This is a genomic window from Streptomyces sp. NPDC050759 (assembly GCF_044456945.1).
In the GTDB taxonomy this organism is placed as follows: Bacteria; Actinomycetota; Actinomycetes; order Streptomycetales; family Streptomycetaceae; genus Streptomyces.
In genome coordinates, this window is the sequence record NZ_JBITGI010000002.1 from 1 (window position 1) to 54,700 (window position 54,700).

At 68.0% G+C, this 54,700-nt stretch carries 60 protein-coding genes and 5 pseudogenes (1 of these 65 cut by a window edge); 25 read left to right on the forward strand and 40 right to left on the reverse strand.

Going from position 1 to position 54,700, the window contains the following annotated elements; translation table 11 throughout:
• Positions 1-211 precede the first annotated feature (211 nt).
• On the reverse strand, positions 212-469 hold the full coding sequence (locus tag ACIBJB_RS05675) for a hypothetical protein (RefSeq protein WP_398928451.1): 258 nt from the start codon (positions 467-469) through the stop codon (positions 212-214).
• Here ACIBJB_RS05675 and ACIBJB_RS05680 point away from each other — a divergent pair.
• From ACIBJB_RS05680 to ACIBJB_RS05705, 6 genes are all read left to right on the forward strand, one after another.
• Positions 374-1,210, forward strand: a complete 837-nt coding sequence (locus tag ACIBJB_RS05680; protein ID WP_398928373.1) for a helicase associated domain-containing protein — start codon at positions 374-376, stop codon at positions 1,208-1,210. The genes ACIBJB_RS05675 and ACIBJB_RS05680 overlap by 96 nt on opposite strands.
• On the forward strand, positions 1,207-1,533 hold the full coding sequence (locus tag ACIBJB_RS05685) for a helicase associated domain-containing protein (protein ID WP_398928375.1): 327 nt from the start codon (positions 1,207-1,209) through the stop codon (positions 1,531-1,533). Before ACIBJB_RS05680 ends, ACIBJB_RS05685 begins: the two co-directional genes overlap by 4 nt.
• Before the next feature lie 45 nt (positions 1,534-1,578).
• A complete protein-coding gene (locus ACIBJB_RS05690; protein WP_398926872.1) occupies positions 1,579-1,809 on the forward strand; it encodes a hypothetical protein in 231 nt (76 codons plus the stop codon).
• Positions 1,806-2,984, forward strand: a complete 1,179-nt coding sequence (locus ACIBJB_RS05695) for a hypothetical protein (protein ID WP_398926874.1) — start codon at positions 1,806-1,808, stop codon at positions 2,982-2,984. The genes ACIBJB_RS05690 and ACIBJB_RS05695 overlap by 4 nt, the downstream gene beginning before the upstream one ends.
• A 566-nt stretch (positions 2,985-3,550) precedes the next feature.
• Entirely contained in the window at positions 3,551-3,697 is a 147-nt protein-coding gene (locus ACIBJB_RS05700) for a hypothetical protein (RefSeq protein ID WP_398926876.1), read from the forward strand.
• Positions 3,698-3,748: 51 nt separating this feature from the next.
• A protein-coding gene (locus tag ACIBJB_RS05705) for an IS5 family transposase (protein WP_398926878.1) occupies positions 3,749-4,566 on the forward strand; the annotation gives its coding sequence in 2 pieces (ribosomal slippage) (positions 3,749-4,112 and positions 4,112-4,566; 819 coding nt in all).
• A gap of 28 nt (positions 4,567-4,594) precedes the next feature.
• Here ACIBJB_RS05705 and ACIBJB_RS05710 read toward each other — a convergent pair.
• A complete protein-coding gene (locus tag ACIBJB_RS05710; protein WP_398926880.1) occupies positions 4,595-5,446 on the reverse strand; it encodes an IS5 family transposase in 852 nt (283 codons plus the stop codon).
• 59 nt (positions 5,447-5,505) lie between these two features.
• The gene (locus tag ACIBJB_RS05715) at positions 5,506-6,363 is read right to left on the reverse strand and encodes a MerR family transcriptional regulator (RefSeq protein WP_398926881.1); all 858 of its coding nucleotides are present in this window, start codon (positions 6,361-6,363) and stop codon (positions 5,506-5,508) included.
• A 78-nt stretch (positions 6,364-6,441) separates the two neighbouring features.
• Between ACIBJB_RS05715 and ACIBJB_RS05720 the strand changes: the two genes are divergently transcribed.
• The 3 genes from ACIBJB_RS05720 (at position 6,442) to ACIBJB_RS05730 (ending at position 8,818) form a co-directional block, all read left to right on the forward strand.
• The gene (locus ACIBJB_RS05720; protein WP_398926883.1) at positions 6,442-6,804 is read left to right on the forward strand and encodes a nuclear transport factor 2 family protein; all 363 of its coding nucleotides are present in this window, start codon (positions 6,442-6,444) and stop codon (positions 6,802-6,804) included.
• A gap of 38 nt (positions 6,805-6,842) precedes the next feature.
• Positions 6,843-7,628: an SDR family oxidoreductase gene (locus ACIBJB_RS05725; protein ID WP_398926885.1), complete on the forward strand. Its 786-nt coding sequence runs from the start codon at positions 6,843-6,845 to the stop codon at positions 7,626-7,628.
• A gap of 680 nt (positions 7,629-8,308) precedes the next feature.
• Positions 8,309-8,818: a hypothetical protein gene (locus ACIBJB_RS05730; RefSeq protein WP_398926887.1), complete on the forward strand. Its 510-nt coding sequence runs from the start codon at positions 8,309-8,311 to the stop codon at positions 8,816-8,818.
• Positions 8,819-8,913: 95 nt separating this feature from the next.
• Here the strand turns inward: ACIBJB_RS05730 and ACIBJB_RS05735 are convergent, their stop codons facing one another.
• A complete protein-coding gene (locus tag ACIBJB_RS05735) occupies positions 8,914-9,288 on the reverse strand; it encodes a DUF6431 domain-containing protein (protein ID WP_398926888.1) in 375 nt (124 codons plus the stop codon).
• On the opposite strand from ACIBJB_RS05735, the pseudogene ACIBJB_RS05740 reads away from it, so the two are divergent.
• Together ACIBJB_RS05740 and ACIBJB_RS05745 are read left to right on the forward strand one after the other, a co-directional pair.
• Positions 9,245-9,585 (forward strand): annotated as a pseudogene (locus ACIBJB_RS05740) (transposase); the annotation flags it as partial. The gene ACIBJB_RS05735 and the pseudogene ACIBJB_RS05740 overlap by 44 nt on opposite strands.
• 171 nt (positions 9,586-9,756) lie before the next feature.
• Positions 9,757-10,326 carry a hypothetical protein gene (locus ACIBJB_RS05745; protein WP_398926890.1) on the forward strand — a complete coding sequence of 190 codons (570 nt, stop codon included), beginning with the start codon at positions 9,757-9,759 and terminating at the stop codon, positions 10,324-10,326.
• An 11-nt stretch (positions 10,327-10,337) separates the two neighbouring features.
• Here ACIBJB_RS05745 and ACIBJB_RS05750 read toward each other — a convergent pair whose 3' ends face one another.
• Positions 10,338-10,532 carry a hypothetical protein gene (locus ACIBJB_RS05750; RefSeq protein WP_398926892.1) on the reverse strand — a complete coding sequence of 65 codons (195 nt, stop codon included), beginning with the start codon at positions 10,530-10,532 and terminating at the stop codon, positions 10,338-10,340.
• 86 nt (positions 10,533-10,618) lie between these two features.
• Positions 10,619-10,909, reverse strand: coding sequence for a DUF6262 family protein (locus tag ACIBJB_RS05755; RefSeq protein WP_398926894.1), 291 nt, complete (start codon positions 10,907-10,909; stop codon positions 10,619-10,621).
• Positions 10,910-11,405: 496 nt separating this feature from the next.
• Between ACIBJB_RS05755 and ACIBJB_RS05760 the strand changes: the two genes are divergently transcribed.
• The gene (locus tag ACIBJB_RS05760) at positions 11,406-12,086 is read left to right on the forward strand and encodes a GNAT family N-acetyltransferase (RefSeq protein ID WP_398926896.1); all 681 of its coding nucleotides are present in this window, start codon (positions 11,406-11,408) and stop codon (positions 12,084-12,086) included.
• 186 nt (positions 12,087-12,272) lie between these two features.
• Positions 12,273-12,512: a hypothetical protein gene (locus tag ACIBJB_RS05765; RefSeq protein WP_398926897.1), complete on the forward strand. Its 240-nt coding sequence runs from the start codon at positions 12,273-12,275 to the stop codon at positions 12,510-12,512.
• 42 nt (positions 12,513-12,554) lie between these two features.
• Here the strand turns inward: ACIBJB_RS05765 and ACIBJB_RS05770 are convergent, their stop codons facing one another.
• On the reverse strand, positions 12,555-12,995 hold the full coding sequence (locus tag ACIBJB_RS05770) for a hypothetical protein (protein ID WP_398926899.1): 441 nt from the start codon (positions 12,993-12,995) through the stop codon (positions 12,555-12,557).
• 163 nt (positions 12,996-13,158) lie between these two features.
• On the opposite strand from ACIBJB_RS05770, the gene ACIBJB_RS05775 reads away from it, so the two are divergent.
• Entirely contained in the window at positions 13,159-13,281 is a 123-nt protein-coding gene (locus ACIBJB_RS05775) for a hypothetical protein (protein WP_398926901.1), read from the forward strand.
• 257 nt (positions 13,282-13,538) lie between these two features.
• Here the strand turns inward: ACIBJB_RS05775 and ACIBJB_RS05780 are convergent, their stop codons facing one another.
• From ACIBJB_RS05780 to ACIBJB_RS05790, 3 genes are all read right to left on the reverse strand, one after another.
• Positions 13,539-13,943 carry a hypothetical protein gene (locus tag ACIBJB_RS05780; RefSeq protein ID WP_398926902.1) on the reverse strand — a complete coding sequence of 135 codons (405 nt, stop codon included), beginning with the start codon at positions 13,941-13,943 and terminating at the stop codon, positions 13,539-13,541.
• Between the two features lie 484 nt (positions 13,944-14,427).
• On the reverse strand, positions 14,428-15,024 hold the full coding sequence (locus tag ACIBJB_RS05785) for a dihydrofolate reductase family protein (protein WP_398926904.1): 597 nt from the start codon (positions 15,022-15,024) through the stop codon (positions 14,428-14,430).
• A gap of 60 nt (positions 15,025-15,084) precedes the next feature.
• A complete protein-coding gene (locus ACIBJB_RS05790) occupies positions 15,085-15,498 on the reverse strand; it encodes a hypothetical protein (RefSeq protein ID WP_398926906.1) in 414 nt (137 codons plus the stop codon).
• A gap of 268 nt (positions 15,499-15,766) precedes the next feature.
• Between ACIBJB_RS05790 and tap the strand changes: the two are divergent.
• From tap to ACIBJB_RS05805, 3 genes and pseudogenes are all read left to right on the forward strand, one after another.
• Positions 15,767-17,878: pseudogene (gene tap / locus ACIBJB_RS05795) on the forward strand (telomere-associated protein Tap); the annotation flags it as partial.
• Between the two features lie 6 nt (positions 17,879-17,884).
• Positions 17,885-18,361 carry a telomere-protecting terminal protein Tpg gene (gene tpg, locus ACIBJB_RS05800; RefSeq protein WP_398928377.1) on the forward strand — a complete coding sequence of 159 codons (477 nt, stop codon included), beginning with the start codon at positions 17,885-17,887 and terminating at the stop codon, positions 18,359-18,361.
• Positions 18,346-18,594 (forward strand): hypothetical protein, encoded by a 249-nt coding sequence (locus ACIBJB_RS05805; protein WP_398926908.1) that lies wholly within the window; start codon positions 18,346-18,348, stop codon positions 18,592-18,594. The genes tpg and ACIBJB_RS05805 overlap by 16 nt, the downstream gene beginning before the upstream one ends.
• 265 nt (positions 18,595-18,859) lie before the next feature.
• On the opposite strand, the gene ACIBJB_RS05810 is transcribed toward ACIBJB_RS05805, so the two are convergent.
• A complete protein-coding gene (locus ACIBJB_RS05810; protein ID WP_069757814.1) occupies positions 18,860-19,075 on the reverse strand; it encodes a hypothetical protein in 216 nt (71 codons plus the stop codon).
• Between the two features lie 318 nt (positions 19,076-19,393).
• Here ACIBJB_RS05810 and ACIBJB_RS05815 point away from each other — a divergent pair, with 318 nt between their 5' ends.
• Positions 19,394-19,882, forward strand: a complete 489-nt coding sequence (locus ACIBJB_RS05815) for a hypothetical protein (protein ID WP_398926910.1) — start codon at positions 19,394-19,396, stop codon at positions 19,880-19,882.
• 91 nt (positions 19,883-19,973) lie between these two features.
• Here the strand turns inward: ACIBJB_RS05815 and ACIBJB_RS05820 are convergent, their stop codons facing one another.
• Positions 19,974-20,444 carry a hypothetical protein gene (locus ACIBJB_RS05820; RefSeq protein WP_398926912.1) on the reverse strand — a complete coding sequence of 157 codons (471 nt, stop codon included), beginning with the start codon at positions 20,442-20,444 and terminating at the stop codon, positions 19,974-19,976.
• Positions 20,445-20,537: 93 nt separating this feature from the next.
• On the opposite strand from ACIBJB_RS05820, the pseudogene ACIBJB_RS05825 reads away from it, so the two are divergent.
• A pseudogene (locus ACIBJB_RS05825) lies at positions 20,538-21,825 on the forward strand (Mu transposase domain-containing protein).
• Positions 21,822-22,616 (forward strand): IS21-like element helper ATPase IstB, encoded by a 795-nt coding sequence (gene istB, locus ACIBJB_RS05830; RefSeq protein WP_398926914.1) that lies wholly within the window; start codon positions 21,822-21,824, stop codon positions 22,614-22,616. The pseudogene ACIBJB_RS05825 and the gene istB overlap by 4 nt, the downstream one beginning before the upstream one ends.
• Positions 22,617-22,668: 52 nt before the next feature.
• Here istB and ACIBJB_RS05835 read toward each other — a convergent pair whose 3' ends face one another.
• From ACIBJB_RS05835 to ACIBJB_RS05845, 3 genes are all read right to left on the reverse strand, one after another.
• Complete coding sequence (locus tag ACIBJB_RS05835; protein WP_398926916.1) at positions 22,669-23,064, reverse strand: GNAT family N-acetyltransferase; 396 nt, start codon at positions 23,062-23,064, stop codon at positions 22,669-22,671.
• Positions 23,065-23,423: 359 nt separating this feature from the next.
• Positions 23,424-24,119: a hypothetical protein gene (locus tag ACIBJB_RS05840; RefSeq protein ID WP_398928379.1), complete on the reverse strand. Its 696-nt coding sequence runs from the start codon at positions 24,117-24,119 to the stop codon at positions 23,424-23,426.
• A 455-nt stretch (positions 24,120-24,574) separates the two neighbouring features.
• Positions 24,575-25,024, reverse strand: a complete 450-nt coding sequence (locus tag ACIBJB_RS05845) for a cold-shock protein (RefSeq protein ID WP_398926918.1) — start codon at positions 25,022-25,024, stop codon at positions 24,575-24,577.
• A 781-nt stretch (positions 25,025-25,805) separates the two neighbouring features.
• Between ACIBJB_RS05845 and ACIBJB_RS05850 the strand changes: the two genes are divergently transcribed.
• Entirely contained in the window at positions 25,806-26,393 is a 588-nt protein-coding gene (locus ACIBJB_RS05850) for an SMI1/KNR4 family protein (protein ID WP_398926920.1), read from the forward strand.
• A 207-nt stretch (positions 26,394-26,600) separates the two neighbouring features.
• On the opposite strand, the gene ACIBJB_RS05855 is transcribed toward ACIBJB_RS05850, so the two are convergent.
• The 4 genes and pseudogenes from ACIBJB_RS05855 to ACIBJB_RS05870 all read right to left on the reverse strand — a co-directional run bounded on the left by ACIBJB_RS05855 (position 26,601) and on the right by ACIBJB_RS05870 (position 30,441).
• Positions 26,601-27,434: a transposase family protein gene (locus ACIBJB_RS05855; protein ID WP_398926923.1), complete on the reverse strand. Its 834-nt coding sequence runs from the start codon at positions 27,432-27,434 to the stop codon at positions 26,601-26,603.
• A gap of 689 nt (positions 27,435-28,123) precedes the next feature.
• Entirely contained in the window at positions 28,124-28,528 is a 405-nt protein-coding gene (locus ACIBJB_RS05860) for a hypothetical protein (RefSeq protein ID WP_398926925.1), read from the reverse strand.
• Positions 28,525-29,379: pseudogene (locus ACIBJB_RS05865) on the reverse strand (IS5 family transposase). The gene ACIBJB_RS05860 and the pseudogene ACIBJB_RS05865 overlap by 4 nt, the downstream one beginning before the upstream one ends.
• Positions 29,380-29,481: 102 nt before the next feature.
• Positions 29,482-30,441: a hypothetical protein gene (locus ACIBJB_RS05870; RefSeq protein WP_398926927.1), complete on the reverse strand. Its 960-nt coding sequence runs from the start codon at positions 30,439-30,441 to the stop codon at positions 29,482-29,484.
• A gap of 178 nt (positions 30,442-30,619) precedes the next feature.
• Here ACIBJB_RS05870 and ACIBJB_RS05875 point away from each other — a divergent pair, with 178 nt between their 5' ends.
• Positions 30,620-31,141, forward strand: coding sequence for a TetR/AcrR family transcriptional regulator (locus tag ACIBJB_RS05875; protein WP_398926929.1), 522 nt, complete (start codon positions 30,620-30,622; stop codon positions 31,139-31,141).
• On the opposite strand, the gene ACIBJB_RS05880 is transcribed toward ACIBJB_RS05875, so the two are convergent.
• From ACIBJB_RS05880 to ACIBJB_RS05910, 7 genes are all read right to left on the reverse strand, one after another.
• Positions 31,083-32,213, reverse strand: a complete 1,131-nt coding sequence (locus ACIBJB_RS05880; protein WP_398928381.1) for a serine hydrolase domain-containing protein — start codon at positions 32,211-32,213, stop codon at positions 31,083-31,085. The two genes, ACIBJB_RS05875 and ACIBJB_RS05880, sit on opposite strands and share 59 nt — an antisense overlap.
• 616 nt (positions 32,214-32,829) lie before the next feature.
• Positions 32,830-34,227 carry an acyltransferase family protein gene (locus ACIBJB_RS05885; RefSeq protein WP_398926931.1) on the reverse strand — a complete coding sequence of 466 codons (1,398 nt, stop codon included), beginning with the start codon at positions 34,225-34,227 and terminating at the stop codon, positions 32,830-32,832.
• Between the two features lie 352 nt (positions 34,228-34,579).
• Entirely contained in the window at positions 34,580-35,155 is a 576-nt protein-coding gene (locus tag ACIBJB_RS05890) for a hypothetical protein (protein ID WP_398926933.1), read from the reverse strand.
• Positions 35,152-36,546, reverse strand: a complete 1,395-nt coding sequence (locus tag ACIBJB_RS05895) for a hypothetical protein (protein WP_398928383.1) — start codon at positions 36,544-36,546, stop codon at positions 35,152-35,154. The genes ACIBJB_RS05890 and ACIBJB_RS05895 overlap by 4 nt, the downstream gene beginning before the upstream one ends.
• Positions 36,543-37,352, reverse strand: a complete 810-nt coding sequence (locus tag ACIBJB_RS05900; protein ID WP_398926935.1) for an ABC transporter ATP-binding protein — start codon at positions 37,350-37,352, stop codon at positions 36,543-36,545. Before ACIBJB_RS05900 ends, ACIBJB_RS05895 begins: the two co-directional genes overlap by 4 nt.
• A 32-nt stretch (positions 37,353-37,384) precedes the next feature.
• A complete protein-coding gene (locus ACIBJB_RS05905; RefSeq protein WP_398926937.1) occupies positions 37,385-38,203 on the reverse strand; it encodes a zf-HC2 domain-containing protein in 819 nt (272 codons plus the stop codon).
• The gene (locus tag ACIBJB_RS05910; RefSeq protein WP_398928385.1) at positions 38,200-38,730 is read right to left on the reverse strand and encodes an RNA polymerase sigma factor; all 531 of its coding nucleotides are present in this window, start codon (positions 38,728-38,730) and stop codon (positions 38,200-38,202) included. The genes ACIBJB_RS05905 and ACIBJB_RS05910 overlap by 4 nt, the downstream gene beginning before the upstream one ends.
• 246 nt (positions 38,731-38,976) lie before the next feature.
• Here ACIBJB_RS05910 and ACIBJB_RS05915 point away from each other — a divergent pair, with 246 nt between their 5' ends.
• Complete coding sequence (locus ACIBJB_RS05915; RefSeq protein ID WP_398928454.1) at positions 38,977-39,102, forward strand: hypothetical protein; 126 nt, start codon at positions 38,977-38,979, stop codon at positions 39,100-39,102.
• A gap of 42 nt (positions 39,103-39,144) precedes the next feature.
• On the opposite strand, the gene ACIBJB_RS05920 is transcribed toward ACIBJB_RS05915, so the two are convergent.
• The 13 genes and pseudogenes from ACIBJB_RS05920 to ACIBJB_RS05980 form a co-directional block, all read right to left on the reverse strand.
• The gene (locus tag ACIBJB_RS05920) at positions 39,145-40,086 is read right to left on the reverse strand and encodes an endonuclease/exonuclease/phosphatase family protein (protein ID WP_398928387.1); all 942 of its coding nucleotides are present in this window, start codon (positions 40,084-40,086) and stop codon (positions 39,145-39,147) included.
• 55 nt (positions 40,087-40,141) lie between these two features.
• Positions 40,142-41,167 (reverse strand): D-alanyl-D-alanine carboxypeptidase family protein, encoded by a 1,026-nt coding sequence (locus tag ACIBJB_RS05925; protein WP_398926939.1) that lies wholly within the window; start codon positions 41,165-41,167, stop codon positions 40,142-40,144.
• A 152-nt stretch (positions 41,168-41,319) separates the two neighbouring features.
• Entirely contained in the window at positions 41,320-42,576 is a 1,257-nt protein-coding gene (locus tag ACIBJB_RS05930) for an ATP-binding protein (protein WP_398926941.1), read from the reverse strand.
• A gap of 1 nt (position 42,577) precedes the next feature.
• Positions 42,578-43,369 (reverse strand): two-component system response regulator CseB, encoded by a 792-nt coding sequence (cseB, locus tag ACIBJB_RS05935; protein ID WP_398926943.1) that lies wholly within the window; start codon positions 43,367-43,369, stop codon positions 42,578-42,580.
• Between the two features lie 492 nt (positions 43,370-43,861).
• Positions 43,862-45,553 (reverse strand): trypsin-like serine protease, encoded by a 1,692-nt coding sequence (locus ACIBJB_RS05940; RefSeq protein WP_398926945.1) that lies wholly within the window; start codon positions 45,551-45,553, stop codon positions 43,862-43,864.
• Positions 45,554-45,807: 254 nt separating this feature from the next.
• Positions 45,808-47,049 carry an amidohydrolase family protein gene (locus ACIBJB_RS05945; protein WP_398926947.1) on the reverse strand — a complete coding sequence of 414 codons (1,242 nt, stop codon included), beginning with the start codon at positions 47,047-47,049 and terminating at the stop codon, positions 45,808-45,810.
• Between the two features lie 182 nt (positions 47,050-47,231).
• Positions 47,232-47,675, reverse strand: a complete 444-nt coding sequence (locus tag ACIBJB_RS05950) for an Rrf2 family transcriptional regulator (RefSeq protein ID WP_398926949.1) — start codon at positions 47,673-47,675, stop codon at positions 47,232-47,234.
• Positions 47,676-47,758: 83 nt separating this feature from the next.
• A pseudogene (locus ACIBJB_RS05955) lies at positions 47,759-48,516 on the reverse strand (transposase family protein).
• Positions 48,517-48,667: 151 nt separating this feature from the next.
• Positions 48,668-48,811 (reverse strand): hypothetical protein, encoded by a 144-nt coding sequence (locus ACIBJB_RS05960; RefSeq protein ID WP_398926951.1) that lies wholly within the window; start codon positions 48,809-48,811, stop codon positions 48,668-48,670.
• 416 nt (positions 48,812-49,227) lie between these two features.
• Positions 49,228-49,554 carry a hypothetical protein gene (locus tag ACIBJB_RS05965; protein ID WP_398926952.1) on the reverse strand — a complete coding sequence of 109 codons (327 nt, stop codon included), beginning with the start codon at positions 49,552-49,554 and terminating at the stop codon, positions 49,228-49,230.
• A gap of 30 nt (positions 49,555-49,584) precedes the next feature.
• A complete protein-coding gene (locus tag ACIBJB_RS05970) occupies positions 49,585-50,526 on the reverse strand; it encodes an NmrA/HSCARG family protein (protein WP_398926954.1) in 942 nt (313 codons plus the stop codon).
• A 25-nt stretch (positions 50,527-50,551) separates the two neighbouring features.
• On the reverse strand, positions 50,552-51,616 hold the full coding sequence (locus ACIBJB_RS05975; RefSeq protein WP_398926956.1) for an alkene reductase: 1,065 nt from the start codon (positions 51,614-51,616) through the stop codon (positions 50,552-50,554).
• Between the two features lie 41 nt (positions 51,617-51,657).
• A complete protein-coding gene (locus ACIBJB_RS05980; protein ID WP_398926958.1) occupies positions 51,658-52,599 on the reverse strand; it encodes an alpha/beta hydrolase in 942 nt (313 codons plus the stop codon).
• A gap of 44 nt (positions 52,600-52,643) precedes the next feature.
• Between ACIBJB_RS05980 and ACIBJB_RS05985 the strand changes: the two genes are divergently transcribed.
• Both ACIBJB_RS05985 and ACIBJB_RS05990 read left to right on the forward strand, forming a co-directional pair.
• Complete coding sequence (locus tag ACIBJB_RS05985) at positions 52,644-52,769, forward strand: hypothetical protein (RefSeq protein WP_398926960.1); 126 nt, start codon at positions 52,644-52,646, stop codon at positions 52,767-52,769.
• Positions 52,770-52,947: 178 nt separating this feature from the next.
• Positions 52,948-54,072, forward strand: coding sequence for an IS630 family transposase (locus ACIBJB_RS05990; protein ID WP_398926962.1), 1,125 nt, complete (start codon positions 52,948-52,950; stop codon positions 54,070-54,072).
• Between the two features lie 131 nt (positions 54,073-54,203).
• On the opposite strand, the gene ACIBJB_RS05995 is transcribed toward ACIBJB_RS05990, so the two are convergent.
• Positions 54,204-54,700: the 3' portion of an XdhC family protein gene (locus ACIBJB_RS05995; RefSeq protein ID WP_398926964.1), read on the reverse strand. It continues 664 nt past the right edge of the window; only the last 497 of its 1,161 coding nucleotides appear in the window; its start codon lies off the right edge, out of view; its stop codon occupies positions 54,204-54,206.

A 54,700-nucleotide genomic window follows, 5' to 3' on the forward strand; every position in this document is an offset into this window, starting at 1 on the left:
ACAAGCCCCCGTACCTATAGGCGCGCCAACCACACTGCGCAAAAACCACCGCCCCACCCAGCCAATTGCGCAACGCCAAACAACCAGCCCAACCCACGCATCCTCCGGCGCCGGACACCCGGTTTCGCGTAGACCACACCCACCGAACAGACCCACCGCTCAGCACAACTGAGCAACACCAGGCCACAACCAAGATCATTAAGCAGCCACGTCAGCTACGCCACACCAGTACGACACGCTCCTGCCCGACCAGCACGACCTGCTCGCCCGCATCGGAATCACCGCGGACCAAGCTCGCAGTGCCGCCGCCCGGCCCGCCGAAAACGAGGCCGACTTCGCCACCGCCCTGGGCTACGCACGCTCCTACCACGCCATCCACGGCACCCTCACCGCCGCAGTCGACACCGTCCACGACGGCTTCCAGCTCGGGCGGTGGCTGCGCCGGCAACGACAGCACGCCCGCGACCACGCCGACCGCGGCACACCTCCATCCGCCCGGACGAAAGCCCTGTCGGCAACCGATCCCTGGTGGTGCCCGCCCTGGAACCTGGTGTGGCAGCGCACCTGGCAGCACATCCACGACCAGATCAAGGCCGGCCACCAACTCGACGCCGACCACCACTTCCGCAGCTTCGCCCCCGCCCAGCGCACCTGGCTACGCGTGCAGCGCACCCGCTACGACGACCTGCACCGCGGCCAGCAGCGCCTCCTGGCCGACATCGGCCTCACCCGCGAAACCGCTCGCACCCGGCCCCTCACCCCCTACGCCGAGACCGCCCTCGCCCACGCCCGCGCCGCCACCCACCACACCCTGGCCGTGGCCTACTCCACCGTCCACGACGGCTTCCCCCTCGGCCGCTGGCTCAACGACCAACGCCAACAGGCCCGACGCGAGGCCACTCCCAGCGCCCGCCACCAGGCACTGACCGCGATCGACCCGTGGTGGAACCCGCCCTGGGACCTGGCCTGGCAGCGCGCCTGCACCCGCGCCCGCACCACACAAACCCGCCCCCACGGGGTACCGGCCGACGTACGAACCTGGATCAGAGCACAACACGCCGCCTGGCCACCTACGCCCCCAACAGCAACCACTCCTCACCGAACTCGGCGTCACCCCCCAGCTCAGAAACCGCCGGCCACCGCCGCAAAACCAGCCGCGTCTACCCCACAAGCCCAGGCCTCGCCCACGCCCGCACCTACGCCGCCCTGAACGGTCACCTCTCCTGCAGCAAAGACACCCGCCACGACGGCTTCGCCCTGGGCGACTGGCTCGTACAAACACGCCGCAGAGCCCGGCAAGAAGGCCTCTCCCCCACCACCAGCCAAGTCCTTGAGACCCTCGACCCCTGGTGGAACCCACCCTGGCCCAGCATCTGGCAACGCACCTACCAACAAGCCAAGTTGCACCACCACACCGGCCAAGGCCACTCCCCCGCCCTCCAACGGTGGGCCGAGCGGCAACGCACCCGCTGGACCACCCTCCACCCCACCCAGCGAGAGCTCCTCACCACCATCGGCATCCGCTCCCGATAGGACCGAACACCACCACTTGTCAGACCTATGCGGGACAATTCCGCCATGGGCGAATCCCTCGCGACACAGTTCCTCAGCGCGGACCTCGAAACGGCCTGCCCTGCCTGCGGATACCTGATGTGGGTCCGCTATTCGGAGGTCGTCGCCCAGACCGCCGTGACCTGCCCCTGCTGCTACGCCCAGATCTGGCTGGTCGACAAGACCGGAAGCGCACAGAACGCGGGCGACGCCGTCCAGCAGCAGATCACACAAGCCCTGAAAGGCCTCTTCCGGTGAAGTACCAGCAACGCCTCCAGGTCGCCGTACGCGAACGCCTGCGCAAACTCATGACCGCGCCCTTCTCCAGCGCCGGCCACGAAGTCCACCTCGCCGTCACCTGGATCAACAGCCAACCAGCCCTCAAAGGCCTCCTCGAGGAAGCCGCCCGCACCGAGCCGAACATGGACCGGGAACGTTTCCGCACTGGACTGACACGCAGGGGGCAGTTCGTCTGGCCCAGCCGGACCGAAGACGGACGAGCCGTACTCATCTGGGGCCTGATGCAGCACATTGCTGAGCAGGAAGCGGACAATCCCGAGATCGGGTGGCAGACCGCTATCGGCTACAGCATCAGCGGGCGCCCCCAAGACAGTTGGCGGGAGTTCACCGAAGACATCCTCCAGCCTCTCTTCGGCTACCTCAGCGAACGCGTCGGGGCCGAGAGCAGCATCCTGCACGCTCTCGAGCGCTACCGAACCCGCATCGAATGGTTCGACCGCGAAGAGCTCTACACCCGCTTCGAAGCCGACCGCGCCAACGGCGAAGAGGTCTACAACCTCGACCTGCAGCGCTTCCTCTTCCTCGAAGGGGACCACGTCACCCACGCCAAGCCCCGCTCAGCCTCCGGCGAAGCCGACCTCATCGGAGAACTCGACAGCCGCGACCCCCTCGTCTGCGACGGCAAGATCTTCGACGGGAGCAGCCGCGGCAAGGGCTACCTCGTCAAAGGCGTGCACCAGATCATCAAGTACGCCCACGACTACGGACAGCACACCGCCTACCTCATCATCTACAACATCACCGACAAGCTCCTCGAACTGCCCACCGACGGCACCCCCGGAGCCTGGCCCCCTACACCGAAATCTCCGGCGTCCGCGTCTACTTCATCCACGTCCGAGTCCTGCCACCCACCACGACCGCCAGCAAAGCCGGCAAAGCCACCCGCGTCACCCTCACCCACGACGACCGCACCAACCCGGACGCCGCCTGACGTCCAATCCAGCAGGTACGTTCAGCAGAATCCATGCCTCAGCCACTTCAACAGGGAGCACCGTGAACAGCCGGGACCGCATCCCGTACTTCCGCTGGCAGCGCCACTTACCGCGCCTCATACAGGACCGGAGCGCAGGCCTGATGATGGCCGCGGCGGCGGTCATCGCCCTCTCGTTCAGCGTCATCGGCGGTCTCGCTGAGCTGTCCAGCCCATCTCCAGATCCGTGCCAGCGGGCCCGCGACATCGCCGACGAAGCCCGCCCCGCCGACGGAAAAGTCGACTCCGGCCCCGAGCGCGAGCAAGCCATCCAACCAGCAGGCGACTGGCTTGACGCCGCGACCGAATGCCAACACCGCGGCGGCGACCCCGGACCCGGATTCTAGCCGCCACACCGCAATACCAGAGGCAAGGCCTCAGGCCCCCTGACGCCACCGACACCTCAAGTAGCGACCCAGGAAAACTGCACTGCACCCGATCAACCTGCGCACACCACATACACGCAGGCAGAAACCACCACCGCGCTCAGCCCCACCCTCCGAGCGTCCCGGCCACCACGAAGACGACTCACAAAACTGAGAAATCCCTGCTCGTAGCCACAGCAACAGTCAGAAAGACTGGGCGACGACAGCACAAGGCGCGCACATCTCAATCAGCAGCCAGGGCGCCCCGGAGACCCGGACGGCCACTCCTTCGGAGCCACAACTGGCAAGACCCGATCAGCCACATCCGGCCCTCCCGGGCCGCCTAACAACTTACGGAGATCCGATGACGCAGAGCCGACGTGACCACTTCACCGATCCGCCCCCGCGCCGTCTCGGGGCGCTGGCCATCGTGCGCAATTCAGCCGGCGCGGTGCTGATGACCCAGAAGGCGAAGGCCGATCTCAAGAGCGAGGAGCGTAACGGGCTCTAACGAAAGTTGTTGATCATGTGACTGTCGGCGGGTCTGTTCGTTGTTCTCTGCGTGGGGAAGAGACAGTCGCGGCCGTGGATCGTCTCGGATGAACTGTGGTCGCTGATCGAGCCGTTGTTGCCCGAGCCGGGGCCGAAGCAGGTTGAGGGCCGGCCAAGAGTGCCGGACCGGCAGGCTCTGTGCGGGATCTTGTTCGTGCTGCATACCGGCATCCAGTGGGAGTATCTGCCCCAGGAGTTGGGCTTCGGCTCGGGCATGACGTGCTGGCGGCGCCTGGCCGCCTGGAACGAGGCCGGCGTCTGGGACAAGTTGCACGCGGTGCTGCTGAAGAAGCTGCGGTCGAAGAACCAGCTGGACTGGTCGAGGGCGGTGATCGACTCCTCCCACGTCCGGGCCGCCCGCCGGTGCCCAAAAGCGGTCCCAGCCCGGTCGACCGCGCACGGCCGGGCAGCAAGCACCATGTCCTCACCGACGGACAGGGCATCCCGCTCGCGGTGTCCCTGACCGGCGGGAACCGCAACGACGTCACTCAACTCCTGCCCTTGCTCGACAAGGTGCCGGCTGTCGCCGGGGCTGTCGGCAGGCCGCGCCGACGGCCCGACATGCTCTTCGCCGACCGCGGCTACGACCACGACAAATACCGGCGCCTCCTGCGCGAGCGCGGCATCCGGCCGGCGATCGCCGAACGGGGACAACCGCACGGCACCGGCCTGGGCACCTTCCGCTGGGTCGTCGAACGCACCAACGCCTGGCTCCACGGCTTCCGCCGACTCCGCATCCGATGGGAGCGACGCGACGACATCCACGAAGCCTTCCTCGGCCTCGCCGTCTGCCTGATCACCCACCGCCACGTCCAACGCCTTTGTTAGGAGTTCTAAGAGAGCATCTGATCAGTGTTCACGCGGATGCGAGTGGGATGTCCGTTTCGATTCGCCAGGTTGGTGTGGATTCTCCGGTCAGTTCGCGGGACATTTTGTTAGCCGTGGCCCAGTGGATCATCGTCCGGGATCTCTGCGGGAGGGCTTCGTAGTCCCGGGCCAGGCGGCGGTGCTGCATCAGCCAGCCGAAGGTTCGCTCGATCACCCACCGTTTCGGCAGCGGCTCGAACCCCTTCGCCCGCGGCCGCTGAACCACCTCGACATCAATGCCCAGACCGGCGCCGTGGTTGAAGATGCTGTTCTGGTAACCGCCGTCGGCCCAGACCTTGGACACGCTGGGATGTGCCGCGGCCAGGTCGTCGAGCAGGAGCTTGCCGCCGGTGGTGTCGTGCACGTTCGCGGCGGTGACCAGGACGGCCAGCACCAGACCGAGCGTGTCCGTGATCAGGTGCCGCTTGCGACCTTTGATCTTCTTGCCGGCGTCGATGCCCTGGCTGGTCTCGGCGACATTTGCCGAGGTCTTCACGCTCTGCGCGTCCACCACGGCCGCGGTGGGCTCCGCTCGGCGGCCGTGGAATCGGCGGGTCTTGTCGCGTAACAGGTCGTGGATCTGCTGGGTGGTGCCGTCGGCTTCCCACTTCGCGAAGTAGTCGTAGACGGTCTTGTACGGCGGGAAGTCGTGCGGCAGGTACTCCCACGGGATGCCGGTGCGGTTGACATAAAGGATCGCGTTCACGATCTCCCGCAGATCGTGCACCCGAGCTGCCGTTCCAGGTCCGGTCCGTCTCGCCCGCCAGGCGGTGAAGACCGGTTCGATCAAGGCCCAGCGGGCGTCGGACACGTCACTGCGGTACGGACGACGAGCACTCACGCCTCGTCCAACGACCGCCAACAGCACCAGTCACAAAACTATCCCAGAACACCAACTACCTAGATCAGATGCCCTCTAAGGCGTGCGCCCGTCGTTCCAAGACTCTGCACCGCACTGACCGCTTCAGGTGACACGAAAGACCGGCCAGCCGATCTCGGTGCGCCACGCAGCGGGATCGCTTGTGTCACGGGGGCCGACAACGTAGACCTCCCGCACCGGGCCGGCCACCGACATCGCGTTCTCCACCACCCAGGTCCCGAGTTCGCCGTACGTGACTCGATGCCGTCGTGCTCGCCGACGTGGGTGGTGACGGCCAGTTCGGCGGCCGGCAGAATCGTGGGGTGTACGCGTCCGGTGCGAGGTGGCGCAGCGGTCGGCAGGTAGACGACCGCGTGACCTCGCTCGTGCTCGAAAAGGGCGTTGTCGTAGCTGCCGCCCGGCGGTCCGGTCACGGCGGCGCCGACGGCCGCCTCCAATTCGGCCATCGCGCCTGCGTACCAGGTCGCGATATCGCGATGCTCGACTACGGCCTCCACCGCCGCGACCGTCCGGGCGGGCTCCGCGCGCAGCTCGACGTCGATCGGCGCGGGGTCGGGCCGGAGCAGGCGGCGCAGCGACACGACCGCGGCCCGGTTGCGGTCGAGCGCGTCCTCGAGGCGTTGCAGGTGGTCCGCGACCAGGGCCGCCCGGACGCCGGGGTCGGGGGTCCGCAGGATCCGCTGCACATCGCTCAGGGGGACGTCGAGCTCGCGGAGCCGGTGGATGACCTGCGCGGTCGGGATTTGGTCGACGCCGTAGTAGCGGTAACCGGTGGTCTCGTCCACCACGGCAGGTTCCAGCAAGGCCGCCTCGTGATACCGGCGCAGGGTCCGCACGCTCAAGTGGGTCAGCCGCGAGAACTCCCCGATGGTCAGCATCCCCTCATTCTGAACGCTCCCCCTGGGGGAGAGTCCACGGCTTGAACCTCCCGCGCCGTGAAGTCACACGGTGGGCTCATGACACAGCACACCGATCTCCCGTCTGATCTGCTCCCGACCACCGTGCGCGAGTTCTTCGCCGCCCACGTCGTCCGCGACGCCGACACCGCCTCGTCGTTCCTTGCCGAGGATGCGGTCGTCGTCGACCAGGGCGAGACCTTCCGCGGCCGAGAGGAGGCTCACGCGTTCCTGCGGGACGCCGGGTCCGAGTTCGAGTACACGAGCGAGCAGATCGGCGCTCGCCGAGTCGATGACACCCACTGGGTGGTAACCGTGCGGCTCGAGGGCACCTTCCCGGGGGGCGTCGCCGAGCTCGACTACCGGTTCGCGCTGCGGGACGACCTCGTCGCCGAACTCGTCATCGCCAACCACCCAGCCTGACCGAACCCGCGCTACCTTGATCTTCAGTGGAGAGAAAAATGTCTAGTTCAGATCGCGATCGTCTCGACGGTCGCCGGGCGCTGGTCACGGGCGGTTCGAAGGGCTCGGGCAAGGCCGTCGTAGAGAGACTGCGAGAGATGGGTGCCGACGTGTACGTGACGGCACGAACGATGCCCGACGGGTACGAGCACACTGACCGATTCATCGAAGCGGACCTGTTGACGATAGAAGGCACCAACGCCGTGGCCGCTCGAATCGCAGAGGCCGGCGCACTCGACATCCTGGTGCACGTCGTCGGAGGGGCGTCGACGCCGTCTGGTGGATTCGCGGTCATCACCGATGACCAGTGGCTCACCGAGCTGAACCTCAACCTCCTGGGAGCCGTGCGGCTGGATCGAGCTCTTCTCCCGGCAATGATCGGGTCTGGGTCGGGCGTGGTGCTGCACTTCACCTCAATCCAGCGTGAGCTGCCCCAGTACGACGCGTCCTTGGCTTACGCAGCAGCGAAGGCCGCGCTGCGCACATACAGCAAGGGACTTGCCAATGAGCTCGCGCCGCGCGGCGTACGGGTCAACGCAATCAGCCCCGGCGGAATCGAGACCGAAGCCTACGAAAGATTCGTGGACCGGATCGCCGAGGGCAACGGACTCACACGTGAAGCAGCCAAGCAGACCATCTACGACTCCCTCGGAGGAGTACCCCTGGGACGATTCGCGAACACCGAGGAAATCGCGGACGTGGTCGGGTTCCTGGTCTCAGACCGCGCCTCGGCAATCGTAGGAGCTGAGTACGTGATCGACGGCGGCACCGTCCCGACCGTCTGAGCCAGGCACCGGCTCCGAGTAGCCACTCGCGAACGGCTCGATCCGACGGCGGAACCCTCCCCTTCACAAGGAGAACTCTCAGACGCTGGTCGGCAACACAGAGAAGCGCGTCGACGACGCCGTCGTCGCGCTTCCGGCGCTCGCCTGGTCGTCGAGATCGCGCCACGCGGCTCCAGACCGGCTGAGCGTCACCAGTTTGCGTGTGCGCGCTCGGGTTGACCCACCAGATGGCGGGCCGCATCGGGCCGCGTGACATGTATCGATGACCCGTGAGCTGGGGCAGGCAGACACCCAGTTGACTACCGCAGGGAGAACACATGACCACGCACATCACGGACCGGTCATCCGCCCAACCGGTCGTACCGCCCCCGCCCTTCGACCTGGAGCTCGCTCCCGTCATCCAGGTCCTGACCAGCCTGCGTTCCCCCGACGCGTACCGTTTGGACAACATCGTTGAGAGGGTTGGACCGCGACGCTGCCCGCGACGCGTTCTGGCGACTGCGCCTCACCCAGCCGCAGATCACCCGGGCCTGTGCCGACCGCGGTTAAGCCGGCGATCATCGAGGCCGGCGGTCGCACCTCAGTACATGAGAATCAATCACCAAAGCGTGCAACCGTATGAACCTCACATATGTCTCATACTGTGACAACCTGTCCCCGACGTCTCATAAGGGGGCGTCATGTACACCCGCCATCGCCTCATGGCCATCACCGCGAGCGCACTCCTGCTGGCCGGCACCGCGGCGTCGGCCTCTGCCGCCGCCACGTCCCCGGCACCGTCCACGAGTCTGGTCGTCAACGCCAGGATCGCCGGTCACTGCTCCTTCGACCGGGTCGTCATCGATGTGAAGGGCAAGCTCCCGCCGACCACCGTCACGCGTGTCAAGGAACTCCGCTACGACAGCTCGGGGAAGAAGGTCCCGCTGGCCGGGAAGCACTTCCTGGAGATCAAGCTCTCCCCAGCCGCAGCCCACAACAACGCGGGCAGGAACGTCTACAAAGGCCCGCGTCTGATCAAGCTGAGTCTGCCGAAACTCAAGGGCTTCGCACTGACCGGCGACTTCGAGGGCGTCGTCACCTTCGGGGCCGCGTTCGGCAGCAAGCCCTCCTACACGACGAAGCAACTGCACCGCCCCGAGCGGTTCGTCCTCGACATCGCCCACCACAACACCTGCCGTTCCTCACACTGAGGTGCCTTGACGGATCCCGGTGTCGCACACCGCCTCGCACGAGGGCGGCACCGGCAAAGACCATCCGCGACTTGGAGCGCAACTACGTCAGGGATTCACCGGGAGGGGCGTCGTGGCGGGAGCGTGCGCGGTCGCGCCCGGCCTCGGCTCGGGAGTCGCGTCGACAGGCGAGGTCGTCTCGTCTCTGCTGCATCCGCCCGGCGCGGCCAGATCGCCTCCGGCAGCAGCACGTGCGTGACCTGGCAGCTTGAACACCTAGAGCGGCGAGGACGCACGAACAAACGGGCCCCGAGATCACCGCATACCTCCCGCGGCCGGCCGTGCCCCCAGGGCGCGAGGGCCCCCTTGCACGATGGGCACTTCAACTTGCCTTCCCGCAACTGCTGTTCGACCAGCAGCACCTCGGTGTCCACGATCAGTACCGTCGGCCAGATCCGTGACCATCTCGCCAGCCGGATCCGCCGAGACATGGGCAAAGGCCCCCGAGCGGTGGCCACCGTGATCTTCTCTCAGAGCGTGAAGGCAGCCGAGACCGTCTCCAGGGCCACCCGCGGCTACGACGCAGGCAAGAAAATCAACGGACGCAAGCGCCACCTGGTCGTCGACACCCGCGGCCTGCCCCTCATGGTCATGGTCACCCCCGCCGACTTGCACGATGCCGCCGCTGCGAAAGAGATCCTCTTCCGCCTCCGCCTGATGCCCCCGAGATCACCATCGTCTGGGCCGACTCCGCTTACGCCGGCAAGCTCGTCGACTGGGCAAAGCAGACGACTACCAACTACTACAGGGCCAGCCGGGCTGGTCCCCGGACGAACGAGCGGCCCACACCGCGGCCAGCGCCTTCCCAGGCGGCAGAGTTCGCAGCGCTTCGCGGCCCACGCGGGCAGACCATGGCACGCTTCCACTCGGAGCGATGACGCACCAGCCGGGAGAGACCCATGACCACGACCCGCAACGTGTACGTGCCCGAAGGCACCTTCGGCGTCCTCGACGCCGGGGAAATCCCTGTCCAGACGGCGGACTGGAGCAACGGACTCGCCGTCCCCATGTCCCAGGGTGCCCTCATCGTCACGGGGATCCACACCGGTGTGATCCGGTCAGCTGCGATCGCTCTGGCCGGTCCACCGGCCGCGTCGGTGGATGCCTCCTGGGAGGAGATCGTGGAAGTCAGTGTGCACGCCCCCACGGGCCTCCTCCGGGTCGAGTCCCTCGAGCAGGGCCCGGTCGAGGAACTCGAACCCCTCAGTCCGGCGGGACCGGGCTGGTACCGGCTGCGCGTTCACGCGCGAGGCCGCAACGTCCTTCCGGACAAGGTCAGTGCCGAGCCGGTGGAGGACTACCTCCTGGTGACATGGCCGGCGCCGCAGTCCGATGCAGACATCATCCGCAGCAGCGACCGCATCGACCACGCCGTCGCTCACGCGCCCAGCATGCCTGCGCCGCAGCAGCCCGCCCCTACACGTAGCGCAGAGCAGGAAGCCCTGCGCCGACGGTTGCTACGGGGGTAGGCCGTTTCCTCTCAACAGAGCGGGTCGGCAAGCCGGGCTTCGAGGTCGGCGATGCGTCGGTCCTGGAAGCGGAGGTTGGAGCGGGTGGCCTTGAGCCGTTCGTCGAAGGTGCGGTTGTCGGCGGTCAATTGGCGGACTCGTTGCTTGAGGGTGGTGTTCTCGGTGGTGATCCGCTGGATGGCCTCCTCGGTCCATTCGGCTTCCAAGTCCCGGATCTGACCGAGGAGTTCGCCGATGTGGTTGCGCTGGGTGAGGATCTCGGCGTTGGCGGCCTTGAGGGCGTCCTCGGCGTTCAGCGCCCGTTCGCCTCGCGTTCGTCGTCCTGCTCGACGAGGATCCCCGACCGCCGTTCGCCGACATACGTCGTCGCTGCGGCGACCGCAGCTCTGGCCTCGACGTTGTCGTAGAGGAAGGTGCGTGAGACGTCCGCTCGGCGTGCGACGGCGGCGACACTGATCTGGGCTTTCTCGCGTCGGAGCCGGGCGATGGCCTGGTGAACGCGATCAACGGCGGCTTCGGTCTTGCGGCGGCGGGCGACCAGGGCCGACGCGGTGCGGGGTTCGGGAATGGTGGCGGTGTTCATGCGGCTCTACCTTCTTCCTGGGTCTGCCCCAGCCATTCGTAGGGTTGTGGCACCCAGGGGAGCTGGGTGTGGCTTTCATGCGGTTGCCGAACGTGGCTTACGAAGCTTGGCCGCCTGGCTCCCCACGGCGACTCGGCCGCCGATTGGGAACTGCGAACAGGTCGCTGTGTAGAGCAATGCCGGCGAGGTCGTCTGTGGTACGCACTGCACGCACGACGAGCTGGAGCACGATGAGCCGGATATGGGGGGGGACCGACTGCGGCAAGACCCACCATCACTTCCTGGTCCTGGATGACCAGGGCTACACGCTGCTGTCGCGGTGGGTAGCCAATGACGTGAGTTCGGAGACCACCCACGCACTCGGGAATGTCCATCGGAAGTGACACCACTTGGGTGTGCGTCGCCCGCCGCGCCGGTGACTCACAGGTCGAACCTCGTGTCTGCCCGAGCGTGGAAATCAGATGACCGGGACTGCTTTCGTCTTCGACAATGACGCATGCTGATTGACCACTGGCCCCTGGTGGGACTGCGTCTGAGTACCCAGCGCCTGGAGTTGCGACTGCCCAGCGAGGATGAGCTTGCCGAGTTGGGTGAGCTTGCGGCAGAAGGCATCCACGAACCGGACCGCATGCCCTTCATCGTGCCGTGGACCGACCTGCCTCCAGCGGACCGGGCGCGCTCGGTGGTGCAGCACCACTGGTTGCGCAGGGGGAACTGGTCACCTGAGAACTGGGCCCTGAACCTCGTTGTCTTTGAAAATGACCAGGTCGTCGGCCTGCAGACCATCGCGGCCCGGGATTTTGCCATGCTGCGGGAGGTGAGCACTGCCTCCTGGCTCGGGGCACGGTTCCAGCGGCAAGGGATCGGTACGGAGATGCGTGCCGCAGTGCTGCACCTCGCCTTCGACGGCCTGAACGCGCTCGATGCGATGTCGGGTGCCTTCGAGGACAACGCCTCCTCGTTCACCGTATCCATGAAACACGGTTACGAACTCGACGGGGTCGAGCGGCATGTGGTGCGTGGCCAACCTGCGATTATGCGGCGGCTGAGACTGACGCGAGCCCGCTGGGAGATGCACCAGCATGTCCCGGTGTCGATCGTCGGGCTGCCTCCCTGTCTGCCGATGTTCGGCCTTTCGGACGACAGTCGCGCAGGCCTCCAGGAGGCGACCTCGTAACCCAGCTGCACGACCCCGACAGGCACCAGCTTCTTTCCACTCGCCATGGACGGCGAGGTCGCAGCTCAACTGCCGGCGTTGTGTGGCCGGCGCCTCAGTCTCCGCCAGTACCGGAGGTGTCGTCCCTGAGCCACCGGCAGCGTCGAAACCCACGTACAAGCCAGCGCCGCGAAGGACCACGAGGACGTGTTCGCGCACATCGACCGGTACGGCGAGGTGTCGGCGAGGCGCCTGTTCACCGGCCGGTTCGTTGACCAGGTGACGCGGCTGTCCGGCCTCGGGCACCTGAACCTCGGCTACACCGTCAATTTCAAGTACGGCGCGACGGGCATCATGGGTTTCCTGATGGTCGTCGGCATGAGAGCAAAGAACACCGCGATGATGAGTGTCGGAGTCTTGGTCATCGTGTTGCTCGTAGTTTGGTAGCCGCCGTGACCGAAGCGGAGCGCTGGCGTGAGCGGCGGAGGGTCAGACGCTGGTCTCCGCCCGCACGGCGTCCTCGCCGACGGGCACGGCCTGGTCGTCGGCAGCACCCCAGAGCGCGCGAGCGAGGAAGTACAGGGCGACCATGCCGGCGTAGATGAACGCGCCCCAGCCGAAGATCAGCACGAAGACGTTTGCGTCGCCGCGCGTGAAGCTGTAGGCGACGCCCTGCATGGTCGTGAACAGCCACGGGAACCACGCGGAGCGGACGAAGCCAGGGTCGGCGTACCAGCCGCCGTCCCGGCGCCATGCCATCAGCGGGACCGACGCGAAGCCGACGCTGGCCAGGCAGTACATGAAGGCATAGAAGTCGTTGGCGATGAACTGGTGGCCGTTGATGATCCCGAGGTAGGCAACCCCGGGCAGAAAGAGCGCTGCCGTCACCCCGTAGCCCAGCACCTCATCGCGGTCTCGAATTTTCGCCACGCTCTCCCCCGCTACCGACGTCTCACCCGGCACCGTACCGGCCGCGCCCAGCCGAATCCGCCGATCAGCCTTGTCTCTTACGCTCTCTGACGGCCTTTCCGGCGAAGGCCGTGGTGCGTCCGCTGATCTGCCGGACCCCGTGTGCGAGCGCGAGGACCAGGCCGTGGCCGCCCTCCCCGTCGACGGGCTGCGCCTAGAGATCGTCTTCAAAGGTGATCAGGTGATGAGAGATCATGCTGGTCAGGTCATGCTGGTGGATGTGACGGAGGAGCATCTCGGCCTGTGAGCTGAGGAGTTGGTGTCGCTGACGGAGCGGTTGGGGGACCAAGTGGCAGCACCCTCTGTTGGCCGTTCGTCGTCTCCTGTCGCAGCTGTCCGGCCTTCTCCGCCCGCTGGCCTCAACTGCGGGTTCACGATCACCCGCCCCCTGGCTCCCGCTCTGTCTCGGGCGCGGCCTCCGGACGATACAACGGCGTGGCACAGCACGGAGACGGGGCTCCGGCCCTCCTCCGAGGAAGCCGGAACCCCGCCGTCGGACGGGCGTCAGCACAAGGGCAGGCCCGGGATGGGCTCGTAGTTGTTGCCGCCCGAGACCTTGTTGGCCGGGAACCAGCCCCAGCCTCCGTCGGCGTAGGCCTCATCGCCTTGAGTGAAGAGCCACCAGTTGTTGCGGGCGCTGCCGACCGGCTCGTTCTCGCCCGCCTTCAACTGGCAGACGAACCAGTTGTCACCGGCGTACAGGTAGCCGGTGACCCGGGTGCCCTGGCCGACGGTATTCCCCTGGTAGTTGTGGCAGTAGCGGGCGCTGTACGTCTGGCCGCCGGGTCCGGTCTTCTGGCCCGCGTTCCCCCAGCAGCCGCTCGCCGCCGACGCGCTCGCCGGCGTCAGGGCGACCGCGCCGGCCGCCAGCACCGCCGCGGCGCCGAGTGAGGCAAGGATGCGCTTCATTGTGTGTCCTTCCGGTCCTGCCACCCCCGTTGGTGGACACGACCAGCGTCGCAGTAGCCACTGGGACCAACCATGCTTTCGAGGCTGGTCGAAACAAAAGACAACGAAGCACTCGATGTGCTAGAGATCGCCTTTGAAGGTGGCCAGGTGATGAGGGATCATGCTTCGGCGAGGGCGTGATCACCCGCTTCGTGCCAGGCAGGCCGCGGCCGCAAAGGCCGTGCCGAAGCCGCGGCCGCGCGTCCGGACCATCGAGGGGCCGGACGCGCCTTCGGCCCCGGTCGTGCTGGCCGCTCCCCGTCCGGCGCCCGCCGCACCTGAGCCGGAGACCGCTGATGGCGCTTCCTGAATTCGGCCACCCCGTGACTGCTGCCGCCTCAGCCTGGCTCGGCTTGGTTCCCCACCCATGGCGGGATGCGGGCCTGTGTCATGGCGGTGCCCGGGATCTTCCCCTGGTCCGCTGGTTGGTCTGTCACGCAGCCGCCTACTTGTTGACCTCGTAGTAGAGGTGAGTGACACCGGAGCTCTCGACGACGCGGGGGGGGGTGCCGAGTGTGACGGGCGTTTTGGTGAGGCCTTCAATGAAGCGGGAGCCACCGCCCAGGAGTACGGGGACCAGGTCGACGTGGATTTCGTCGAGCAGCCCGGCGTCCAGGGCCTGGCGGGCAAGGTCGCCCGCGGCGACGCCGACGACGCGCTCCCCGGCGCAGTCCTTGGCCTGCCGCACGGCGCTGTCCAGTCCGTCGGTGACGAACGTGAACGGGGCCTCCGGATGAGCCCAGTCGGTGGGGGGCCGATGGGTGACGACGAAGACCGGTACGCCGAAGGGGTGGCTGCCGCCCCAGCCGTGAGTGAGGTCGAACAGGCGTCGGCCGACCACCAATGCTCCGAAGACCCGCATCTGTTGACGCAGATGATCCGCGCTCGCCTCGGACAGCCGGAAGCTCCAGCGTGGGTCGGCGGATGGGACCTCGATGTCGCCATTGTGGTGCCAGGCGAAGAGGTGCTCGAACCCCGTCTCGGCCGGGCCGGCGATGAACCCGTCGAGGGACACCGACGCTGAGGTGACGACCTTGCCCATGGGAATCTCTCCGTCTCTCGCATCTGCCAGTGATGAACAGACCCCTGGACGGAGAAGAACTCATCGGCCGGCGACAAGCCGGGCGGACTCCCCGCAAGCGCGCAGCGGGGTCGCGGCCATGGTGTTCGCATCCTCAAGGCAGACACAACCAGCGTACTGATCGACGGGCCGCCCCGACTCATCGACCGATCCACGCTCGCCGCATTTTCCCAGTCCCTCCAGGAACGGACCATCTGAGGCGAGGAGTACCGGTGGCCGATTCCACGAATCGCCATCACCGCCGACGTCGACGGCGACCAGGAGCTGGTCCTCGAGGACCTGACCCGCGAGCAGGTCCTGGACTGGCGCACCCGCACTGCGAAAGACCACGAGATCGTGTTCGCGCACATCGACCGGTACGGCGAGGTGTCGGCGAGGCGCCTGTTCACCGGCCGGTTCGTCGACCAAGTGACGCGCCTGTCCGGCCTCGGGCACCTGAACCTCGGTACATCCCCTGGGGGCAGGCGTGAGGGGCCAGCTACTCGCGCCGGCGAGGTCCTCGGGTGTGGGCTGGTACCCGCCGCTCCCGTGAGCCTCACACAGCGTTTCACCTGGTAGAGGCGTTGCGAGGCGCCCCTTTCAGCTGTGAGACACAGGACCGGCGCAGCTGCCTGCCGCCGTCCACAACCCTCTCCAAATGAAATTCGATCGGGTTAAATGCGGGGATAAACGCTGGAAGTGTTCGGGGTGGAGGTAGACAGATATGGCATCCGAGGAAGAGCTGTTCGCGAACATTGACGCGTTGCTGGAGGAGAAGCCTCAGCTCCCGCCCCCCGACGGAGCGTGCCCGGCTGCGTGAAGCCGCCGGCATCACCCAGCCCGCCTCGCGACCGCGCTCAAGACGACGACGCAGACGGTGAAGAATTACGAGAACGGCCGCTCGGAGCCGAAGTCGCCGTGCCTGGAGGCGTACAGCGGCTCCTGAAGGGCTGGGCGGCGAAGTACCCGGCCCACGGACTTGCGCCCGCTTCTGCTCCCGCGCTCCGGCCGGAGCCGGTTCCGGAGACGTTCACCAGGCCGGCCGTGTCCGAGGCGTCCGAGTCGGTCCGGGTCCAGGCGCCTGCCGTCGCAGCCGCGCCGGAGCGTCCGACCGCGCGCCCGGCGACGTCGTCGCGGCGTCCGGCGGCGAAGAAGGCCGTCAAGCCCGCCGTCGACTCGCGGTTCCCGCATGGTCCGCTCGCGGTGCTGGACGGTGACGGCTCCGCGTACGGCGTCGACGGCATCGTGCTCGACTGCCCGGCGACCACCATCCCGGAGCTGGTGGAGTGGACGCTGCGCGAAGCCGGCCTCGGTGCCGCGAAGCTCAACCGGTACGACAAGGACTCCGACCCGCTGACCGTGCTCACCGCCGCGGCCGCCGTAAAGCTCGGACTGCCCGAGCGCCTGGAGGGCCACGAGCAGCGCCGCTCCCTGCGGCTCGCGGAGGATCACCCGGTGGTCAAGCAGGTGGCGAAGGCGAAATGGCGGCTCACGCAGCGCGGGTTCGGCCCATGGCCGCGGATCTACCGCAAGGCCCAGGGCCGCGAGCGGCAGTACGTGCAGCTCGCGATCCTGTCCTGGGACGCCCTCGACGAGCGGTCCTGGCCCGGCGTGAGCGAGATGGAGCCGGCCGACATTGCCCGCGTCCTCGGTGTCTACGCCCAGCGGGTCATCACCCCGCGAGGCTCCACCGCCGTGTCCGGGCTGGAGCTGATGACGGCGCTGCGCCCGCCCACGAAGCCGGAACGCGACGAAAAGACCGGCAACTGGGTCTCCGCCCACAACCCGGGCTCGCTGGGTACGGAACCGATGGACCCGGCCCCGCCGGAGGCCACCCCCGAACACCCCGTCGTCGTGAACTCCGACTGGACCGGCGGCTTCCTCAACGAAGAGGCGTACCAGTGGGTGCGGTCGGTGGACCTGCTCACCGATGAGGAGTGCGTGCTGCCCTTCGCCGTCTGGCCTGGACCTCAACACCGCGTTCCTCGCCGCCGCGGCCCGCCTGGTCGTCGGCCTCTCCGCACCCGATCACTTCCACGCCCCGACGTTCAACCCGAAGATCCCCGGCTCCTGGCTGGTCGACCTCTCCCACATCGAGCTGGACCCGCGCCTGCCCTCCCCGTTCACGCCGGACGGCGCCCGCCCGACCGGGCGGGCCTGGTATCAGACGCACACCGTCGCCTACGCCCAAGAGCTCGGCTACAACGTCCACCCGATCGAGGCGTACCTGCGCCGCGAGACCGGCGCCTACCTGGACCCGTGGCACGACCGCCTCAAGACCGCCTACGTCGACACCCTCGCCGACCTCGGCGTCACCAAGGACCACTCCGACACCGAATTCCTGGCGGCGATGGAGCACCACAAGCAGGTCGACCCGGCCCTGTCCGCCGTTCTGTCCGCCATCAAGGCCACGGTCAAGGGCGGCGTGGGCAAGCTGCGTGAGCGTCCGCAGGGCAAGTGCTACAAGGAGGGCGAGCGGTGGCCGGCCCTGGAGCGCCCGACCTGGCGCCCCGACATCCGCGCCGCCGTCATCAGTAAGGCGCGGGTGAACATGCATCGCAAGCTGAACAACATGGTCAAGATGACGGGCCTGTACCCGCTCGCCGTGCTCTCTGACTGCGTCGTCTACCCGAGCCCCGGTGACAGCCCGCTCTACTTCCTACGGTACGCAGCGTCCGGCAAGCCGCAGCCGGGCGGGTTCCGTCTCGGGCCCACCCCGGGCCTGGCGAAGCTGGAGGGCGTCCAGTCGATGCTGTGGGCGGTCGACCTGATGGAGAAGGGCCTCGACCCGGCCCACCACATCAAGGGCGGCGACGCCGTCCTCGACGAAGGAGAGGAGGCCGTGGCCGGAGAGACCGACGACGCGATCGAGCGGGCCGACCGGGAGTCCTTCACCCGCCAGCCGCCGAAGACGCTGAAGGGGCAGATCGGCTACCTGATCCGGCAGTTGGGCAGCGCCAAGGCCGTCGCGCAGGAGATCGTGGTCACCGCCGACTCCGTCAACCGCTACCGGCGCGGCGCCCGCAAACACGCCCGCCCCGACATCGCCGCGAAGATCGACGACGCGGTACGGCAGCGATGGCAGCCGCAAGTCCGCAAGCGCCGGCAACAGCAGGCCGCCACCACCGGCGGGATCACAGTGGAGACCAGGGCCCGGTTCGGCTACACCGCGCCCATCGGCACGACCGACGACGGACGGTTCCGGCGCCTCACCGTGCACCTCCCTCCGGCCTACGCACAGCACCTGTTCGACGCCCGCAACACGAGATCACGGCGAAGCAGGCCGGGCAGGAACTCCCACAGGTGCTCGGCACAGTGACGGCGCAGGACGACCGTGACAACGGGAGCACGGACCGCTGGGACCTGGTGCTGACCGGCTGCCCGGTCGAACCGGTCCCCGACCACGACAGCCTGTGGAGGATCGCGCCGTGGCATCTGACCGAGGGATCGGGGCTGCGCACCCTGGACTACAGCCTGCTGCCGCCGCGGCAGCGCATCCACTGGGTCTCCCGCGCCAGGGGGATCCAGCTCCCCGCTCCAAACGGCGCGTAGCGTCGTAACACCCGCTGACCAGCCATGGTCGCAGTCCTGGACGGGGTCGGCGGCAGCGTGGTCGGCACCGTGCCGGTCTACTCGATGGTGTGGTCGGGGTCGGGAAGCGCCGGCGGGAAGTGCCGCTCCCGGATCTCCACCCATTGGTGCAGGCCGACGAAGCCGGTGGTGCCGGCCTACGCCTGGAGCAGTACTGACGGTTCTTCCGTAGCCGGTACCACACCGCCGCAGCCTCGAGACAGCGGGCCCGACAAGGGCACAGAGCTCAGGGACTGCCCGACTGGGTGACGCCCTGTGCGAGTTGGCCGACGACATCGAAGACGGTCTGGCCGAACGCGGTAGGGGCGATCAGTACGCCGAAAACCAACACGATCACGACGGTCAGCTTCTCGTCGTTCCGGCTCCGGGCCTCCGTACGCCTCCGCAGCCGCACGACGATGATGACCGCCAGCAGAACCGCAACATTGATCGACAGAACCACCGGCCCGCCCTCCCCGTCACACGCACGTCCCAGCCCACAAGTAGCTCGAACCGCTCCATGCGGTGGGCTGATTACTGATCGTTGGCGGCAAAACGCTTCTGCCCGGCCGGATTTCCGGCCTTGACCGGCCCGCACAGCCGCGTTCCACCCCACAGGCGGCGCGGTGCGGGCCGCGTGACCTTGAGCGGGAGGAGAGGCGCCTTGGCCGCCGCGAGGGTAGAGGCGGGCGGGGTACGGCAGCCGATTCTGGCAGGAAAAGCGCCCCCAGCAGGGTCCTGGGGGCGCTAGCTTCTCGTTCTCATCACCTCGGGAGGGCGAATGTCGGACGCAGCGTTAGTCACGTTGCTCGGTGTTCTGGTGACGCTGATTCTCACCTCTGGCTCCATCTTCTATCTGGCGAGACAGACGAAAGCTGTGGTGGAACAGGCGAGGGCAGCCCACGAGCAGGTGGAGTCCAATGGCAGGGCGGCCGCTGTCTCGGCCAATGACACGGTGCTGGGTGCACTCCGCGAGTTACACCTGCTGATGATCGAGCGACCTGCGCTCCGACCCTACTTCTATGGCAGCCGACCGTGCCCGGAGGACGATCCGCTGTGTCCGGTGGTGCTTACGGTAGGCGAACTGCTGGCGGACATCATGAACCAGGGAATCGTCACCCACAGAGCCAACCCCGAGAGCACCAGCGCCGAACCGTGGAACGACTACTGCCGAACCACCTTGGCATCCAGCCCTGTCCTACGTGAGCTGATTGCCGTCCACCCTAAGTGGTGGCCTGACCTCCCAGCCCTCTGCCCAGCGCAGGCCTGACGCGCACGGCCAGCCCGACCAGGCACGCAGCCGCGAGACCGGGTCCTGGCGCGGTGAAGTCTGGCCCCACGCGCCGAGGCAGCGCCGCCCCTCATCGTTCACCCGATTCCGGCATCACCGGCTCCGGGACTCCCCCACGCAGCGCCTGCGCAGCCTTCTCGCAGGCAAGGGCGACGTGTTCACGGAACGTGTAGATCCTCGGGTCGACCGCGGCCCTCCGCAAGGCAGCGAGCGCTTCGATCCATTCCACGGCGTCTTCGGGCAGGGTGTAGGGCTGCCCGTTGAGCCCTTGTGCCGCGCGGGGTGCCAGCGGGATCCGGTCCGGATCCTGGAGTACAACGGTGCGCACCACGGTCTCGGTGCGCTGCACGACTTCGCGGACCGGCTCACGGCACTGGCCTCCATCGCTCACCGGTCGCTCTGCGCGGTCCTGCGCGGTGCGCAACTCCCAGGCCCGGCGGCGATGGACAGGGCTGCAGTAGCGCGGCGGCCTGCCCCGACTGGCTTTATTCACGAGTAGTGACGTCAGTTGTTCACGGGTTTGGGTGGCACCCAGATCCACGGTCGGGTGATGTTCACGAGTTTTGACAGCACTGGGGTACTTGCCAGGGCAGCATCGGGGTGCTCCTGGTGAAAGGTCCTGGTCATGCCGCAGATGTCCAAGGTCGAGCTGTACGCGGCGATCCGGCGTGACCACCGTGCTGGCATGAAGATGCGCGAGCTTGAGCGCAAATACAACGTCTCGTGGAGGACGGTCAAGAAGGCCGTGGACTCCGTCTGGCCGGAGCCCCGGAAGAAACTGCCGCCGCGGCCGACTGCGCTGGATCCGTACAAGCCGGTGATCGACGAGATGCTGCGGACGGACCTCGACGCACCGCGCAAACAGCGGCATACGATCACGCGGATCTTCCACCGGCTCATCGAGGAGCACGGCGCCGATGTGTCCTACCAGATGGTCCGACGCTACGTCTCCAATTGCCTTCCGCTCGCACTTCAACATCGAGAGCTTCTACTGCCGTCCCGGCATCGAAGGCGCCCACGAGAAGGGCGGCGTCGAAGGAATGATCGGCTACTTCCGCCGCAACCACTTCACCCCGGTCCCGGAAGTCGACTCCCTCGCAGAGCTGAACGAGATGGTCGACCAGTGGGACCTGCACGACGGGCACCGCCGGATCGGTTCGCGGCCGCGGACCGTCGACGAGTACTTCGCCATCGAGCAGCCGCTGCTGATGCCGCTTCCGCAGGAACCGTTCGAGACCGGCCGGCTGTTCACGCCCCGCGTCGACCGCTACAGCCAGATCACCGTCCGCACCAACCGCTACTCGGTCCCGACCCGCCTCATCGGCAAGCGGGTGCGAGTCGTCCTGCACGCTTCTCACCTGGTGGTTTACGACAGGAACGTTGAGGTGGCCCGCCACGAGAGGCTGATCGCGAAGGGCAGCTGCCGCCTGGACCTGGACCACTACCTCGAAGCCCTCATCCGCAAGCCCGGCGCCTTCCCCGGTGCCACGGCCCTGGAACAGGCCCGGTCAGCGGGCAAGTTCACCCCGGTCCACGACGCCTGGTGGGCCCAGGCCCGCAAGGTTCACGGCGAGCGGGACGGCACTCGGGCGTTGATCGAGGTCCTGCTGCTGAACCGCCACCTCGCCCACGAGCACGTGGTCGCTGGCCTGGCCACCGCGCTGCGGGCCGGCGCCCTGACCGCCGACGCGGTCGCCCTGGAGGCTCGCAAGGCCGCCCAGACAGAGGACGAGCCAGCTATCGGTGCATCCATCCCGGCGGTTCCTGGGCAGACGCCGGCCACTGTCACGTCACTGCACGAGTGGCGGCTCGCGCACCTCCCGCCGGACACCAGGCCGCTGCCGTCGGTGACCCCCTACGACCAACTGCTCCGACGCCGCCGCACCAGCGGCAGCGACCACCATGAGGAAGAAGCCCAGTGACCCTGCCCCGCCAGCGAGGCTTGACCGAGCAGGCCGCCGACGCCGCGATCGACACCGCCTGCCGCCTGCTGCGGCTGCCCTCCATCCGCAACGAGTTCAACGACATCGCCGACAGGGCCGTCAAGGACCAGATGACCTACCGTGGCTTCCTCGCCGAACTGCTGATGACCGAATGCGACGACCGGGCACGCCGCCGCTCGGAACGACGCATCAAAGCAGCCGGTTTCCCACGGGAGAAGTCACTTCGGGCCTTCGACTTCGACGCCAACCCGAACATCGACGCGGCCACCGTCCACACCCTCGCCAGCTGCGAGTGGATCAAGAAGAGCCAGCCGCTCTGCCTGATCGGGGACTCCGGAACCGGCAAGTCCCACATGCTCATCGCCCTGGGCACGGAGGCGGCCATGAAGGGCTACCGAGTCCGCTACACGCTGGCCACGAAGCTGGTCAACGAGCTGGTCGAGGCCGCCGACGAGAAGCAGCTCAACAAGACGATCGCCCGCTACGGCCGCGTCGATCTCCTCTGCATCGACGAACTCGGCTACATGGAACTCGACCGCCACGGCGCCGAGCTCCTGTTCCAGGTGCTGACCGAGCGGGAGGAGAAGAACAGCGTCGCCATCGCCTCCAACGAGTCCTTCGGCGGCTGGACCAAGACCTTCACCGATCCCCGCCTCTGCGCGGCAATCGTCGACCGTCTCACCTTCAACGGCACGATCATCGAGACCGGCACCGACTCCTACCGCCTCGCCAGCACCCGGGCCCGAGCCGAAGAGCATGTTGCCAGCTGAAGATCTTCCCTCCCGGCCTCTGGACACGTCCCCGAGGCCGGGAGGCCCAAGGTCACAGGGCGATCAGTCCTGCCGCCGTCTCTCTGAAGCCGCAGGCATCGAAGTAGAACGATCGCAAGTGCTCTTCGAAGTCGACATGCAACCACTCACACCCCGCAGCGCGGCATCCCTCAGCAGCTGCCTTGACCAGCGCGACTCCCACCCCGTTCGAACGATTGCGCTGAGCTACGACCGTGTCCAGGACGAACGCATGGACGCCGCCGTCCCAGGCGACGTTAACGAAGCCGACCAACCGATCATCTTCCCAGGCGCAGACCCAGCCAAGGCTGTGACCTTGAAGCCTTGCACGCCAGTCCGTCTGCCCGACCGGATGATCGAACCCTTCGGCATGCAGCTTGTTGAGAGCTGAGTTGTCGACGTCGCCCCGCCACTCATACGTGATCGTCATGATCCGAACCTAGTGACCACCAGAGCCGGACTACAGAGCGGGCCGACACACTCACTCTCGGCTGCCGTCAAAACTGCTGAACAAAGAACGCGCCGAAGATCGGGAAGCGCTGCCCAAACTCATCGACAAGTGCTGTCGCAACAAACGAACGAAGCCACCCGACCGCTGTAGGCGACCGGCTCGCCACACCACGTGCAGGCGCGTTCCACCGACTGCTCGTGTGCAGTCGACGTCTCGCGGAGGGATGACCCTCCGGGGGCTTGAGGTCCTTCAGTGAGGCCGAGGCGACTGTGCGCGAAGGGCCGAAGGGGACCACTCGAACGCTCTCAATGTCCGGGTCCCGTCGTCCGACCGGGCGGTCAGTTGATCGCCTTCACAGTCTCGGAGCGGACCTGGAGCGTGGTCCTGGCAGCCGACTTCAGGTCGAGATCGGCGTTCGCGGCACCGAAGGTCATCTCGGCCACCAACGCCAAGGTGTTGCCGTCCGCCCAGGCGCAGACCGGGTAGGTGATCGTCAGGGTGGGCCGCTTCCGGATGAGCACCTCGCAGCTGATTTTGACGGCCGACCCCGTCGGGGTGACGTCCCTCGGTGGTACGGCCACCCTCACGCCGTCGGCCTCGCCGTCGCGCTTCAGTGCGTTGGCGCGGGTCTCGTCCGCGTTCTTGAACCGGCCGTAGAAGCCCGTGATCAGTAGCGCGCCCTTGGTCGGGTCGCCGCCCAGGCTGTACCGCCCAACGACGCCGTGGGTGACCTTGGCGTCCCAGATACCGGTCGAATCCTTCTCGAGCCTCCGGCCCAGGGTGTCGGAGAGGTCCTTGGTGAGCTCGTAACGCCCGTCAAGCAGTGTCCTGGGCAGGACCAGGGCGAACTCCGCCTCGGGAAAGCCACTTTCGGCCTTCGCTCCGATCGTCATGAACGTCAGCAGGATCGCCAGGACGACCCCGAACACCCCGCCAGCGATCCCGATCACCAGGCCGACCCGACTCTTCTTCGGGGGCGGCAGGATCACGGGCGGCACGCCCCAGGCGTAGGGCGGCTGGGGCGGCGGAGGCATGGACACGCCAGCACAGTACTGCACGGGGGTGAGCGTCAGTGATGGTCCTCTGACCTGCGGGCTCAGGTTCGACGAGAGGAACTCAAGCTTCACTGCGACGGGACACCGAGGAGGCACCGCAATGCGCTGACCTGCCGTGGTCGGGGGTGTCCACCACCGTGGTCGGGCCCATGGTCTGGGTTCTAACGATCGTTGCAACACCTCGGCTCAGAAGTGGCGATGGACGTCGAATGTCGTGAGAAGCGAAGGCCCCAGGGCAACAGGCCGTTGGTGCAGGAACGGGAGACTTACTTCCTACTTGTGGATCAAGGAATGAGCTTTGTCGAGGCTGCCAGAGTCGTCGGCATCAGCACCCGCACCGGCGAACGTTGGGGCAACGGACGAGGTGCCTCGGGCCGGAGCAAGGCCGCGATGGCTTCCACTTCCGCAGAGGCGGATGCGCATCACGCTCGCAATCAGCGCATGACGAACACCAGCAGAGCCGGGACACCCATGACGAGAACGGGTATCAACACGGGAAGGAGCCGGATGATCAAGGGCTGCCGTATCGGCATGCGGGAGGAGTCTGGCGACCCAGCGGTGCCGGCGGCAGCTCGCTCGCTACGACGCCCCATCAGGCGGTGGGTCCGGTCCAGCGTGGTCGCCTGCGGGTCAAGGCTTTGCTGGCTGGGTGCGGGGAGTGGGACGACATGAAGAGCGATCGGCTCCCCCTTCACATCCCTCGCGACCTGAAACGAGACATACTCGCCGACGTCAAGAGATGGATAGCCCCTCGTCTGAATCTCCGACCCGTAGACCCGCACGTCCTGGGCTCCCACATAGACGTCGTGGGCGGTGTAGCCCGCCACCGTGAGGAAGCCGTAGCCCTTCTCGCTGTTGAACCACCTCACCCAGCCTTCAGCCATGCCGTCCCCTAGGCTTCCATGTTGTTGGCCACCACTCACCGTCGTACGGAGCTGATGAACGGTCGCAAGGCAGCAGCAGGTCACCCCAGACTTGCGAGCCGTGACCCCGCGGCTGTGCCCCTACCCGCTCCACGCGAAGTCGAGACCGAGCGTCTCGGGCACCGCTCACAGGCCCTCTGTCCGGTTCCACTGACCCTTCACCAGCGGCTGCCAGCATCTCCAACGAGTACAGCGCACGCCCTGGCACGGCGACTTCGCCCTCGTCAGCCAGGACACCACGCAGGCATTCAGCGCCAGTATCCGCATCTGGTCGGGCTGCGATCCCTACGGCCCGTTCGGATACTGGGTCGATCATGACCAGGTGTACTCACCCCCCGAGGCCGGCCCCTACGGCACCTACGGCGAAGAGGGCCAGGCCTTCACCTACACCATGTCCACCCCGCGCTCGCCTCCGGCGACACCTGGACCCTGTCGTACAACGTCAACAGCTTCGACAGCCGGGTGAGCGGGGCCGGGGCGCACTACCGCGATCCCAGCATCTACAAGCCGCGGTTCGTCCCGTTCCGGCTGGTCGAGTCCGGCGCACTACGGTCGAGTTCGGCCTTCACGATGCAGGACCCTCGGACACGACCGCCACCGCCACCAGTGAAAGCGTCGGCTCGCGTCTGTTCGCAGGGGATCCCTTCCCCTCCCTGGGATGCTCCTTCTGCATGGGGGTTCCACGCTGAAATCCTCGATGGCACCGACACCCCCACGGGTGCCGGTGCCATCATGGGGATCCATGACGCCGAGGCCCATCAACAGCTCATGGGGCCGCCTTGAGAGGTGGCTCGCCGTAAACGCCCCGCGAACCTTTGCCTCGCTGCCTCCGGCTGCGGATCAAGGAGCGATCGACGCCGCGCAAGCCCTTCTGGGCCCGCGTCTTCCTGCTGAACTGGTCGAATCCCTTCTCCGTCACGACGGCAGCGGGTACTTCGACGTCCTGGGCTCTTTCCAGCTCATGAGTACGCGGGAGATCGTGTCAACATGGCAGCTGGCAACCCGGCTCGAAGAGGAGACACAGCGCGAAGGCCGGGCCGCCCACTTCATTCTGCGTGACGGCTACGCCCTCTGGCACCCAAACGATCTCCCCTTCGCCAGCAACGCCGGCGGTAGCCACTGGGTACTCGATACCAAGCCCCACGACGCAACCCGCAGAATCGCACGGCACGATGAGCTCGGCGCCACGACCTACCCCCCACATGAAATGTGGGAATCCCTGAGCCACCTGTTCGATTCCGTTGCCACCGCACTGGAGACCTGCACGCCACTGGAACGACGCCTGCCGACAATAACTGGCGGACGCTTGACATGGCGGATCACCCATTGATCCTTCAAGCACACCCGAGACGCCTGGGACGGCAAGGGCATCGCGACGCCCGTCGATCGGCGGTCCCGTCGTCGCGCCACAGGCCGAAGTAACCGCTGGGATCGTCGGCTAGCTACCGCGTGCATCGGGTGCGCGCAGTTGATCCCTGCCTAACGACCTCGTGCATGGTTGGCGGTGGCACGTCGAGGTGGGTGCTGTGGTCGGTTTTCACGCTCGAAGGCCGTGGCCGAGGGTGGCGGTCTGCTGGTGTGAGAGCAGTGCGGCGACGGCTTGGACGATGTCACTCATGTGCTCACGGCGGCCAAGGTGCCGGGCTAGAGCCCTCCAGTTCTTGAGGTGTGCGATGCCGTGCTCGACGCGGATGCGCCGAGAGGAGTGCGCCTTGTGCTGCTGCTCGTGCCGCTCCTCGTACCAGGCGGGAGAGTTCTTCTTGAACTTGCGATGTGGTGGTGTCAGCACGCGTCCGCCGGACTGCGCGCCCATGCCCTGATAGCCGGCGGCCGCGAGGATCTCGAGGAAAGGGCTGTCCACCAGGAGCTCGACCAGGTCGAGCTGTCGGGCCTGGGTGATGTCCGCGCAACTGCCCGGTCGGACCGGGCTGCAGAACAGCACTCGGCCTTCGGTGTCCGTGAGGACCATGGCCTTCACGGCGTTCTGCTTGGTCTTTCCGGAGACGAACCTGTCCCGGTCCTTGCGGCCGGCGGCCGGGCGCCGCACGCGGATCTCCGTGCCGTCAATGATCCCGGTCCGACCGTCGGTGCCCAGGTGTTCGATGACCTCGGCGAGAGAGCCCAGGCGGATGCCCGGCGCGACGGTGCAGCCCCGCTGCGCGAGCAGGGGCCGCACCTCGCCGATGGCACGGGTGATGGTGGAGCGGTCCACGCCGAACCAGCAGGCCAGCACGTCATGCGTGGTGCCATGGCGCGGACTCACCAGCGTGGCCAGCAGTCCGTCGACGAAGACGAACTTGTGCTTCGCCCGGCTCCCACCGCCCGCCTCCGCGGCCGAGCCGCCAGTCGGCCCTGATGCTGCTCGTGCCACAACGGCCCCACCTCAGCGATGAGTTCAGCGATCACATCCGGCGACAGGCCAGTGACCCGGTACTCCGCCACGATCAACTCACGCGCCCCAGCCCCCATCATGCCCAGTTCAACGAGCTACCCGTGGCCTTCTCCGTCGGCTGACGGTGGTGCTTGAGCTTGGTGCGGGCGTCTGCTCGTTCCTCCGCGGCGATCTCTTTCCAGAACGGGTGACCGACGATCAGAGCAGCGAGCTCGAGTTCCCGCGTGCGTAGCGTGCCGATGCGAAGCTGATCCGCAGGATCCGAGCCCGGGGAATCAGAGCGGGAAGATGGACGCCATTGGTTCTCGTGGGTCGTCCACGCGGCCAACGGCTCGACGGACCAGGGCTGCTTCTTAAGAAGGATCTTCAGCTCGCCTCGTACCTACTCAAGCACTTGTGGCCGGCGGCTGGGTCTCGGTGGCCGGTCATGGGCGCCAGCAGCAGCGGCAGTTGCATGCTGAGCGGGAGTTCCGGCGCGAAGATGCGCGATGGGAGGCGTACGGCGCGCTCATCGCGAGCACCAAGCTGTTGTCGAAAGGACCTTGGACAATGGTATGGGTCGATTCCAACCATTGCTCTGCGGCGGCTGGGCGTGAGCGACGGCTGGCCAGCCAGATGCTTCCCCTTGCATGAGTTTCGTTGAAATTATCGTGAGTACTTAGAGGTCGTTAAGTCCGTTTCTGATAGCGGCCTGGTCCGGGTTGGGTGAGGAAACCTTGGCGAGTGAGGCGTCCGAGGCGGCTTCGGGTGACGTTCAGGGTCGGGTCGTCGGTGGGCATGCGGAGGAGTTCGTGCAGTTCACGGACCCTGAATGCCTGATCGGAGTGCTGGTTGAAGGCGTTCACGATGGCTTGGTAGGCAGTGGTCGACTCGGGCGGATCAGCTTCGCCTCCGTCGCCGGTCGGCGCGAGTTCGGCGATGACCTTCCGGGTGGTGGCCAGGTCCGCAAGGCGCGCTTCGGTCTCGGTAAGCGCGCCGGTCAAGTCCTCTATCTGGTGCCGGAGTTCACCGGCTCGGGCAACGGCTTCGTAGTGGCGTCCCTGGAGATCCGCCAGGAAGTCGGTGATGTTCACACAGCCGCCCGAAGGGTGTCGCGCCAAGACGGGGCGGGTGTGGTGAGGCGGCGGGACATGTTCGCGGTGGAGGCCCAGTAGACGCGCGAGGCGGAGGTGTCGGGCCGGTGGTCGTACTCGAGGGCCAGGCGCCGGTCCAGCATCAACGTGCCGTTGACCTGCTCGACCACCCACCGCTTCGGCTGCCGGACAAAACCCCTACCTCGATCGTCCGGATTGCGGCGGACGACCTCGACAGTGATGTCCAGCAGGGCTCCGTGGATGATGACTTCGTCCTTGAAGCCTTGGTCCACCAGGGCCTTCTCCAAGCGCATCCCGCACCGCTCGGCCACCTGGTCGAGGAGGACGGTGCCGGCGGCGTTGTCGTGTGCGGAGGCTGCCAGGACGACGACGCCGATGACCAGCCCCAGCACGTCGACGGCCAGTCCCCGCTTGCGCCCCGGTGTTCTCTTGTTGGCGTCCAGTCCCGTCGTGCTCTTCGGGACACCCGCGGCGGCGCGCACGGACTGGGTATCGATGACCACGAGGGACGGGTCCTCTAATCGGCCGGCCTTCTCCCTCACCTGACAACGTAGGAGTTCCTGAATCCGCTGGTCGAGCCCGTCCTGCCGCTACAGGGTGAAGTAGTAGAACACCGCCGACCAGGCGGGCAGGTCATGGGGCAGATAGCGCCACTGACAGCCTGTCCGGTTCTGGTAGAAGAGCGAGTTCACGACCTCCTGGAGATCACAGGCCCCAGCCGTTCCCGTCGCTGACCGGCTCACCCGGTCCTGCTTCCAGGCTGTAATCATCGGCTCGATCAACGCCCACTGCTCGTCCGACAAGTCGCTCGGATACGGTCTTCGCTCCATGCCCGCATCCCAGCATGTACATGACGAGACATCGGCAAGCTCGGCGATCAGTCACACGATCGAGTGATCACGACTCGAAAGAGAAGGGACTCAACGCCCCCTTCATAATAGGTGGTGGGCCGCATCCAACAGCCCTCGGGTGATGGCGTCGGTAGCACCCTGGGCGAGGGCGTCACGGATGCGGACGCCGAGCTGGTGCATCCGGCCAAGTTTTGGTGCGGAGCTGGCCGACTCATTCGCAAGTTGCTCGGCGTCATTGATGAGCTGACTGCGCTGTTCTTCCGAGAGGCCGACGGTGTGAGCAGCATCCAAGACCCGTTGAGCGAAGTCGGCAAACTCCGCAGGCGACGCGCCGTGGTTAATTTGTTGGGTATTGATTTGGGTGATGTGTTGGGTGGTGTCATTGCCGACTTGAACGTTGCTGTTATTGACCGTGCCGATGCTGAAACCAGGCTGGTTGGCCATGAACTCCCTCACACTCACGTCGTCTTCCACTGCGAGACCACATTCGATGCCCGCGCCCTCCAGGCGGAGCGCCTGGACGCGACCGTCGCGGCGGTCAAGCACGGCCAGCCCTCTAACGCCGAGATACTCCGCTGCCAGCAAGGCTTCCTCCCGTGGCAGCCGGTCCCGGTACAGGGACATAGCGTCTGAGGCGAGGAAATCCTCCATCCTGAGTCGATACTGCGGGGTGTCCGTGGCGGCTTTCACCAGCGCGCTGGTGAGATAGTCGAACCGCACCCGGCGGGTGCGGCGGGCACGCAGGAGTTCCTCCACCACCGTCACGCCGGTGATCGTCAGCCGCACGGTGCTGGGTCGACGTGTCTGCAGTAATTCAACGGTCCCCTGCTGTTGGGCGTATGCCAGGACAACTTGCAGCCGGACGTCAGTGAGCTGCTGTTCTTGGGCGAACTGCTCTGGACTCTCGTCGCGCAGGGTGCCTTCGCCGACTTTCTCCGATAGCCACAGCACTAGCAGTGCGGCAAGTGCTGGCAGGCTCGACTGATCCATATGCCGCGGGGCAAACAGCTCACGCACCGGTGGCGCCACCGGTGCGGACACCAACCGCTCATCTGATGCAAGCTGGTGGCTGCGCCGGCTCCAATAGCCTCCGACGTCCTCAAGACCACGGTAGGTCCTGATTCGCCGGTCAACCCCCAACTAAGCTGGAGTATTAATACTCCAGCAGGACTTCTCCATTACCGCTGGTCAACGGCTTGAGTGTGGGGAGTGTAGCGGGGTGGGGGTGGATGCGGGACGGTCTTGGACCGATCGTCCCACCAAGCACGATCTGGTTGCCGCGGCCCTCGCAGAGCACGCCCGCCAACTGGGCGTCATCACTGCCGAGTTGGAGCGTCTTCCGGATCCGCGCGAACGCCTCGAGGCCCTGGTGCGCGGATGGGTGGAGCAGCGCACCGCCCGTTACGGCTGTCGCACCGGCACCCTCGCCGCCGAGTTGGACAAGTGCGGCGTGGGAGGGCTGGACGCGGAGGCAGGGAAGGTCATCCGGCTGCTGATGGGGTGGGTGGAGCGGCAGTTCGGGGAGAGGGGACTGTCCGGGCCGGACGGGGCGGCGCTGACGCTCGTGGGTGCGTACCAGGGCATGTCACTGCTGGCCAACGCCCTGCGCGGTGCGGAGGTCATGGCCCGTGAGGGGGCCCGGCTGACGGACTGGCTGGACTCCCTCCAGGAACCCCCGGGGGCTACTTGCCGCAGAACTCCGCCTCCCGCACCGCGTCGCTGTCCGACCAGTCCCCGTTGAAGTTGAACGCCAGGGAATGCCGGCCGTCGGCCGTCGTCAGCGCTTCCGACAAGGAGCCGGGGACGCCGCCGTCGTGGCCCCACACGTGGACCCCGCAGCTGAGCCGCAGGTCCATGATGCCGAGGCCGTAGCCGCCGTCCGGGTTGCCCTCTTCCTTCACCGTGGTCTTCATCTCCTTCAGCTGCTTCGGCGGGAGCAGCCGGCCCTGGAGCAGAGCCGTGTAGAAGCGGTTGAGGTCGGCCGAGTCGGAGATCATCTCGCCGTCCCCGAACGTCGTCGAGGGGTTGTACTCCGTCACGTCGTACGTCGGTCCCGTCGCGGTCTCCGCGAGTTTAGAGTAGGCGCGGCTGCTGGGCTGCGGGACGGTGACCCTTGTGCCGGGCACCGAAGTCCCGCTGAGATCAAGGGGGTTGATGATGCGGTGGCGGATCTCCTCACCGTACGGACGTCCTGTGACCTTCTTGATCACCATGCCCGCCAGGACGAAGTTCGTGTTGGAGTAGCCCACGGACGTGCCCGGCGCGAACTCCGGCTTGTGGGACATGGCGATCGCGACCAGGTCCTGGGGCGCCTTCGTGTCGTAGCGGTGCTTGAGGAAGCCGTCCTTCATGAGGTACGTCTGTACGAACGTGTCGTCGTAGGTGTAGTCGAAGACGCCGCTCGTGTGGTTGAGGAGCTGACGGATGGTGATCCCGCTGCCGTCGTGGCCGTTGCCGTGGACGAGGCCGGGCAGCCACTTCTCCACTGTCTCGTCGAGCGACAGCCGTCCCTCGGCCTCCAGTTGGAGCAGCACCGTGGCGACGAAGGTCTTGGTGATGCTGCCGGCCCGGTAGCGGTCCTGTGTCGAACGCGGGGCGCCTGTCCGGAGGTTGCCCACGCCCGCAGTTGTCGTCCAGGTGCCGTGCGCGTCCCTCGCCGTCAGCGTCACGCCGGGCACGCCGTCCTTAACTGCGGCCTGGACGGCCCGGCGGGTCGCGCCGTGGTCGCCACCGGCGGGTGCTGCGAACGCCGGGCCCGCCAGGGCGGCCGTCAGCGCCAGCGCCGACGCCGCCACCAGAGTCGTACGGGTCATGGCTTCCCCCATCTCCGCACGCTCACCGTCGAGCGTGGTGGGCGGAAGGTACCCCGAGAACCCCGAGAACGGAGAGAAGTTTGAGTATCTATTGGGGAGTTGAGCGGTTTTCAGCCCTTCTTCAGCTGTTCCGGTCCCCGAGCCGCCGCCCAAGTCCGTGCGGTGCGGGGCCGAGGACTCGATGCAGGTGGTGAAGAGGGAGAGCGCGCCGTCCTTGTTGTCCACTACCTCGATGACACGGTCGACGTGGGAGGCGGTGGAGATCTCCCAGAAGGAACGGCCACACCTCCCGCCCCCTATGCCCACACCCACGCGCTGAACTGGTCGCGCTGGCGCCGACGATGCCAAGCCGTGGCCCGCCGCCGTCACTACCGCCGTCGGGGCCACTCCTTCGAGGGGCGGGAGGACAGAGCCCGCCCATGACCACGGCCGCCCGCTACACTCCCACCGCTCCGCGTTTCCCCAGGTCAGGCATCAAAGTCCTGCTGGAGTATTAACCAGGCTGCATGCTGTCAGTCAGATCGGCTGCATAGTCCGCAAACCCATACGTGACGTGGGGCGCGTATCTACGGCTACCGAATCGTCCGGGTCGGGGTGAGCGTCGCGCTTCGAATGTTCAGGCATCTGGAACGAGCAGCCGTGCTTCCGGATTCCCTCCACGTCCTCCTCCTGCGGTGCCGGTGTTCTCGCCATTCGAAACCGCGCCGACGCCTCGGACCTCATCGGTCCGAGCGTCGGGTGTTGCAGGCGGCAATCCAGTGCCCTTGTGACCAGATGCCCGTCGTGGAGCCGGAGTGCGACGCGCCAGTCTCCGGCCCAGCCTCTGACCTGGCACTTCGATAGACCGGTACGTCAACACACTCACAGGCAGTAGCACGGCATAGAACGCGATCTCCAGCGCGAGATTGTCCCGCTTCCAGCGGCCGATCGTGCCATCTGTCACCGCCAGCAACACCGGGTGTACCAGGTAGACCGAGTAGCTGATCGTTCCCAGCCCGACCAACCACCGCGGTATCCGCCGGCGGCGAAACACCAGTCCGGCACCAAAAGTGGCCATGGCCAGCAGGAATGCCACGATCCAACCCCGCCGAGCGAAGTTGGCCCCTCCGCCGTACCGATATGCACTCCCCACAGCACAGGCCACCACAACCACGGCGGCGCCGGCCGCGTACCGCCAGGTGTTCTGACCGCTTTCAGCCCGGTAGACGGCGGTGCCGAGGAACATCACGGCGAGGATCACAAGACCCTCCCACAGGGGGACTGTGCCGTTGCACGTGACCAGTACGAGGGCCAGCACTCCTCCGAGCACAGCACCGAACACACGGAGTACGGGAGATCCTGCGCTCGCGCAGCAGATGGCGACCGCCATGGTGATCGCGCCAACAGCTACCAACAGGCCGACGCCTACCGCACCGGACAAAGCAGAGGCAGGCAGCGCACTCCCTGCCGTCACGCTGGCTGCGGCCAGCGATGCCAAAACGACGGCGAACGTTGCCGACCGCTGGTGAAACCGGACCGAGAAAAGGGCGACGACCAACAGGTAGAAGGCCATCTCGTACGAGAGTGTCCATAGGACGAGAAGAAGACTCGGAGTCCCCAGCAACTCCTGGAACAAGGCGAGATGGGCGACGGCGACCGCAGCGATGGCCTCGCCGCCGAAGTCGCGGATCTGCGCGATGCCCAATAGATGGGCGGCGAGGACCGCAGTAACGGCGACCATGCACAACGGGTAGATGCGGAAGATCCGTCCGATCCAGAACGTTCGGATACTTCCTCGCCGTTCGAGCGACGCGGGAATGATGTAACCGCTCACCAAGAAGAACACCATGATGCCGTACCGACCGGTGTTGAACTCCGGCATCAGCACCCGTCGGAACTCAGCCATGAAGGCGACCGACGAGTGATCAAACACCACAAAGATTGCCGCGATGCCACGCAACGCATCCAACCAGCCCAAACGCGATGGACCGACCGACGCGACAGTCACAGGTAAGCGAAGCGGGGTCTGTGACATGCAGTTTCCTCCAACCGAGCCTCAGCGACTGAAGAGTCGCTGAGTCGCTGGCTTCTTCAGTCGCTGCCCGGATCCAGCAAGCGACTCAAGCGACCGAGTGTCGGACACGACGAACCCGTCAGCGCTCCGGCGGACAACCCTGGAGCGCTCGGGGCATGCGCCGGGTGGCACGCGTGGCGGCGGTGGTACCAGTCCGACCGCCGCCCGGGTACCAAACGTCCCGTGTGCGCCTCAGTCCGCCTATGAGGGCGGTGAGGAGGTTCAGCCGGGCCCCCGGCGGGCGGGCCGGCATCCTGCCGCCACGCCGACGTCGTCGGGCCGCCGAGCGGTGGTTCGGCGTGCCGCGGCCCGGCTACCGCCTCGGACCGGCGACGGCGTACGCCGTGCTGCCGACGACCGTGAGGACCAGGGCTGTCCAGGTGCCCGCCGCCGTGCCGGGAGGCAGCAGCATCCACATCGCCACGTGCATCGGCGTACTCGTCGGGGGCGGGGCGAAGAACACGCACGAGAGCCAGGCGAACGGCAGCGTCCATGCGTACTGGCCGCCCGAGAGCGCCGCGCCGAGGGCGACCAGGCCCATCAGGCCCGCGCTGTCCCGGACGACGAACGCGGTGGTGGCCATGGACACGCCCATGGTCTGCACCGTGAGCAGCGACGCGGCGACGGCCACACCGGCGAGCAGCACGTGCGCCGCTCTGCGGGGAATCCAGCGGATCGCGGCCGTCCGGTCCAGCGCGGGGTCCTGCCCGCCGAGCCCGACCGAGACCGCCATCGCCCCCGTGGTGAGGACGAGCGCGGGCATGCGCGGATCACCGGGCCCCGCGTTCCCGTCCCGGGCGAGTGCCCACAGCGTCACCGCGCCGATCAGCACCGCGGCGAGCGCCGCGGGTACCTGACGCGAACGCGCGTACAACGTCAGCCATCTCACCGGGACGCACCGCCGGACAGGACATCGAACGGGTCGCCCTTGCAGGAGAGCGCGGCGGCGCGCATCGCGTTGATCCGCGAGAGCTGCTCGGCCCGTGGAAGTGCCATGAGCTCCTTCCACACCGGGCGGGCCTTGACGTCGACCTCGCGGCGCGACAACGTGCCGGGAAACGGCTTGAGGTCCCCGAGGACCCAGCCCAGCGCGACGGTCTGCGCGAATCCATCATTCCCGAAGCCGCTCCAGCCGACGGGGGTGCACCCCGGCACCATGCCCTTGGCGATCAGGGCCCAGGTCAGCTCCTCGCCCTTCGCGGTGGCGACGATGTCGTCGTCGAAGTCGAAGAGCACGGTCCTGCGGGACCACAGCGGCGTGGAGCCTTCCGGCAGGGCGGCGGTGTTCTCCCGGACCGAGTCCGGCGCCTGGTCACCGAGGGCACCGCGCAGCAGGCGCAGCGCCTCCTTGCCGGGGCCCGCGAGGTCCGCGAGCCGCGCCTGCTGCGTCTTCGTCACACACACCGGGCCGTCGCACACCGGCTCCGAGGCGGCCTTGTCGACGACGTACATCCGGCGCGCGTCGGCGGGGAGGACGAGCAGGGCGATCACCGCACCCGCCAGGACGGGCGCCAGGGCGGTGAGCCGGGCGCGCGGGGTCGCGGCGACCAGCAGTGCGAAGCCGGTCGCGGCCATGCCGAGCAGCCAGATCGTCTGCCCGACATGCACGGGGGCGGACAGCGTGACAAACGCCTCGCGCACCTCCTCCTCCACCACCGACGGTGACAGCAGCGAGACCCGGTTCGGCTCCGTGACCGGGACCCCCGCCGCCGTACTCGTCTCCGTCCGGCCCAGGGACATGTACATGAGGGCGGTGAACACGAAGGCGCCCATGGCCAGCGCGGGCGGGGTGAGCACGGACGGCAGAGCCCGCCCGGCCCCCATGCCCAGCACCGCCCCCGCGACGAGGAAGAGCACCCCCACCAGCGAGACGGGCAGCCACCCGAGATGCGTGTAATCGGTGTGGGCGAGCACCTGGACCCCGCCCACGAGGACGAGGAACGCGAACGCGGCGGCCAGCGTGATCGCCGTCGCGACCGCCAGGGTGGCCGCACGGTGCCGGGCGGGCCGCGAGGTGCTCGTCAGCAGCTCGGACATCTTCGAGCGGTGGTCGCGCAGTCCCTGCAGCGCCCCGAGCCCGATGGCGAGCGGCCACAGGTAGAGCAGCAGGGAGCGGGTCCACAGAGCCATGGGTGTCCACTGGGCCGTCCACGCCGTGGTGCCGCTCCACCACTCTCCGGGGATCAGGTACAGAACCGCCAGCGCCGGCACCAGGACCACGGCGCCCGCCCACGGGGCGACCGAACGCCTCAACTCGATGCCCAGGACACGGGTGATCACCAAGTCCCCCTTCCCTGCTCGGGGTTGAGCAGCATGGCCGAGTAGCCGCGCTCCAGCGGGCTGTCGCCCTCGTGCTCCGGTCCGCCCGCCGAGGCCAGTTCGTCCGGAGGCCCCTTGAAGACCAGCCGCCCCTCGGCGAAGAGCACCACGTCGGTGCAGGCGGCGGCGACGTCCTCCACCAGATGGGTCGAGACGAGCACACAGGTGTCCGTACCCAACTCCTGCAGCAGCTCGCGGAAGCGCAACCGCTGCGCCGGGTCCAGGCCGACCGTCGGCTCGTCGAGGAGCAGGATCGTCGGGTCGTTGACGATGGCCTGGGCGATACCGACCCGGCGCACCATGCCGCCCGACAGGGCCTTCATCCTCTCGTCGGCGCGGTCCGCCAGACCCACCCTCTCCACGGCGCGCTGCACCGCCGCGGGGATACTCGCTCTGGGCACCTCCTTCAGCCACGCCATGTACTCGACGAACTCGCGCACGGTGAAGCGCTTGTAGTAGCCGAACTCCTGCGGCAGATAGCCGATCCGGCGGCGCACCGCTCGGTGCTCGCCCATGCCGCCCACGGACTCACCGAGCAGTTCCAGGCTGCCCTCGGTGGGGCGCAGCACGGTGGCCAGCGTCCGAATGAGGGTGGTCTTGCCCGCCCCGTTGGGGCCGAGGAGTCCGTGGACGCCGATGCCCAGCGAGAGGTCGAGGCCGTCGACGGCCATCCGTTTCCTGCCGACCCTGACCTTCAGCCCGGTGGCCTGGATCTCCCAGGCGTAGGCCGTCGGTGCGATGTCGGCCGCGCTCACGGCGGACGTCATGCGGTGTTCCTTTCGCGAGTTCTTTCCGATGGTCATCGATGAGCTCCCAGCAGGGTGTACGCGCCTCTGCGGGCGATCACGACACCGATACCGAGCGCGAGGATCAGTCCCCACACGGGCAGACCGCCCGTCTGCAGGGCGAAGGTCGTACGGCTGGTGGCCAGGGTCGGCACCACGACCACACCGGCCCACACGGCGGCCAGCACGAAGGCGGCGCGGGTCACACCGATGACACCACCGAGCGCCAGGGTCGTCGAGGTGAAGGCCAGACAGGGCAGCAGCCACTGCACCACCATCACTCCCGTCGCCCAGCCGCCCACCAGCAGCGCGGGGACCAGCACACCGAGCACGGACACGGTGCGCCGCAGCACCAGATGGAGCCCGCTCCTGGGCACCGAGGCCGTCAGCTCGTAGGCCGGGTCCAGACCGCGCGACCAGGACGCCGCGACGCCGAGCGCGGGCAGCACCGGGGCGAGCAGCAGCACCAGCGACACCTCGCCGGAACCGGTGTAGGCCAAGTCGAGCAGCAGGGTCAGCAGTGTCACACCCACGGCCATGGCCAGCCACGGCACCATCGTGGGGGTCATCCACCTCGACAGCCGTGCCGACCAGCGCCGTCGGCGCGGCATCGTGGCGGTGACCGCGAGTCGGGGTTCGAGGCCGGACCACACGGTGTCGACGAGCCGCGCCACGTCGGGCGCCCCGGCTTCGACCGCGGCGGACAGCCTGTCACGGCACACCCGGCACGTCTCCAGATGCGCCTCCACGGCCCACACCTCGTCGGCGGAGAGGTCCGCGCCGCCGCGTACGTATCCCTCGATGATTCGCTTCGACGCGTGTTCGACACTCATGCCAGCGCCCTCCGCATCTCGATACGGGCCCGGCGGGCACGGGTCTTGACCGTGCCCTCGGGCAGCCCGAGCAGGACCGCGGTCTCCCGGACGGACAGCCCGTCGAGCACCATCGCCTGCAGTACCTGTCTCAGCTCCGGTGCGAGGCTGCGCAGCGCGTCCCCGACGTCACCGCCGACGGTCTCGGCGAGCGCCAACTCCTCGGCGGCGGGTGCCACGCCGGGCGGGGCGGCGGCCGGCGGCGGCTCCGCGTGGTGAGCCCTGCGCCGGAACGCGTCGACCAGGCGGCGTGCCGCGATCGTCCACAGCCAACCGGTGGCCGTCCCCCCGACAGCGGCCCCGGCGAACGCACCTGCCGCGCGCCACACCGCCAGGTAGGTCTCCTGCATGACCTCCGCGACGATCTGCTCGTCCACGCACCGGCGGCGCAGCCGCACCGCCATCCACGGCGACGTACGCCGGTACAGCTCCTCGAACGCGGCACGGTCGCCCTTTGCCACCAGCCGGACGAGACGCTCCTCGTCCATCTCGTGCAGCGCTGCTCTGACTGATCTCACACCTGCTAGACGCCCGGCCCCGGCGACAGGTTTTCCCCTCGCCGTGATCCACATCACATACGCGCCCCGGAGCACCGGCCCCGCCACGCCCTCACGGGGCACGCACGCCGGCCGGACACGCGGTGCCGTGCGCGGGCGGCAGGTCTGCATAACGTGGATGCGCGCGTACGACACCACCGTCGAGGCCGACAGGTTCAACTCTCCTGGAAGGGACCGATGTTCGGCACCGAAGACGTAGGCGTGTTCCTGGGCCTGGACGTCGGCAAGACCGCTCATCACGGCCACGAGATCACCTCGGCCGGGAAGAAGGTCCTCGACAGGCAGCTGCCCACGCCTATCTAGAGCTGCCGGGCATTTGCGCCCAGCCGTTCCGGAAGCCCGCGCTCACACCCGCACCGACGCCGCCACCGGCAGGTGGTCGCTGCCGGTGGCCGGGAGGGTCCAGGCGGACCGCGGCTCCACACCGCGTACGAGGATGTGGTCGATCCGGGCCACCGGGAACGAGGCCGGCCAGCTGGCACCGAACCCCATGCCCGACTCGGCCTGCACGGACCGCAGCTGGGAGGTGAGCCCGGAAAACGCCCTGTCGTCGGTCGTACCGTTCAGGTCGCCCACGAGGATCGTGCCGGGGAGCGGCTCGGCGCGCACGGCGGCGGTGAGTCGCCGCGCGGCCGCGTCACGTGCGTCGGAGGTGAACCCCGAGCCGGCGGTGAAGCGGACGGACATCAGATGGACGACGTAGAGCGCGACCGGTCCCTCGGGCGTGCGGACGGTGGCGCGCAGGGCACGTGGCCAGGGGGCGATGTCGACCGTACGGGCTTCGGTGACCGGATACCTGCTCCACAGACCGACCGTGCCCTGCACAGAGTGGTACGGGTAGGTGCCGGCCAGCGTTCTCTCGTACGTCGCTGTCGACGGGCCGCCCAGCTCTTCGAGAGCCACCACCTCCGCGCCGGAGGCGGCAAGGGCACGGGCCGTGCGCACCGGCCGCGGATTGTGTTCGTTGACGTTATGCGTCACGACGGTCAGGTTGCCGCCGTCCTCCCGTTTGTCGACGAGTGTCCCGCCGAAGAGCGAGCACCAGACGACGGCCGGCAGCAGCACGGATACGGCGGCGGCCCTGGACCCTCGGGCCAGGGCGCACAGGAGCAGCAACGGCACGGCCAGACCCGTCCAGGGAAGGAAGGTCTCGACGAGGCTGCCGAGACGGCCGACCCGGTTGGGGACGAGGGCGTGGCCCAGCATCACCAGCGTGGCCAGGACCGCGAGCGAGCCGAGGACCAGCGGCGGCCGTCGGACGCCGGTGTCCTCGTTCCGTGCCCGGATGGAATCGGGTTCCGGCCGGGCGGGCGCGGTGTCGAAGGAGTTTGTCACTGCCGTCTCACCGTGTTCCGGGCGAGGTCGTCGACAGCCATCGCCGTACGCCCTCGATCAGCGCGTGGCTCGTGGCGAGAGCGGCCCGCAGCCCCTGCCGGGGGTCGGTGCCGGCGCGCTGGTGCAGCACCACTCCGAGGATCAGCCGGTCCCGGCCGTCCTCGTCGGACGCGGTGGCCGCCCACATCAGGGCGCCGCCGGCGGGAGTGCTGGAGCCGGTCTTGAGGCCGATCACGCTCGCCGTGCCGAGCAGGGTGTTGGTGTTGTGGATCGTCCCGGGGACACCGGGCACGGTGGTGCTGGGCATGGCGACGATGGTCCGGAACACCGTGTCGCGCATGACCCGGCGGGCCAGCCTCAGCTGGTCGGCCGAGGTGCTGGTGGTCGTGGGTTCGATGCCGCTGGCGCCGGTGTAGGTGGTGTGGCGCATCCCCAGGTCACGGGCGGCCCGGTTCATCTTCGTGACGAAGTCCTCCTGCGATCCGGCGTTCCAGCGGGCCAGCAGCCGGGCGATGTTGTTGCCGGAGGGGATCAACAGCAGTTCCAGCAGCTGTCGTTCACTCAGCCGCATACCCTCCCTGACCGGCACGCTCGACTCCACGCCCGAGACGGACTCGTTCGCGGCGATCCGGTCGACGGTGACGAGGGGACCGTCCTCGCCCGCGCGCAGCGGACGGTCGCGGAGGATCACGTAGGCGGTCATCACCTTGGTGACGCTGGCGATCGGCACCGGTGTCCGCTCGCCCCGCGTACCGAGGTCACCGTGGGCGCCGAGGCCCTCGACCACCACGCTCGTCTGCCCCTCTGCCGGCCACGGCAGCGAACCCGCTCCGGTTCCCGGGCTGTTGCCGGAGGTGAACACGGCGACGGCGAGGACCGCCAGGGTGACCAGTGCGGTGGCGCCCGCGGCGAGGCCGGCCGTGAAGCGCCGCCCGGACCGGTCGTGCCGACGGGGCGGGAGCCAGGAGCCGGTGGACCACGAGAGCTGAGCCCGGCTTGCGCCGGGCTGTCCGGAAGAGGGAACCGGTGACATGGGAGGGACACCTCCAAGGGGGCGGGTGCGCGGCGTTCGCGCACGTCGACCACCTTCCGCGGGGCGGATCGCCGCTCGGCCCCGGCCACGGATCGGGCACCGCTCGGCCAGGCATCCGTTCGGTATCGGCCGTTCGGTATCGCCGTTCGGCGTCAGCCCGCGGGCGGCAGCCGGAGGGTGGCGAGCGCCCCGCCGTCGGGAGCGTTCGCGAACTCCAGCGACGCCCCGATGACCCGGGCCTGCCCCACCGCAATGGTCAGCCCGAGGCCATACCCGTGGCCGCGCTCCGACGCACCCGTGCGGAATCGCTGCGGGCCGTCCGCGAGCAGCTCCGGCGGGAAACCCGGGCCATGGTCCCGTACGGTCACGGTCGTCCCGGCCGCCTCGACCTCGACGGGCGTGCGGCCGTGCCGGTGGGCGTTGACGACGAGGTTGGCGACGATCCGGTCGAGCCGGCGCGGATCGGTCTCCGCCGACAGGGCACCGGTGGCGGTGAACCGCGTGTCCAGCCCGGTGCGGGCCACGGACTCTCCGACCATCTCGGCGAGCGGTACGGGCCTGAGTTCGGCCCGCTCGGCGCCCGCGTCGAGCCGGGAGATCTCCAGCAGATCCTCCACCAGCGTCCGCAGCACCCCCACCCGGTCACGCACCAGGTCGGTGGTCTCGCCCTCGGGAAGCAGCCCGCTCGCGGTCACCAAGCCCATGAGCGGCGTACGCAACTCATGGGCGACGTCGGCGGTGAAGCGCTGCTCGGTCAGCAGACGCTCGCGCAGACTGTCGGCCATCGAGTCGACGGTGGCCGAGATCTCGGTGATCTCGTCACCGCCCCGGCCACCGGCCGCGGTCCTGGCGGCCAGGTCGCCCCCGGCGATCCGGCGGGCGGTCCGCGCCACCCGGCGCAGCCTCCGGGCCGGCAACTCGGCGGCGAGCGCCGACAGCGGTACGACGACCGCCAGCGCCGCCAGGGAGTACTTCCACATGTGCCGGTCCAGCGCCCGCCGGGTGAGCAGGTCGGAGGTCATGTCGGCGCTCACCGCCACGGGAGCGCCACGGAGGGTTTGAACGGCCCACATCGAGGGGTGGTCGCCGGGGGTGTCGCCGTCGTACCAGGTGGCGGAGCCGACCGCCCTGCCCTGCCGGTCCTGGAGGCGGCGCAGGAGTTCGTCGGGCATCTCCCCGGGCGAGACGACCAGACCGTCGGGCGGGACGCCGTCCCTCTCGTAGTCCTCCGCAGCGTCGGACAACTGGGACAGGGCCTTGGCCGCACCGTCGTTCATCGACCGTTCCAGGGTGCTGCGGTGGACCAGCAGCCCGACGGTCACCACGAGGGCACAGCACGCCACGGTGACGAGCAGCGCGATCTTCCAGCGCAGCGATCGCCAGTGCGGCAGCACGCGTACGGTCTCCACGTCAGCGCCGCAGCTTGTAGCCGAAGCCGCGGACGGTCTCGATCCGCTCGGCCCCGATCTTCTTCCGCAGGCGTTGCACGCACAGGTCGACCACGCGGCTGTCGCCGTCCCAGCCGTAGTCCCACACGTCGCGCAGCAGGGTCTGCCGGTCCAGCACGATGCCCGGGTTCGCGGCGAACTCCAGCAGCAACCGTAGTTCGGTGGGGGCCAGCGCGACCGGTTCACCGTCCCGGAACACCTCCAGGCCGCCCGTGTCGATGACCAGGTCGCCGAAGACGAGCCGAGCGTGCCGGTGGCGTCCGGGCCTCCCCGACCGGTCCGGCGGGTCCGGCAAGCCCGGACGATCGGCCACGGGCCCGGCCGCCGGACCGGGGGCCGGGGTGAATGAGGCACGCCGCAGCAGCGAACGGATCCGGGCCACCAGCACAGCGGTGTCGACGGGCTTGACCACATAGTCGTCGGCCCCTGCCTCCAGGCCGGAGACGACGTCCAGGGCGTCGCCGCGCGCTGACATCATCAGGACGGGATCCACGCTGGTCTCCCGGATCCGGCGGCACAGCCCGATGCCGTCGAGGCCGGGCAGCATCACGTCCAGCAACAGCAGGTCGTGCCGGCCCTCCCGGAACAATTCGAGTCCGGTCAGGCCGTCGGCGGCAGCGGTGACGTGGTAGCCATAGCGCTCCAGCGCCATCGTGACGGATCTGCGGATCACCGCGTCATCCTCGACGAGCAGGATCGTCACGGGCGCGGGCATGGACACGGACGCGCCCCCGCCAGCTGCTGAAGAGGGCATCTTTTCCGTCCGGAGGTAGGTTCGGGGGCTCTCTCACCCTGCCAGAACCGTGCCTCCGCCCAGGCTCAACCGTGTATCAGCCGCGTATCAGCGATCTCTCGGCAGGAGCGCGGGCTACGAGGTCCGGGAACTAGTCGGCAGCGCAAGAGTCCCTGCCGGAGAGCGTCGACCCATTGGGTCGAATCGAATCCAAGTGAAGCCGCCCCCGAAGGGAGCTCCTTCACCCAGTACGCCACCCATGTGGTTCAGTACGGGGATGACGTGCCCGAGCCCATGAGAGGCGAGCGGGTCGGGGGACGGCTCCCAGATGGTGGGGTCGGCCAGGTTCGGCCGGAGGCCTTCGCATCGAACAACGGTCCCCCACTGTCCCGGGGCGGACCCGGGATTCGGCGGTGCCCGCGCAGATGAACTCGTTGTCCCAGGCACCGCCTCCCTGATCTGGCGGCACAGCCCGATGCCGTCGAGGCCCGGCAGCTCACGTCCACCGGCGGGTCAGTGCGGCCCTCCCGGAACGGTTGAGTGAGGCCGACTGACGTCAATCGGGTCAGGGTTTGCGGGCTGGGGGCTGCTGTGCTGGACCTGGTCACCGGGGCGGGGCGTGGCGCCGGTGAGAGCGCAGCCCCGGCGAGACAGATCCACCTTCGATCCCTTGGTCAGGCAGGCCGTGATCATGTAGACCTGCTGGCCGTAGGCACGGCCTTTCGTGGAGGTCACATCCCCGTTCGGGCCGACCTCGCAGGGGTTGTTGTTGGTGCACTGCTCGCCGTCGCGGTTGTGGGTATTGTTGATGCCCATAACCGTCTTCCCGTCAGGGGCCAGCAGCGCCGAGCCGGAGTACCCGGGCTTGCTCACGCAGGTGTCGCTGGGGGCGTAGCGCACCGCGTCGTCTTGCTGGTAGCCGTCCTCTCTCAGGTGCGTCGCCACGGCCTCCACCGTGCACTGCGGGCGGCTGCTCTCGTAGGCCATGAAGAGCCGGTCACCAACGCGCATCGGGGCGGTGGACAACTGGAAGACTTTCGCGCCCTCCGCGGCCAGTTGAGCGTAGGTCTTGTCCAACCGGTACAGCGCGATGTCGGTGCCGGTCATCGTCGCGTACACCAGACGGGTCGCGCGGGTCGTTGTCTGGGTGTAGCCGGCGGGGTCGTTGATGGTGACCGGGCTCTCCAGGTCGGCGGGCTGGTCCGCCAGCGATTTCCCCGGTGCCGGCCGCCCGCTCGGCACGCAGTGTCCGTTGGTCAGCGCCAGCGCCGGGTCATTGGGGCGCGCGGTGGCGGATCGCACCACCGACCCTTGGCAGTCGCCCACCTTGGCCGTGCCTTCCACATTCGGGATCGGGTCGAATGGAGGCACGTCGGTTCTGGTCACGATGCCGTTGATCCAATCGGCGTTCTTCGCGACGTCGGTGTACATGTCGGGAAAGTCGGCGCCCTTGTTGCCGGGACCGATGACCGTTCCGGCCAGTACCCATTTGTCGCCCACACGGACCAGGGCAGGTCCTCCGGAGTCCGTCGTCCCCGGACCGACGGGAGGATCGGCGCGGCCGACGCACAACGGCAAGGTCTGGCCGTCGTCGTCCCAGCACTGGTTGACCGGCACGACCGCGGTGTCAGCTTCACGCAGCTTGCTGGGAAAGCAATTCGGGTCGTCGAAGTCGCCGCAGGAGTCCGAAGTCGCGCCCCAACCGAGGATGCGGACGGGTGTGCCGTCGGCGGGCGTGGTCTGGGCGAGCCGCACCGGCTTGGCTCGCACCGGGTTGCGCAGGTGCAGCACCGCGATGTCCTCGCCAGGGGGGTCGTACTTGTTGTGGCGCCGGTAGAACTTGTCGATCTCGGTGACTTCGCCACCGCGGGTGGTGTCCAGCGATCCGACGCGGACGTGCCAGCCGCGGGGAACGCCCGCCGTCACGCCGGTCGGGGTGTTGGCACAGTGGCCCGCGGTTACCGCCCACTGCGGCGCGATGAGCACCGCCCCGCACCGGTGCCCGTCCGGGCGGGGAGCGTCGTACTGAAGCGAGACCATGAACGAATACGGCTGGGTGGACTCGGTACCTCCCACGACGGCCTGCGCCTGCCAGAGCGCAGTGAGGGCCGCGGTCAGCGCGATCCCCGCCGCCAGCGCGCCGCCCGCCCTTCGGCGTATCGATGGATGCATGAGTGACTCCCCTTTTCGCTCGCAGCCGGCCATCGCTGCGGCGGGCTGGTGCGGGGGACAGCGGTCGCCGTCCCGTCCGGACCTGAGCTTGGACCGGGCGGTCAACCGGCGGGTCTCTCCCCCGTATCAGGCACGGCGCGACAGCCGCTCCGTGGTGTATCAGCGGCTCCGGGCGGAACAGACGATGCATACACACGGAAACGGGAGGCGCCCCGACTGCGGGTGATGTGCTTGCGGGTGGTTTCCTCCCTGCTGTGGTGAAGCGGTGGGAAGACGTCCCGGCACTCCTAGCGTTTGTCGACGGCGAGGCGGCCGTTGAGGATCACCACGCTGAGGTCGCGAAGGTTGCCGATGTCCGCGGTGGGGTCAGCGTTCAGCACGAGCAGGTCGGCGCGCTTGCCGGGGGCCACCGTGCCGAGGTCGGGTCGGACACACTGCCGCGCCGCGCCGCTGGTGGCCGCGGCCAGCACCTGGGTGGGCGTCATCCCGGCCGCGACCATGAGTTCCGCCTCTTCGAGGGTGTTGGCTCCGAAGAGGCCCCGGCCGCTGAAGGTGTCGCTGCCCAGCACGATGTGCACGCCTGCCTCAGCGACCTTCTTGAGATTGCCACGGGCGTCCAGGTGGGCATCGTCGATCCAGAGGGTGGGCGTGTAGGTGGTGCCGTGTTCGAGCATCAGGTCTATGAGCGAGTGGTCGGTGAGGGGCTCGACGGTGACACCGTGCTCCAGGCCGTCCGCCCCCGCCTCGATCGCCTCGCGTGCCGCGGCTTGCTGGGTGGTGTGGACGGTGACCCGAAGGCCCCGCTCGTGCCCGGTCTCGATTCCCGCCCGAAGAAGATCGAAAGGAAGCCGCTCCAACTCGACACCATCCGGAAAAGCGGGATTCCGCCAGAGATATGCCGGCCCGCCGGAGTGTGCGCACGCGCCTTCCGACAGGAGTTTGATCGCGTCCACCTTGCGGTCGGCGAGGTGGTGCACCAGGTCGCGCATCTGCTGCACGCTCTCGACCTCTCCCGTGAAGCGCTCGCGCGCCCAGGGGTTTCCGCTGAAGACAGTGGCGGCGGGATGCCCGTCGCGTCCGGTGATACCGCAACCGGTCGCCAACAGTCGCGGGCCCCACAGCGTGCCCGCCGCGATTTCGGCCCGCGTGTCCAGGATTCCGTCCGTTGGATCGCCCACCGACTTGATGGTGGTGATCCCGTGGTCCAGGAACAGCCCGAGCCTTCCGGGAAGCTCGTTCTCCTCGAAGGCACGCATCGAATGCGGATCGGAGACCGCGCGCACGTCGTAGAAGTGGATATGTGTGTCGATCAGGCCCGGCACGACCCATCCTCCGGCGGCGTCCACCTCCTGTCTGCCCCTGAGCGGCTCGGCCGAGACGGAGGCGATCTCCCCGCCGTCGATGGCGACGTCGTACAGACCGGCGAGTGCCTGCTGGCCGTCGAAGACATGTGCACGACTGATCACGAGGTCGAAGGCCGCAGAGGCGCGGGCCTCGGTGCTTGCAATTGCTTCGGATTCCTGGGGCATCGCTCTCACTCCTGGTGCGTCCTGAGCAGGTGTTCGGGCCGTGGTGCTCGCGGGTGGACCGTGCGGCCGCTGGTACCGGGAGCCGGAGGGCCCGGAGCGCCACTCCGGGAATGAACTGCAACTGTGGCAGTTACAGTTAGTTCGTGCGTCATGACGCACGGTGCGCATGCGTCACTGCTTGGTCAGTGATCCCTCGGTTCGTTGCCGGAGGCCAGAATCTGCTGCAGCAGGCCGGCGATCGTCGTCCTGCCGAGCTGTTCCTCCAGGGCTCGTTCCGCGCTCTGGAACTCGACGTCGAGCAGGTCGCCGATGCTGCGTCCGACTTCGCACGACGTGCTGGGCGGATGCGTGTGCCGCGAGAAGATCTGCCCCTTCTCGACGGCGGCGTACGCGTCATAGAGCGTGATGTCCCGGGGGCTGCGAGCAAGGGACCAGCCGCCCCCGCGGCCCTCGGCGGACCGCACCAGGTCGGCGTCTCGCAAGCGACCGAGGATGCGACGCACGAGGACTGGATTGCTTTCAAGGCTGTCCGCGATCTCCGCGGACGTCAACGAGCCCCCACGCCGGTGCGCCAGCATCGCAAGCGCGTGAATGGCGACCGCGCTCCTACTGCTGAGCACAGCCATCTCCCGCTCCTGCCGTCGCCAGCGATTAACTGGAACCAGGTTAGTTGCAGTTTAATCGATAGGCAACCGAGGTGTCTTGAACCTCAGTTTGAGCAGGTCAGCTGCAGGGTGACGACGGCCTGGACGAGGCTGGTGATGCGGGTGGTGGAGCATCGCAGCTTACACAAAGGCCGCCAGGTCTTGAGGGCGGCCATGGCCTGCTCAACGAGCGCGCGGATCTTCGCATGCGAGCGATTGACGGCTTGTTGTCCTGCGGAGAGCGTCTCCCAGCGGCCCCAGTAGGTCGTCCGTATGGTGCCGCCGGCGCCGCGGTAGCCCTTGTCGGCTCAGCACTCCATGTCGGCCTTCTCCAGGGCGTCGACAATGCCGTGGATGCGCGCGGCCTTGATGTCGTGGACCGCACCGGTTAGCGCGAGTGATGCCCACAGCAGCCGCCCCGCAGGATCAGTGATCACCTGCACTTCATGCCGTGCTTCTTGTGCTTCCCGGAATAGAAGGGCCGGTCGGTGGCGATCCGGTCGATGGGCAGCACCGTGCCGTCCAGGATCACGAATGCCTTGGTGGAGGCGGTCTTCATCGCTTCGGCGAGGGTCGGTGCGAGGGAGGCCGGCACTTCGATGGCCTCGGCGACGTACCGGTAGGCGGTCGCGGTGCCGACGCCGAACCCGGCGGCGAGCTGGGCGTAGGTATGACCGGAGCGCAGGTACGCGAGGACGAGCAGGGCCTGACGGCCCGCGCTCACGCGGCGCCAGCGTGTTCCACGTTCCTGGCGGCACGCCCGCAGGCGAGCGGAAAGGTAGCGGAGGGTCGAGGTGGACACGTTTACCAGGAGCATTTTCATGTACGGATACCGGCCCACCCAACTCCCATCCCGTCCGGTCGGATGGGAAAAGGCTCCCTACGTTGTTGTGCGGGATGTGGCGAGCCCTTCGTATGGTTGACCCGCCCAGGGGCGCCGGGTGCGGCTCAAAACGCTCTGCCACTGGTGGCTTTCACTGATTGGCCACCTTCTGGGGCCAGCCGTGTAGAAGAAGTACGGCTGCACCGGTCCCGCCGACCACGGCATGCAGCCGGGTGCCGTTCGCCGCGACGGTGATGCTTTCGAATCCGTCGGGGAGGGGCGTTTCGTCGCTCATGGGACCACCTGGGGTCGGGTCGAAGAGGAAGACCAGGACTTTCTGGTCGCGGGGACCGGTGAAGTCGGCGGGGAGCCGGCCGGTACCTGGTCGGTGGAGGTGTCGCGGGCTACGGTGCGCGCGGCGACACGGCGGATGCGGGCATCGTTGGGTGGTCGGCGTTGTTGAGGGCGGGGTGGACAGGGGCAGTTCACCGTGCCGCCTGTGTGGCCGGTGAGAAGCAAGACGCTGCGCTGGGGAGGGATGGGCTGGGACGGGTACAGCCGGTGCCGTTGTGCCAGGGGTGCCGCCCGGCCCGAGCGCACGCAGTGGTCAGGTCTTGCGTGCGAGGGCTTCGCGGACTGCGGGTACGACTTCGGCGGCAAACGCGCTGCTCTGTCGGGTGTGGTCTCGTCCGGGCCAGATGACGAAACCGTTCATCCCGACGGCCGAATGTCGCCCCGGGTCTTGCCGGCGGGGACGCGGGCCGTCCGGGTTTCCGGGTCGACGCCGACGGGTGCGTCGATGAGCGGACGCAGCACCAGCGAGCCGTTCAGCGCGGCAGTCCGGCCCATCGCGTGGCCGGTGGTGTTCAGCAGCAGCCAGCCCGCCCGGCGTGCGGCGGCGCGGACGACGTCGTCGATCGAGCGGGCGGTGAACGCCCCGGCCGGATCGACCGGTGCCGCGAGCGGGAAGGAGGAGTCCGCTTCCGCGTAGGCGGGGATTCCGAGTGGACTGGACAGGCTGCTGTCGTCGCTGGTCATGGATATTCCTCTGAGCCGCCGAGCAGCCGGTCAGGCTTCGAGTTCGGCACGATGTGCGGCCAGGAAGTCGGTCAGGCTCAGCGGATCCGGGTTGAACGCGCGCGTCGCTTCGCGCTCACGCAGGCCGCGGTAGGACCCGGAGAACTCGGCGTAGTACTGGAACATGTTTCCCAGCTCGTCGGCGCCGGGGAAGCCGAGGCCGCGGAACTGGTCGTGGCTGGGCGGGCGGTAGGCCACCGGCTCACCGAGCACCGCGCTCAGCGCTGCCGCCATCTGCTCGCCGGTCAGGTGCTCACCGGCCACGGGGACGGTGGCGCCGATCGTCTCCGACGGCCGCCGCAGCACGCGCAGCACCGCCTGGCCGATGTCGTCGGAGGCGACGCCCGCGACGGCCGTGTCACCGAGCGGGAGGTGCAAGGCGAGCGTTCCGTCGGGGTCGCGTTGCGGTCGGGCGAGGGTGAGCAGGTTGTCCCAGAAGAAGGACAGCAACAAGTACGTCGTGGGCAGACCCGACTTGGCGAACAGAGCATCGGCGGCCCCGCCCTTCACGTCGAAGTGCGGCACCCGGTAACCCTCGCCGATGAACGGCATCCGGTCGTCGGCTGCCGCGATCGCCTCCCGCGTGTCCTCCAGCGTCGACCAGATGACATGACGCAGACCTGCTGCCTGGGCCGCGCTGATGAGGTTCTCGACCTCGGCCAGTTCCCGCGCGGGCGAACGGTGCTCCCAGTACGGCGTGACGAGGAACGCGCCGTACGCCCCGTCGAACGCCCGGCGCAGGCCGCCCTCGTCGGTGAGGCTCGCCTCCACCACGTGGGCGCCGAGTCCCGCCAGTATCTGTGCCTTCGGCGACGCGGCGTCGCGCGTCACCGCCCGTACGGTGAAGGCGCCGTCGGCCAGCAGCGCACGCGCGACCGAACCTCCCTGGGTGCCGGTCGCACCGAGGACCGTGACCACGTTGTCCTGGGACATCGAATTCTCCTGTCGGAAGTGCTTGTCAGACCAGCGTCGCGGCGAGGGTGGGGTAGTCGGTGTAGCCGTGGTGGTCGCCGCCGTAGAAGGTGGCCGGGTCGGCCTGGTTGAGCGGTGCGCCGGAGCGGATGCGGGCCGGGAGGTCGGGGTTGGCCAGTGCCATGGTGCCGACCGTGATGACGTCGGCCAGGCCGGCGTCGAGGTCGGCGACGCGCGTGTCGATGTCGGTTCCCGCGCGGTTGAGGAGCAGGGCCGTCGGCCACAGCTGGCGCAACTCGCGTAGGAGTTCCTCGTCGCCGCCGTGGATCAGGTGGAGGTAGGCGAGGTTCAGTGGTGCCAGGGCCGTGACGAGCGCCGGGTACAGGTCGCGGGTGTCGTGTTCGGCGATGTCGTTGAAGGGGTTGCCCGGGGAGAGGCGCAGACCGGTGCGTTCGGCGCCGATCTCGTCGGCCACCGCGGAGGCGACCTCGACCGCGAAGCGGATGCGGTTTTCGAGCGGGCCCCCGTAGCGGTCGGTGCGCTGGTTGGTGTTGCCGGCGAGGAACTGGTGGACGAGGTAGCCGTTGGCTCCGTGGATCTCGACGCCGTCGAAGCCGGCTGCGATGGCGGCTGAGGCCGCGTGGCGGAATTCGTCGACCACATCGGCGACTTCGTTGATGTCCAGGGCCCGGGGGGTGGGCATGTCCTGCAGGCCGGAGGTGGTGAACATCGCGCCCTTGGGCTGGATGGCCGAGGGGGCGACGGGCCGGCGGTGGTGGGGGGTGTTGTCGGGGTGGGAGATGCGGCCCGTGTGCATGAGCTGGACGACGATGCGCCCGCCTGCGGCGTGCACGGCGCTGGTGATCTCCTGCCAGCCGGCAATGTGTGCTTCGGTGTAGATCCCGGGGGTCAGCAGGTAGCCCTGGCCGTCGGCGGAGGGCTGGGTGCCTTCGGTGATGATGAGGGCCATCGACGCGCGCTGACGGTAGTACGCGCGGTTGAGGTCGGTGGGGACGCCGTCCGGCCGGGAGCGGTCACGCGTCATCGGAGCCATGGCGAGACGGTGCGGCAGCTCGATGGCGCCGACGGTGAGGGGGATCCAGAGAGTCATTGCATTTCTTTCCGTGCAGTGGATGGTTCGGTGGTCGCGGCTCAGATCGACTTCAGCACCCGGACGCGGTCGGCGATGGCACGCCGTGCGACGTCGGAGGTGAAGGCGAGGGAGTCGAACTCGTGCGGGACGCCGGGGTGGAGGTGGAATTCGACCGGTACGCCGGCGCGGCTGAGCTTGGTGGCGTAGGCGGTGTCCTCGTCGCGGAACAGGTCGAGCTGGCCGACCTCGATGTAGGCCGGCGGCAGGCCGGTGGCGTCTGAGAGCCGGGCCGGGGCCGCCGTGGCCGGGACGTCTGACCCTCCGACGGCGTCGCCGAGGAAAGCCCGCCATCCGGTGACAAGGTCGCCGTAGTTGTAGATGAAGGGCGCAAGGTGGGGGTCGGGGGCGCCGGTGCGGTCGTCGAGCATCGGCATGATGAGGATCTGGCGGGCGATCTTCGGGCCGCCGCGCTCTCGCGTCAGGATTGCCACGGCCGCGGCCAGGCCGCCGCCGGCGCTGTCGCCCATCACGCCGATCCGGCCGGGGTCGACGCCGAGCTCTGCGGCGTGCTCGTGCAGCCAGCGCAGCGCCGCGTAGCCGTCTTCGATCGGGGTCGGGAAGGGGTGCTCGGGGGCGCGGCGGTACTCCACCGACAGCATCGGCACGCCGCTGGCGGCGACGTAGCGGGCGAGAGTGCCGTCGAAGTGGTCGATGTGGCCGAAGAAGTATCCGCCACCGTGGAAGTACACCACCGCTGGACCCGGGGTCGCGCCCTCCTTGGTGTACCAGCGCATCTGGATCCGGGTGGCGTCGTCTGTGGTGGCGTAGCTGTCGCTCATCCGGACGTCTTCGGGGAAGGGCTGGGCGGTGCTGGAGGCTGCGAGGATCGGCTCCCAGAAGGCTCGCCGCCCCTCGACGTCGTCACGTGGGGGCTGGAATGCGTCGGTTCCGCCCATCTGGGCGAGGACGTCGGCTACTTCCGGGTCGAATGTGAGTGTCATGATCTCGGTCTTTCGCTGCGTGGGGTGAGTGGCAGAAGGGGTTGATGGCCGGCCGAGCAGTCGCGGGCCACCGCCGGCGGCACTCGCTGCGCCACATCAACGCGCAGCTCACCGGAGTCGATCAGCGCCACCAGCCGCGACAGGTGTTCGGCGTCGCCGCGTTTGACTGATCAAGCATGTCGTCGACCGGAATCCGGATGAAGGTCCTGCTTGACCCCGGACAAGTTGTCCGTGGTTAAGCCTGCGATGCGGCAGAGATGGACAGGGGGCGGCGAGACGGCGGACCACCCAGCGCCGCTGGCGTGTGCTGACGGTATGTCAAACATGGCTGTGCCACGGATCGTTGGTGTGCAGGCCAAAACGGTGGGCAAGTGGCGTCGGGCTTTCGCCGCGGAGCGGATGGCCGGGCTTGAGGACGCTGGCTGGATCGGCCGACCGAAGGCCGACCTGGTCCTGGACGATGCCGAGCGCAGGCAGTTGACGCAGTGGGCGCGGCAGGCGAAGACCGCTCAGTTCCTCGCGTTACGGGCCAAGGTCGTGCTGCGCTGCGCGGAGGGCGGGACGAACCAGCAGGCCGCGGCCGGCCTCGGTATCGACAGGTCGACCGTGGACCGTTGGCGGGCCCGCTTCATCGCGAAACGCCTCGACGGTCTGCAGGACGAGCCCCGCTCGGGCCGGCCGCCCTCGATCCTCCTCGACCAGGTCGAGGAGGTCGTCGTGGCCACCGTGGAGTCGGTCCCGGGCCAGGACACGCACTGGTCACGGGCCTCGATGGCCGAGCGCACCGGCCTGTCGAAGTCGACCATCGGCCGGGTCTGGAAGAGGTTCGACCTCAAGCTCCATCTGCAGGACTCCTGCAAGTTGTCCACCGATCCGCAGTTCGTCGCCAAGGTCGTCGACGTCGTGGGCCTGTACCACCACCCGCCCGACAAGGCGGTCGTGCTCTGCGTGGACGAGAAGAGCCAGATCCAGGCGCTGGACCGGTCCCGGCCGGTGCTTGCGATGATGCCGGGCATGCCCGAGCGCCGGACCCACGACTATCTCCGGCACGGCATCACCAGCCTGTTCGCCGCCTTCAACATCGCCGACGGGACCGTCATATCGGCACTGCAACGCCGCCACCGTGCCATCGAGTTCAAGAAGTTCCTGGTCCGGATCGACAAGGCGGTGCCCGCCTGGCTCGACGTCCACCTCGTCTGCGACAACTACGCCACCCACAACACCCACCTGGACCAAGTCCGCCGACGAGATCCTCAACTCCCTCGCCGACTACCTCACCAAGGTCGGAAACCGACAGTCAGAAAACCGAGGAGACCTAACCGTCAGGATTTCTGGCGCATCACATTAGCTGCGTGCTGGCTGTTGTCTCGGACCAGGGCGGCGAGGTGGTGCCCGCTGCCGGCGGCGAGCGCGCTTTCGGACCAACGTCTCGAGCGGATCTTCAGCCACCGGGTTTCCGGACGATGCCGGTGAATCCGGCGACAAAGAGGCTAACGAACGCCCAGCTCAGCACCCGCAATTGAGACTTCCCCCGATGCCCCTTCCTTCGGTCCCGCTTACGTCTGACGCCGCTCGGCCGCGGTGCAGGAGCTACGAGAAGGAGGTTATCCGGCTGCCGACGTCAGTGCGGTCACCCGACCTGGGGCTTCTGGGCGGTCGTGGTGGATCGGGGCGGGTGCGCCGGTCAGCGGTATGCCCGACCCGCCCCGGCGCGCCGCGACGATCTCGGCCGCGATGGACAGGGCAGTCTCCTCCGGCGTACGGGCACCCAGGTCGAGGCCGATCGGGGAGTGCAGACGGGCCAGTTCCTCCTCGGTGACACCCGCCGCGCGCAGCCGCCGGTTGCGGTCCTCGTGGGTGCGGCGCGAGCCCATGGCGCCGACGAACGCGACCGGCAGCCGCAGCGCCTCCTCCAGCAGCGGGACGTCGAACTTGGCGTCATGGGTGAGCACGCAAAGAACCGTGCGGGCGTCGGTCCCGGTGCTGCGCAGATAGCGGTCCGGCCAGTCGACCACGATCTCGTCGGCCTCGGGGAAGCGGGCCCGGGTGGCGAAGACGGAGCGAGCGTCGCAGACGGTCACGCGGTAGCCGAGGAACTTGC

Bases quoted from the DNA above. Each gene is read 5' to 3' on its own strand.
- ACIBJB_RS05690 (WP_398926872.1), top strand. From the start codon at position 1,579: ATGGGCGAATCCCTCGCGACACAGTTCCTCAGCGCGGACCTCGAAACG.
- ACIBJB_RS05700 (WP_398926876.1), top strand. From the start codon at position 3,551: ATGACGCAGAGCCGACGTGACCACTTCACCGATCCGCCCCCGCGCCGT.
- ACIBJB_RS05715 (WP_398926881.1), bottom strand. From the start codon at position 6,363: ATGCTGACCATCGGGGAGTTCTCGCGGCTGACCCACTTGAGCGTGCGG.
- ACIBJB_RS05720 (WP_398926883.1), top strand. From the start codon at position 6,442: ATGACACAGCACACCGATCTCCCGTCTGATCTGCTCCCGACCACCGTG.
- ACIBJB_RS05725 (WP_398926885.1), top strand. From the start codon at position 6,843: ATGTCTAGTTCAGATCGCGATCGTCTCGACGGTCGCCGGGCGCTGGTC.
- ACIBJB_RS05730 (WP_398926887.1), top strand. From the start codon at position 8,309: ATGTACACCCGCCATCGCCTCATGGCCATCACCGCGAGCGCACTCCTG.
- ACIBJB_RS05735 (WP_398926888.1), bottom strand. From the start codon at position 9,288: ATGTCTCGGCGGATCCGGCTGGCGAGATGGTCACGGATCTGGCCGACG.
- ACIBJB_RS05745 (WP_398926890.1), top strand. From the start codon at position 9,757: ATGACCACGACCCGCAACGTGTACGTGCCCGAAGGCACCTTCGGCGTC.
- ACIBJB_RS05755 (WP_398926894.1), bottom strand. From the start codon at position 10,909: ATGAACACCGCCACCATTCCCGAACCCCGCACCGCGTCGGCCCTGGTC.
- ACIBJB_RS05760 (WP_398926896.1), top strand. From the start codon at position 11,406: ATGCTGATTGACCACTGGCCCCTGGTGGGACTGCGTCTGAGTACCCAG.
- ACIBJB_RS05780 (WP_398926902.1), bottom strand. From the start codon at position 13,943: ATGAAGCGCATCCTTGCCTCACTCGGCGCCGCGGCGGTGCTGGCGGCC.
- ACIBJB_RS05785 (WP_398926904.1), bottom strand. From the start codon at position 15,024: ATGGGCAAGGTCGTCACCTCAGCGTCGGTGTCCCTCGACGGGTTCATC.
- ACIBJB_RS05815 (WP_398926910.1), top strand. From the start codon at position 19,394: ATGTCGGACGCAGCGTTAGTCACGTTGCTCGGTGTTCTGGTGACGCTG.
- ACIBJB_RS05835 (WP_398926916.1), bottom strand. From the start codon at position 23,064: ATGACGATCACGTATGAGTGGCGGGGCGACGTCGACAACTCAGCTCTC.
- ACIBJB_RS05840 (WP_398928379.1), bottom strand. From the start codon at position 24,119: ATGCCTCCGCCGCCCCAGCCGCCCTACGCCTGGGGCGTGCCGCCCGTG.
- ACIBJB_RS05845 (WP_398926918.1), bottom strand. From the start codon at position 25,024: ATGGCTGAAGGCTGGGTGAGGTGGTTCAACAGCGAGAAGGGCTACGGC.
- ACIBJB_RS05850 (WP_398926920.1), top strand. From the start codon at position 25,806: ATGACGCCGAGGCCCATCAACAGCTCATGGGGCCGCCTTGAGAGGTGG.
- ACIBJB_RS05880 (WP_398928381.1), bottom strand. From the start codon at position 32,213: ATGACCCGTACGACTCTGGTGGCGGCGTCGGCGCTGGCGCTGACGGCC.
- ACIBJB_RS05885 (WP_398926931.1), bottom strand. From the start codon at position 34,227: ATGTCACAGACCCCGCTTCGCTTACCTGTGACTGTCGCGTCGGTCGGT.
- ACIBJB_RS05900 (WP_398926935.1), bottom strand. From the start codon at position 37,352: ATGACGTCCGCCGTGAGCGCGGCCGACATCGCACCGACGGCCTACGCC.
- ACIBJB_RS05905 (WP_398926937.1), bottom strand. From the start codon at position 38,203: ATGAGTGTCGAACACGCGTCGAAGCGAATCATCGAGGGATACGTACGC.
- ACIBJB_RS05910 (WP_398928385.1), bottom strand. From the start codon at position 38,730: ATGGACGAGGAGCGTCTCGTCCGGCTGGTGGCAAAGGGCGACCGTGCC.
- ACIBJB_RS05915 (WP_398928454.1), top strand. From the start codon at position 38,977: ATGTTCGGCACCGAAGACGTAGGCGTGTTCCTGGGCCTGGACGTCGGC.
- ACIBJB_RS05925 (WP_398926939.1), bottom strand. From the start codon at position 41,167: ATGTCACCGGTTCCCTCTTCCGGACAGCCCGGCGCAAGCCGGGCTCAG.
- cseB (WP_398926943.1), bottom strand. From the start codon at position 43,369: ATGCCCTCTTCAGCAGCTGGCGGGGGCGCGTCCGTGTCCATGCCCGCG.
- ACIBJB_RS05940 (WP_398926945.1), bottom strand. From the start codon at position 45,553: ATGGCCGGCTGCGAGCGAAAAGGGGAGTCACTCATGCATCCATCGATA.
- ACIBJB_RS05945 (WP_398926947.1), bottom strand. From the start codon at position 47,049: ATGCCCCAGGAATCCGAAGCAATTGCAAGCACCGAGGCCCGCGCCTCT.
- ACIBJB_RS05950 (WP_398926949.1), bottom strand. From the start codon at position 47,675: ATGGCTGTGCTCAGCAGTAGGAGCGCGGTCGCCATTCACGCGCTTGCG.
- ACIBJB_RS05960 (WP_398926951.1), bottom strand. From the start codon at position 48,811: ATGAGCGACGAAACGCCCCTCCCCGACGGATTCGAAAGCATCACCGTC.
- ACIBJB_RS05965 (WP_398926952.1), bottom strand. From the start codon at position 49,554: ATGACCAGCGACGACAGCAGCCTGTCCAGTCCACTCGGAATCCCCGCC.
- ACIBJB_RS05970 (WP_398926954.1), bottom strand. From the start codon at position 50,526: ATGTCCCAGGACAACGTGGTCACGGTCCTCGGTGCGACCGGCACCCAG.
- ACIBJB_RS05975 (WP_398926956.1), bottom strand. From the start codon at position 51,616: ATGACTCTCTGGATCCCCCTCACCGTCGGCGCCATCGAGCTGCCGCAC.
- ACIBJB_RS05980 (WP_398926958.1), bottom strand. From the start codon at position 52,599: ATGACACTCACATTCGACCCGGAAGTAGCCGACGTCCTCGCCCAGATG.
- ACIBJB_RS05985 (WP_398926960.1), top strand. From the start codon at position 52,644: ATGGCCGGCCGAGCAGTCGCGGGCCACCGCCGGCGGCACTCGCTGCGC.